Origin of the sequence: Pseudomonas sp. ANT_J28, from assembly GCF_008370005.1 — a bacterium.
In the GTDB taxonomy this organism is placed as follows: domain Bacteria; phylum Pseudomonadota; class Gammaproteobacteria; order Pseudomonadales; family Pseudomonadaceae; genus Aquipseudomonas; species Aquipseudomonas frigoris.
On record NZ_VOBM01000014.1, the window covers coordinates 1 to 56,012 of the forward strand.

Sequence of the window (56,012 nt, forward strand, 5' to 3'; positions counted from 1 at the left end):
TTGATCATCTTTACAACTTCCAGCTTGAAGCTGTCGTCGAATACTTTGCGTTTGTCGGTCATGGAGAACTCCTCAATAGGTGTATTTTCCACCTATCGGGGTGTCCGGGGAAATTAGACCACTGCAGAACACCCCGCCACTTCCATTCCTCGACCACGTCAGGGTCGGCCTGCCGGATGAACGTTCGGACCCGAGCGAGCGCCTCGCCCCGCCAATCTCCCAGTTCGTTGATTCTCGCGTCTATCAGCTGAGAGGCCGAAGGTCCTCCCTCTTCTTCCTTAGCACCGACCTGCTCTTTCTTCATGGTGGTTGTCGCCTTTTTCATGAGGGTGTCCAAAGCGTGGCCTTACAGGGTTCTTTGACCGTTTCCGACGTCCCTTGCGTTTTTGATTCCCCAGTCAAAGGCGTCTTCCATATCCAGCAGATGCGGGGATGGCTTGTTGTCTTCCTCGATGACCGTGCCGTCCGGCCGGTAAACGCCGATGAACATCTTCAGCGAGCCGTCCCTCAATATCTCGGCTTTGACCTCGATCTTGCATCCGTTCGACAGTGTTTCCTTGTGGTGCATATGGCGTTCAGTCATGGCTGCATTTCTCCCGTCGTTGAAGTCCGAGTAGCGCATTTACCTATGGGCCATGTTAGCTCAGTGCGGCCCACTAAAAGGCCTGCCAGGCCAGCGGCGTAATGCCACCTATACTAGAAACCACCGCCCCCTCGGGGTCTGCACTCCCAACAATAAAAAGCAGAGGTGGAACATGGTCTGGCAGCAAATCTACGATCCGTTCGGCAACCCGCTACTTTCAACCATCATGGCAGCAGTGCCGGTCGTAGTGATGCTGGCAGCCCTGGCGTTTTTCCATATCAAGGCGCATCTGGCCGCATTGTTGGCCTTGGCGTCTGCGCTGGTGATCGCGATCTTCGCTTTCGGCATGCCGGCGAACATGGCTGGCTCGGCGGCCCTGTACGGCGCCGCCAACGGTTTGCTGCCGATTGGCTGGATTGTGCTCAACATCATCTTCCTGCATCGGCTGACCACTGAGAACGGCTCGTTCAAAGTGCTGCAGGATTCCCTGGCGCGTATCACCGACGATCGACGCCTGCAATTGCTGCTGATTGCTTTCTGCTTCGGTGCTTTCTTCGAAGGGGCCGCTGGTTTCGGCACGCCGGTGGCGGTGACCGGCGCGATTCTGATCGGGCTGGGCTTCTCGCCACTGGCCGCGTCTGGCCTGGCGTTGATCGCCAACACCGCGCCAGTGGCGTTCGGTGCGCTGGGCACGCCGATCATCACCCTGGCCAAGGTGACCGGGCTGGATGAAATGGAACTATCGATGATGGTCGGCCGGCAATTGCCGTTCTTCTCGGTGATCGTGCCGTTCTGGTTGATCTGGGCCTTCGCCGGATGGCGCAAGATGCTGGAAATCTGGCCGGCGATTCTGGTGGCCGGCGTCACTTTCGCCGTGCCGCAGTTCCTGGTGTCCAACTACCACGGGCCGATGCTGGTGGACGTGATCGCCGCGCTGATTTCCATGGCCTGCCTGACCGGTTTCCTCAGGGTCTGGAAGCCGGCCAACGTGCATACCTCCGCCGCGCTGTCCGGGCGCGTCGACAACTCCAAAATAGCCGAAGAGCATGACGAAAAACCCGTCGCCAGCGCGGCCTTTGCCAGCGATGCCAAGCCTGCTGTCATGCGCGCGTGGATGCCGTGGATCATCCTCACGGTATTCGTGTTCGCCTGGGGCACCCAGGGCTTCAAAAACATGTTCGATACACGCCCGGCGATTGATCCGGCAACCCATTCGGCCAAGCTCGACCCTCAAGGCAAACCGATGCGTGAAGCGAACCCGATCTTCGCTCCGATCGTGACGTTCACCACGATCCACCAGCAGATCGAGAAGGTCCCGCCCGTGGTGCCCGCGCCTAAAACCGAGGATGCGGTGTACAAGTTCACCTGGTTCACCAGCACCGGTAGCGGCATCCTGCTGTCGGCGATCCTCGGCGGGTTGCTGATGGGTTATTCCATTCCGCAACTGATCCACCAATACCTGCGAACGCTGTGGGTGGTGCGCTATTCACTGATCACCATTACCGCCATGCTCGCCCTCGGTTTCCTCACCCGTTATTCGGGCCTGGACGCGACCATGGGCCTGGCCTTCGCCGCGACGGGCATCTTCTACCCCATGTTCGGCACCCTGCTCGGCTGGCTCGGCGTGGCGCTGACCGGCTCGGATACGGCGTCCAACGTACTGTTCGGCGGCTTGCAACGGGTTACTGCCGAGCAATTGGGCCTCAGCCCGGTGTTGATGGCGGCCGCCAACAGTTCCGGCGGGGTCATGGGCAAGATGGTCGACGCCCAGTCGATCGTGGTGGCCTCGACCGCCACCCGCTGGTACGGGCATGAAGGAGAAATCCTGCGTTATGTGTTTTTCCACTCGATCATCCTGGCGATTCTGGTCGGTGGCCTGGTGACGTTGCAGGCATATGTGGCGCCGTTCAGCCATATGGTGGTTGGCGGACATTGATTCACGTAGCCCGGGCTCACCGCCCGGGCATTACGTCCACCCCTCAAGTCGCAGCGTAGCCCGAACCAGACGTTGTTCCTCGCTTTCGATTTCCTTGAGGTTCTCGCAGATGCTCTGGATGTGCGCGATGGCCGCCTTGCGTGCCTGTTCCGGCATACGGCCGGTGACGGCGTTGTAGAGCCGCGCATGTTGACGGTCGATCTGACGTTTTTGCGGCTCGCGGTGGTAGAGGTTATTGACCGAGGCAAACACCGTGTTCAGCAGCAAGTCCGTCAGTGAGCGTAAGGTCTGCACCAACACCGGGTTGTGCGAGGCCTCGCAAATCGCCAGGTGAAACGCATGATCGAGCCGGGCGTGTTCCGACGCCTCCAGCGAACGGCTGTGGGCATCGAGCAATGCCTCATAGCTGCGGGTGATGAGGACGAAATCAGCTTCGGTTCCGCGCAACGCCGCGAGGCGTGCGGACTCGCCCTCGAGCAAGCTGCGAACCTCGAACAAATCGTAGAGCGTGCGGGGTTGTGAGCTGAACAAGTGCATCAGCGGTGACGCGGCACCGTGGCCCGAAAGATCGGCTACAAATGAACCTTTGCCCTGCTCTGTCTTGATAATCCCGCGAGCGCGCAACAGCTTCAGGCCTTCGCGAAGTGCCGTACGGGAAACACCCAGCTTTTCGGTCAGACGACGCTCCGACGGCAACAGCTGACCGGTCTTGAGCACCCCGTCCACGATCAGCCGTTCGATGCGTTCACAGACCACGTCTGCGACTTGTGGATTACGGCTCGTTTCGGTGCTGTCCATCGACTCTCCAACTGGTATGACCAGTCTCACTAGTAAAACCACAAACGTTCAAATAAAAACATATACCTATGTTTTAAAAACCTTTTTTTACGTAGATAAAAAAACTTCGAATAAAAAACTGGTTCGACCAGCCAAACAACACATGGACAGTAGAACGCCTCAAGCCAATGATGCAAGTCAGTGGTAAACGGACACAGACCTCCTATAAAAACAACTGAGGGTCGTCAACCGATTATGAACATTCTTTACGATGAACGCGTCGACGGCGTCCTGCCTGATGCCGACAGAGCTGCCTTGTTGCAAGCCCTGCACACGCAGTGGCCGGATCTGGAAGTCCTGCATCAACAGGAAGAGCTCAAACCGTACGAATGCGACGGACTTTCTGCTTATCGCACCACGCCCATGCTGGTGGTGCTGCCGCGCCACATCGACGAGGTGCAAGGCGTGCTTCGACTCTGCCATGAGCGGCAGGTCGCGGTGGTTGCCCGCGGCGCCGGCACGGGTTTGTCTGGCGGTGCATTGCCGTTGGAAAAAGGTGTGCTGCTGGTGATGGCGCGCTTCAACTCTATCCTGCACATCGACCCTGCCGCCCGCACGGCTCGGGTTCAGCCGGGGGTGCGCAATCTGGCGATTTCCCAGGCGGCTGCGCCGTTTGGCTTGTATTACGCGCCGGACCCTTCCTCGCAGATCGCTTGTTCAATCGGCGGTAATGTGGCGGAAAACGCCGGTGGTGTGCATTGCCTGAAGTACGGGCTGACCGTGCACAACCTGCTCAAGGTCGACATCCTCACCGTCGATGGCGAACACCTGACCCTCGGTTCGCAGGCGCTCGATTCTCCGGGCTTCGATCTGCTGGCGTTGTTCACCGGTTCCGAAGGCATGCTCGGTGTCATCACCGAGGTCACGGTCAAACTGCTGCCCAAACCCCAGACCGCCAAAGTGCTGCTGGCGGCGTTCGATTCCGTCGAAAAGGCGGGCCGCGCGGTGGGTGACATTATTGCCGCCGGCATCATCCCGGGCGGTCTGGAGATGATGGACAACCTGGCCATTCGCGCTGCCGAAGACTTCATCCACGCCGGTTATCCAGTCGACGCCGAAGCCATTCTGCTGTGCGAGCTCGATGGCGTTGAAGCCGACGTTCATGATGACTGCGACCGCGTGCGCCAGGTGCTGGAACAGGCTGGGGCCACTGAAGTACGCCTGGCCAAAGATGAAGCCGAACGCGTGCGCTTCTGGGCTGGACGCAAGAATGCCTTTCCTGCGGTGGGCCGCCTCTCACCGGATTATTACTGCATGGACGGGACGATCCCGCGCCGCGAGCTACCCGGCGTGCTGCACGCGATCGCCGCGTTGTCGGCCGAGTACGATCTGCGAGTGGCCAACGTTTTCCACGCCGGTGACGGCAACATGCACCCACTGATTCTGTTCGATGCCAACCAACCGGGCGAACTCGATCGCGCTGAAGCCCTGGGCGGCAAGATCCTCGAATTGTGCGTGAAGGTCGGCGGCAGCATTACCGGTGAACACGGCGTGGGCCGGGAGAAAATCAATCAGATGTGTGCGCAGTTCAATAGCGATGAGTTGACCGTGTTCCATGCCGTCAAAGCCGCCTTCGATCCAAGTGGTTTGCTCAACCCCGGCAAGAACATTCCGACGCTGCACCGCTGCGCCGAGTTTGGCGCGATGCACGTTCATTTGGGTCAGATGCCCTTCCCTGAGCTGGAGCGTTTCTGATGCGCAGCGGACACGATATCGATGACAGCGGCTCGCTGCTGGAGCAGGTGAACCAGGCGCTGCAAAACGCCACGCCCTTGCGCATTCAAGGCTCCAACAGCAAGGCGTTTCTTGGACGCATCGTGGCGGGCGAAGTACTCGACACGCGCAGCCACCGAGGCATCGTCAGCTACGACCCGACCGAGCTGGTGATCACCGCCCGCTGCGGCACACCGTTGGCAGAACTGGCTGAAGTACTGGATGCAGCGCAGCAGATGTTGCCTTGCGAACCGCCCTCCTTCGGCGACGGCGCCACCGTCGGCGGCATGATCGCCAGCGGACTGTCGGGACCACGGCGCCCCTGGTCTGGGTCCGTCAGGGACTTCGTCCTCGGGACACGGGTCATCACCGGTCATGGCAAGCATTTGCGCTTCGGTGGCGAAGTCATGAAAAACGTCGCCGGCTACGATCTGTCGCGCTTGATGGCTGGCAGTTATGGCTCGCTGGGCGTGGTGACTGATGTCTCGCTCAAGGTCCTGCCCAAGCCGCGTCAATGCTTGAGCATTAGCCTGGAAATGGACAGTGACCGCGCCTTGCTGCGCCTCGCCGAATGGGGCCAGCAGCCGCTGCCGATCAGCGCTGCGTGCCACGATGGGCAGCGCCTGCACCTGCGGCTTGAGGGAGGCGAAGGCTCGGTGGCGGCGGCTCATGACCGGCTCGGCGGCGAGTTGCTGGACGCTTCATATTGGGAGGATCTCAACGAGCATCGATTGAGCTTCTTCGATGAGGACCAGGCACTTTGGCGCCTGTCCGTCCCTCACAACACTCCTCGGCTTTCCCTGCCTGGCCGTCAGCTGCTCGATTGGGGCGGTGCACAGCGCTGGCTCAAATCCGACGCGGAGGCATTGTTCATTCGCTCGATCGTCGAAGACGTCGGCGGGCATGTGACCTGCTACAGCCATGGCCTGATCGACAGCCCGTTCCAACCGTTGCCTGACGCATTGATGCGCTACCACCGGAACTTGAAGCGACAACTCGATCCCCGAGGCATCTTCAACCCCGGGCGCCTATACGCGGAGCTTTGACCCATGCAGACCACCTTGAGCGAACACGCCCGCCAACTGCCCCGCGCCGAAGAAGCCGAAAGCATCCTGCGCACGTGCGTGCACTGCGGTTTCTGCAATGCCACTTGCCCGACCTATCAATTGCTGGGCGATGAACTGGACGGACCGCGGGGTCGCATCTACCTGATCAAGCAGGTTCTGGAGGGCAACGAAGTCACGCAGAAGACCCAACAGCACCTGGATCGCTGCCTGTCGTGCCGTAACTGCGAAACCACCTGCCCTTCCGGCGTCGACTACCACAACCTGCTGGACATTGGCCGGGCGGTGGTCGATGCGGCGGTGCCGCGCCCACTCGGCCAGCGGTTGTTGCGCGAGGGTTTGCGCAGCGTCGTCCCCAATCCTGCACTGTTCAAAGGGCTGGTCAGCAGTGGCCAGGTGTTCCGGGCGTTGTTGCCCAACACCTTGCAGATAAAGTTGCCTCGTCGCGTCTATCCGGCCAAGCCACGCCCGATCACTCGCCACACCCGGCAGGTGCTGATGCTCGAAGGCTGCGTGCAACCGAGTCTGTCGCCCAATACCAACGCGGCCGCCGCCCGAGTACTGGATCGACTGGGCATCAGCGTCACCGCGACCCGCGAGGCCGGTTGCTGCGGCGCCGTGGATTATCACCTCGACGCTCAGGCAGCCGGCCTGGATCGCGCCCGCCGCAATATCGATGCATGGTGGCCGAGCATTGAAAACGGTGCCGAGGCCATCGTGCAAACCGCCAGCGGTTGTGGTGCCTTCATCAAAGATTATGGTCACCTGCTCAGCACCGACCCGGCCTATGCCGAGAAGGCGAAAAAGGTCAGTGCGCTCGCCAAGGATCTGGTCGAAGTGCTGCGCGACGAACCGCTGGAAAAGCTCGGTATCCACAGCGATCAGCGTCTGGCGTTCCATTGCCCCTGCACCTTGCAGCACGCGCAGAAATTGGGGGGTGCGGTGGAAGCGATTCTGACCAGTCTGGGCTTCAACCTCACGCCTGTTGCCGACAGTCACCTGTGTTGCGGCTCGGCGGGCACCTATTCGCTGACCCAACCCGAACTGTCCCGGCAACTGCGCGACAACAAAGTCAATGCGCTGGAAAGCGGACATCCCGAAGTCATTGTCACGGCCAATATCGGCTGTCAGTCACACCTCGACGGTGCGGGCCGAACCCCTGTCAGGCACTGGATCGAACTGGTCGAAGCCGCCTTGCCCTAACCGAACACTGGAGAATCCCCATGAAAAGCAAAGCCGTACTGAGCCAGAACGAAGTCAGCCAAATCCTCGCGGCGGCACGCACCGAAGCGCAGAACAACCAATGGGCCGTGACCATCGTGATTGTCGATGACGGCGGCCATCCCCTGGCCCTCGAACGCCTCGACGGTTGCGCTCCGATTGGCGCCTACATCGCCACCGAAAAGGCCCGCACCTCGGCCCTCGGTCGGCGCGAATCCAAAGGCTATGAAGAGATGGTCAATGGCGGGCGCCATGCCTTTTTGTCCGCACCCTTGCTGACGTCCCTTGAGGGCGGTGTGCCGATCATCGTCGACGGCCAGGTGATCGGCGCGGTCGGGGTGTCCGGGGTCAAAGCCGAGCAGGACGCGCAGGTGGCCAAGGCCGGGGCGCAATGCCTGAACTGAATTGATTTGAGCTGAGCTGAGCTGAGCTGAGCTGAGCTGAGCTGAGCTGAGCACTGAACCAGTCGGGCCATGTGGCAAACGGCCCGACGTTCGTTTTCGATCACTGCCCTTCAACAAGTTTCGTCTTCGGTATCCGCAGAGCGCGCCAGGCAATTAAAATCGCCATGAGTGCCAAGCCGAACGTCACCCACGAAACCAGATTAATTCCACCCTCGAATGCACTTCCCGCCTGCGTCATCAGCGCTTGTGCTTGATCCTGCGACAACTGCACCGCTACATGATGAGCACCCGATAGCGTCTCACTCGCCAGCATCGTCTGCACCTCGCTCAAAAAGCCCGGCAGCTGCAATGCACCGCGATAGTAGGCCGTGACGAGACCTCCGAGCACCGTCGTCCCCAAAACCACACCCACTTCATAGGCCGTTTCACTAATGGCCGACGCCGCACCCGCCTTTTCCGGCGGTGCAGCCGACAAAATCACATCGTTGGATACCGTCGCGATCGCGCCCACGCCAATGTTCAGCAGGGCAAAAGCCACCACCAGAACGATCAGACTGCTGCCGATGCTGGCGACCAACAAAAACGCCGCCCCAGCAAACGCCATCAAAATCGGTACCAGCACATGCACCGGTACTCGCCGCGCTACAGGCACGACTGCCATTCCCACTACGATCGCCATAATCTGACCAAGTACTAACGCAAAGCTGGCATTCAACGGTGACATCTGAAGGACGATCTGTAAGAACTGAGTGGTAAAGAACACAAAGCCGACGAGGAACGCGAGGCTCATCAGATTGATCAGCACTGAGCCGCTGAAGCCACTTCGGAACAGACTCAGATCCATCAGCGGCACAGGCAGACGTAACTGCCGACGCACAAACATCCACCCAGCAACCATGCCGATTACAAATGCTGTCAGCGCCATCCAGTCGAGACCATTACTGGCGCTGTGTTTAATGCCGTAAACGATGGCACTGAGGGCAACCATCGATTGCAGGATACTTAGCGGATCCAATGGTCCTGAACAGTCTTGCTCGGACTCGGGCAACAACACCGGTCCCAATACCAATAACGGCACCAATACGGGTATCGCCAATAGGAAAATCGCCTCCCAGCTGAAAAATTCCAGCAAAACCCCACCGACCAAAGGACCGAGTGCCGATCCTACCGTCAGAGTTGTTGCCCAGATCGCGACAGCTACTCTGCGCTCCTCTCGATCCAGGAACACCGAACATATCAATGCCAACGTCGAGGGCATCAACATCGCACCGAAAATCCCCATGCACGCTCGCCCGGCAATCAGTTGCATGGCCGTATGGGAATAGGCCGTCAGCACCGACACAATGACAAAACCTAAAGACCCGGCCAGTAACAACTTCCGATGACCGATTCGATCCCCCAGACTTCCCATCGACACCAGTAATCCGGCCAATACCAGCGAATAGGCATCGATCATCCACAACTGCTGACTTGCGCTTGGACTCAGGGCCTCGGCAATCTTTGGTAACGCGAATCCAAGCACCGTATTGTCTACGGTCACCAGTAGTACTGGCAGCATGAGCACGCTTAGGGCTGACCATCGTTTTGATTTTGCTCTGTGTTGCGCTGTCTCACTTATTAACGGCATTGCTCCAAGCTCCTTACTACCTCAAAAAACACGGGACATTTTTCAATGCTTCCGTGAAACGAACCCTGCGCACCTCCATGGCGAGGGTTTAAGAAAGCAACTTTCAACGTAAGAAAAATTAACTATTCTCGCGGGAAAGCAGAACACTTCTACAATTTCGTTACATCACAACTCAATCGGCTATTTGTTTCTTATTGTTTGATGGCACTGATGGGCTGAAAGCCCTTTTCCGTCTGCCCCACCCCAAAAGCAAGCGCCCCAAACAATCTCGGGCGGAGGAAGCGTACAGATGCCCCGTCTCACTGCGAAAGACTTTGCTCCGGAACTGCTCGAACTGTACGACTATTACGCCCACGGCAAGATCAACCGGCGAGAGTTTCTGGACCGGGCGGCGTTGTTTACCTTGGGCGGTTTGACCGCCAGCGCCCTCCTGGCCGCCCTGAGTCCGAATTATGCACTCGCCGAGCAGGTTGAATTTACTGACCCGGACATTGTTGCCGAATACATCACCTACCCCTCACCCAAAGGCAACGGGCAGGTTCGTGGCTATCTGGTGCGCCCGGCGAAAGCCACCGGCAAGGTGCCGGCGGTGGTGGTCGTGCATGAAAATCGCGGGCTCAACCCGTACATCGAAGACGTCGCGCGGCGTGTGGCCAAGGCAGGCTTCATCGCCCTCGCCCCTGATGGTCTGACGTCGGTGGGCGGCTATCCCGGCAACGATGACAAAGGCCGGGAGTTGCAGGCGACCGTCGACCCTGAAAAGCTCATGAACGACTTTTTCGCCGCCATCGAGTGGTTGATGAAGCATGACGCGACCACCGGAAAAGTCGGCATCACCGGGTTCTGCTACGGCGGTGGCGTCGTCAATGCCGCAGCCGTGGCCTATCCGGAACTGGGGGCTGCCGTGTCCTTCTATGGCCGACAGCCAGAAGCCAAAGATGTCGCCCGAATCAAGGCGCCGGTGATGCTTCACTACGGTGAGCTGGATACGCGCATCAACGAAGGCTGGCCCGCCTATGAGAAGGCATTGAAAGCCGCGGGCAAGACGTATGAAGCCTACATTTACCCCGGCGCCAACCATGGTTTTCATAACGACTCCACGCCTCGATACGATGACGCCGCGGCCAGGCTGGCCTGGGACCGGACGCTCGGATGGTTTCGGCGGTATCTGGCTTAGTGGTGAAGCTGAAGTCTGCTTTGACACTGTTGCCAGATTCCGCATGAATGGAGGGCTTCGAAAAGCTGACAAGCCAGGTGCTCAAACGCGCCTCAATAGGTCACGTCTCAATCACATCATCCGCCCAACTGATAGCCGCAACGACGGTGGGAAAACCGATCGTGCTGGTCAGTGAGATCAGCGTGTGACGGATCTGCTCTGGCGTAGCGCCCGCCTCCAGTGCCCGTCGGGTATGACTGTGCACCGCGCCCTCAGAACGGATGGCCGCCGCGGCACCGAGCTGGATCAGCTGGACAACGATCTCTTCCAGTGGGCCGGTATGACGCACCGCCGTACCCAAGGCTTCCACGGCAGCCAGGTAATCCGGGTACTGCTGTTCGAGACGTTGGTAGGTGTTGTGCGTTTTCTTCTTTGTCATGTTTGTTTCCTCGCGTTGGAGGGCGATCAGTTCTCGCCTTTGCGCCCGAGTCATCAGGCTGCGATTTCCGAAACTTGCACACTGCAACAGTAGGCTACGCTTACAGCAGCTTATTGCACACGATGCTCGCGTCTGCAGGTTTTGGTTTGTTCTGGAGAGCGTCTGCAACAGCTATTTCAGACAGGCCCAAACAATTCACGCAGGACTACGTGATGACCGAGCCCCTCCTCAGTTTTGATCAACTCAAGCGTGCCGCCGCCTCCGGCGAGATCGATACCGTTCTTGTTTGCATGGTCGACATGCAAGGCCGATTGGTCGGCAAGCGATTCCAGGTCGAGTTTTTCATCGACAGCGGTCATGAAGAAACCCACTGCTGCAATTACCTGTTGGCCGACGACATCGACATGGAGCCGGTGCCGGGTTACGCCGCGGCCAGCTGGAGCAAAGGCTATGGCGACTTCGTGCTCAAACCCGACATGGCCACGTTGCGACGGGTGCCCTGGCTGGAGTGCACGGCGCTGGTGCTCTGCGATGTGCTCGATCATCACCATCGGCGCGACCTGCCGCACAGCCCGCGGGCGATTCTGAAAAAGCAGATCGAGCGACTGCGCGAGCGCGGCTACACCGGCATGTTCGCCTCGGAACTGGAGTTCTATCTGTTCGACGAGAGCTACGAGGCCATCCACGAGCGCAACTACCACAAGCCGAAAACGGCCGGTCACTACATCGAGGATTACAACATCCTGCAGACCACCCGCGAAGAGCCGGTGCTGCGGGCGATTCGCAAGCATCTGCAGGCCAGCGGCATCCCCGTGGAAAACTCCAAGGGTGAATGGGGGCCGGGCCAGGAAGAAATCAATATCCGTTATGCCGATGCGCTGACCATGGCCGACCACCACGTCATCATCAAGCACGCCTGCAAAGAGATCGCGCAACTACAGGGCAAGGCGATCACGTTCATGGCCAAGTGGCGCTACGACGCCGCCGGCTCCAGCAGCCACATTCACAATTCGCTGTGGGACAAGAACGGTAAAAAGCCGCTGTTCTTTGACGCCAAGGCTGAGTTCGGCATGTCGAAACTGATGCGTTCCTGGGTGGCCGGGCAGCTCAAATACGCCAACGACATCACCTGTTTTCTCGCGCCCTACATCAATTCGTACAAGCGCTTTCAGGCCGGCACTTTTGCACCGACCCGGGCGGTGTGGAGTCGGGACAATCGCACTGCGGGCTTTCGTTTGTGCGCAGAAGGCAGCAAAGCCATACGCATCGAATGTCGCATTGGCGGTGCCGACCTCAACCCATATCTGGCCTTCGCCGCCTTGATCGCGGCGGGACTGGCCGGCATCGACGAGAAGCTCAGCCTCGCGCCGCCCTTCGAGGGCGATGCCTACGTCGACGAACACTTGCCTGAAGTCTCGAAGACCCTGCGCGAAGCCTGCGCCGCACTCCAGGGCTCGACCATGTTGCGCGAGGCGTTCGGCGATGAAGTGATCGACCACTACGTGCACACCGCCGAATGGGAGCAGAAAGAGTACGACCGGCGGATCACCGACTGGGAACTGCGGCGCGGGTTTGAGCGCTATTGAGACCGCCATCATGACTTCAACGATTCAACTCATCTCACCGGTCGATGGCCGGGTCTATGCCGAACGCCGCTGTGCCGATGCTGCGCAGATTGACCAGGCGCTGGCGGCTTCCGAAGCTGCCCAGACGCAATGGAAACGTCGGCCACTGAGCGAACGCGCCGCCTTCTGCAGCGCTGCGGTAGACGCGATGCTGGCCATGAAGGCCGACATCGTGCCGGAACTGGCTTGGCAGATGGGCCGCCCAGTGCGCTTTGGCGCTGGCGAACTGCGCGGTTTCGAAGAGCGTGCCCGGCATATGATCGCCATTGCGCCTGACGCCCTGGCAGCGCTTGAGCCCACGCCCGTCGCCGGTTTTCGACGCTGTATCAAACGCGAGCCGCTGGGTACGGTGCTGGTTGTCGCCCCCTGGAATTACCCCTACCTGACGGCGGTGAATACGATTATCCCGGCGCTGATGGCCGGCAACAGCGTGATCCTCAAACACGCGTCGCAAACGCTGCTGGTGGGTGAACGGTTCGCCGAGGCGTTTCGCCGTGCCAATCTGCCCGAAGGATTGTTCCAGAACCTGCTGCTCAGTCATGTTTATACCGGAGCGATCATTGCCTCTGGACGCGTGCAGCAAGTGAACTTCACCGGCTCGGTCGAAGCCGGAAAATCCATGGAACACGCTGCCGTCGGAGGTTTCCTCGGCGTGGGCCTCGAGCTCGGCGGCAAAGACCCGGCCTACGTACGGGCAGACGCCAAGCTCGAACATGCAGTGGAAAATCTGGTGGATGGCAGCTTCTTCAACTCCGGGCAGAGTTGCTGCGCCGTCGAGCGAATTTATGTCGATGAAAAAATCTACCCGGCGTTTATCGAACGCTTCGCCGCCTTGACTCGCCAATACGTGCTGGGCAACCCGCTGGACGAAGCCACCACACTCGGTCCGCTGGTGACACCGAGTGCCGCTGAATTCGTTCGCGGGCAGATCGCCGATGCACTGACCCATGGCGCTCGGGCGCTGATCGATCCAAAGGATTTTCCTCCCGACGCACCGGGCAGCGCCTACCTCGCGCCGCAAGTATTAGTCGACGTCACCCATCAAATGTCGGTGATGCGCGAGGAAAGCTTTGGTCCCGTGGTCGGCATCATGCCGGTGGTCAGCGACGACGAAGCTATTGCCTTGATGAACGACAGTGAGTTCGGGCTCAGCGCTTCCATCTGGACGCAAGACCTTGCCGCCGCCGAACGCCTGGGCAACGAGATCGACACCGGCACCGTATTCATGAACCGCTGCGATTACCTGGACCCGGCCCTGGCCTGGACCGGGGTGAAGAACAGTGGGCGCGGCGTCACGCTGTCGCGCCTGGGTTATGACAATCTGACCCGAGCGAAATCCTTCCATTTGCGCCACGAGATCTGAGCCATGAGCCTGACCGCGAACTGGAACTACCCCACAAGCATCCGCTTCGGTGTCGGCCGCATCGCCGAGCTTGCCGAGATCTGCCGCAGTCAAGGGATCCAGCGACCGTTGCTGGTCACCGACAGTGGCCTGGCGCGAGCCCCGATCACTGCTGCAGCGCTGGACGCCTTGCGCGCCGCCGGCCTTGGCGTCGCGCTGTTTTGCGACCTTAAACCCAATCCGGTCGAAGCCAACCTGGCGGGTGGGCTCGACGCTTGGCGCGCCGGCAAACACGATGGCGTGGTCGCCTTCGGCGGTGGCAGTGGCCTGGACATGGGCAAGCTCATCGCCTTCATGAGCGGCCAGACCCGCCCGGTGTGGGATTTCGAAGACATCGGCGACTACTGGACCCGCGCCGACGAAGGCAGCATCGCCCCGATCATTGCGGTGCCGACCACGGCGGGTACCGGCTCCGAGGTGGGCCGTGCCGCGGTGATCATCGATGAGCGTACGCACACCAAACGCATCATCTTCCACCCGAAGATGATGCCGCGCGTGGTCATCAGCGACCCGGCCCTCACCGTCGGCATGCCGGCCAAGGTCACCGCAGGCACCGGCATGGATGCGTTTGCGCATTGTCTGGAATCGTATTGCGCCCCCGGCTTTCACCCCATGGCCGAAGGGATTGCGGTGGAAGGCATGCGCCTGGTCGCCAATGCCCTGGTGCGAGCCGTACACACACCCTCGGACCTGGAGGCGCGAGCGGAAATGCTTGCGGCGGCCGCGATGGGCGCTACCGCTTTCCAGAAAGGTCTGGGCGGGATGCACGCCCTCTCACATCCGGTGGGCGCCCTGTACGACACCCATCACGGCATGACCAACGCCACGTTCATGCCCTATGTCCTGAAGTTCAATCGCCCGGCCATCGAGGAACGCATCACCCGCCTCGCGGCTTATTTGCGCCTGCCCTCGCCCGGCTTCGACAGTTTTCTGGCCTTCGTCCTCAAGTTGCGCAAGGACATCGGCGTGCCGCACACCCTGGTTGAGCTGGGGGTGGATGATCGGCAGGCGGACCTGATCGCGGACATGGCGATTGTCGACCCTTGCGCCAGCGGCAACCCGCTGCCATTGACCCGAAATGGCGCGGCAGAAATTTTCGATGCGGCGTACCACGGCCGTCTGTAGGAGCCAGCCTACGGCGGCTCAGTTCGGCCTGTACCAAAACCTGACAAGGGGCACACAACATGAATCCAGCAAGTCAGCCCGGCACGAGCGAGCCGCAAGACGATGACGTCAAGGTGCTGCACAGCATGGGCTATGCCCAGCAGCTGTCGCGACGCATGGGCGTTTTCTCCAACTTTGCCATTTCCTTTTCGATCATCTGCATCCTCTCGGGTGGTATCAATTCACTCGCTCAGGGCACCTCGGGTGCGGGCGGTGCGTCAATCGGCATCGGCTGGCCGATCGGTTGCCTGATCTCCGGGGTTTTCGCCATGGCCATGGCGCAGATTTCCTCGGCCTACCCCACCGCTGGTGGCCTCTATCACTGGGGTTCGATACTCGGTAACCGCTTCACCGGATGGCTGACCGCGTGGTTCAACTTGCTCGGGCTGGTCACCGTGCTAGGCGCGATCAACGTCGGCACCTATTACTTCTTTTTCGGCGCCTTCGGGCCGGCCCTGGGAATGGAAGACACCACCACGACCCGGGTGATTTTCCTGGCGCTCCTGACCGGCCTCCAGGCCTTGTGTAACCACCTGGGAATCGGCCTGACCGCGAAGCTCACCGACTTCTCGGGGTATCTGATCTTTGCCACGGCGCTCGCGCTGACCATCGTCTGCCTGATATCGGCGCCCAGTTATGAGTTCGCCCGGCTATGGACCTTCAGCAACTATTCCGGCGAGGCTGGCGGCAGCGTTTGGCCACAGGTTTCGAACGGCTGGATTTTCATGCTCGGCCTGCTGTTGCCGATCTATACCATCACGGGCTATGACGCCTCTGCGCATACCTCGGAAGAGACCCGAAATGCCGCCATGTCGGTGCCACGCGGCATGGTCATGTCGGTGGTCTGGTCGCTGCTGTTCGGTTGGGTCATGCTCAGTTCGTTTGTGCTGATGCTGCCAAGCATGGACGAGGCGGCGAAGCATGGCTGGACCGTGTTTTTCTGGGCCATGGACACCCAGGTCAATCCGACTGTGAAGTTGGCGCTTTACGTGGCCATTTTTATCTCGCAATTTCTTTGCGGGTTGGCGACCGTGACCTCGGTCTCACGCATGATCTTCGCGTTTTCCCGTGACGGCGGCCTGCCCTTCTCCAAAGCACTGGCCTCGGTCTCGCCGACCCTACGCAGCCCGGTGGCGGCGATCTGGACCGGTGCCACGCTCGCGGTGTTGTTCGTCTGGGGATCGTCGGTGATCTCGGTCGGCGAAACGCCGGTCTATACCATCGTGGTGTCCTGCACGGTGATCTTCCTGTTCTTCTCCTTCATCATTCCCATCGTGCTGGGCCTGTTTACCTACGGGACTTCGAAGTGGCCAACCATGGGACCGTGGAACATGGGGCGCTTCTGGTACTCGGTGTTTGCCCTCCTCTCGATCCTCTCGATGGTGATCATTTTCGTCATCGGCATCCAGCCACCGAACGAATGGGCGCTGTACATCACCATCGGTTTTCTGGTGCTGACGGCTATTGTCTGGTTCGGATTTGAAGCCCGACGCTTCCAGGGTCCGCCGATTGGCGACATGATCGTCAAGCGTCAGGCTGAAATTGCGGCGGCTGAAGAGGCGTTGAATAAACGGGGTGGAAGTTGATTGCTGCAGTCATGAGCAAACGGTGGCGAGGGCGCCAGCTCCCTTGCCACAGCGAGCCGCGCCTACGCAGGTAGATCGATTTTATCCAGCAACCGGTTCGCCGTGATCTCCGCCACCTTGATGCTGTTTGAAATGCCCAACAGGGCATAGCGCGACCCACCGTCCAGATGATCCACCAGCTGATGGACCATCACATCGACCGAAGCCAGCGTCTCGACCAAATAAACGGCCAGGGTTTCGGTAGTAGCCCCTGGGTCCACGGAAAACAGATTGCGGTGGGTACGCCCGGTGGCTTTGATGTCGGCAGTCGACGGGAAGTGAAAGTCGAGGGCCCGTTCGGCGGCCTCGTTGAGTTTGTTCGAATCGGGTTCTACGGGGACACCGGATCGGTGTCCGGTGGATTGGGCGTTACTTTGAACATAGATGCTTCCCCGTTGGCGGGGAACCTGAGAGAGCTATTGGACTCCTCGGGCGAAGGGATGATTTATCGCCACTGCTACTCGACACCGGACATCGAGAAAGCCTATGACGAACTGATGGTCGCCGGTGTTCAGCCAGAAGACGAAAACGGAGAGCCATTGGCCCGCGCGAACCTGCAATCCCCGTCCGGGACACGCATCATCTGGTTGCCCAAGCGCTTTGGGCAGTTCTCTATCGAAATCCTGGAAGACAAGGCGCTGGAGGCATTTGTCGAGGCTGCGTTTGCCTGAGTGTTGCTGCGGTGAATGTATGCTTTGGGCTGAAGTAGGTGCTGCTGGTACCATCATCCAAGAACTGACAAGCCGAGCAGAAAACATGAATCGTCGTAAAAAAATACAGCAGTTATTGAAGGCTCACGCAAAAAAGGCCAGCGCCAAATTGGCACCGTCAAGCAAGTCTAAATACATTAGTAAAGCTGACCGATTGAAACTAGCAGCTGAACCCAGTGCAGACTCGATCATTTCCCCTGAGAGCTGATCTACGCACTCAATGTCGCTCTCCTCGGTTGCTGGACGCTACGCGATAAAGCTGGGACCGGGCCGCGCGCCCTTAAACAAACGTTAGGCACTTATCCAACCTTACCGTACGGAGCATATAAGACATGTCAAACATCGTCGCATGGACCCTGTTCGCCCTGGGCGTCCTCCATATTCCATTCGGTATTATCAAGTTCAAAACAGCATTCGCCGCCGCCGTAGGCTCTGGCTTCGTTGACCAATTCAAAGCGCACGAAGATCGGCGCACTGCTCTCTGGTTTACCATGCTGGGGCCGCTTTTTATGCTCGCAGGGCAGACAGCGATTCACGCCGTAGCCGTTAGCGATCTCGCGCTACTTAAAATGGTTGGCATCTATGTGCTTATGATCTCGATCATTTGCGTCATTGCAGTTCCAAAATCGGGGTTCTGGGCAACGCTGCTGGTTTCTCCGCTGATCATCGCGGCAGGGTATGGCTGGTAGGCCTAAAAACGCGCATAGAGTTGGACGCCACAAGAGAAACGATCGCACAAGGACGTATTGGCTTTGCTGACTGTTACATTGTTGGCCGCATGGATCCTCAACTCGCGCGAGAACGAGCCAAAGCAGACACCACCCGCCGACGGAGTAGATTCGAACTACACGTGCGCCTTCAACAAGCTCTGCGGACCTGGTCTCAGCTATGGATGAAGTGCTTCCCGGCAGAGTTCGATTCAGTTTTCCTTCAGAAATGCCGACCTTGAAAAGCCTTGATGGAAGCGTTTCAAGGTTTCGCCCGCGCTACGACCCTGCGCCGCATAAGCGAGCATGCGCTCCGTGTAGTCTTCTTCCCAAGCGGCCAGCAAGGTGCGGACAAAGTCTTCGCGATTGCGGAAATGGTGATAGAACGATCCGCGGGTCACATTCAATCGGCGCGATAGACTCTCGGCCGAAACGCCAATATGCCCTATTTGATCGAGAGCCTCAAAAGCAGCCGCGATCCAATGGTTACGAGTTAGTTTTCTCACCCGTTATTTCGCTCCATATTTAGCGCCATACAGACTGTGTATGGTGCGCAACCGATTGATACGCTGCGAACACCAGCAAAGATGGCCGTTGCGTTTTGCACGCCAGCACTTTTCATGGAGCTCGCCTTGAAGAAAATCGTTCTGGTTGCTTTCGACCAATTCACTGATATCGACCTATTCCTGATGTGGGACATTTTAGGCCGCAACACTGAGGACTGGCACGTCCGAATATTGGGTTCTAGCTCTATCGTGCGATCGGCGCACGGCCTGCCTGTTTCGGTGCATGGTCCGCTTTCCGAGGCCAATAGTGCCGACGCGGTATTGTTCGTCAGCGGCAAGGAAGGGATACCCGCTGCACTTGCCGCCCCAGATTTCCTGCCGTCGTTTGAACTTGACTCCAGACGCCAGCGAATCGGCTCCATATGCGCCGGAGCTTTCATTCTCGAACGGCTTGGGCTGCTCAGCGGCCAAGCAACTACACACCCGGATGCACGATCAAGCTTGCAAGCTCTGGGACTTGAGCCCATGGACCAGCCTCTTGTATGCCAGGGGAACGTTGCAACCGCTGGCGGATGCCTTTCGGCGCTCTATCTGGTGGGATGGTTGGTTGAATCCTGGTTCGATGTCGACAAGCGCCGTGCGACGTTGCTCCCTGTTCTGCCAGCTGGGCAGCAAGAGCTCTATGATGCCTTGATCGGGCTCAGTATCCGACAAGGAGAAGTTGGCGCCTCAACAACATCCAGTTAATCCATGTTCGCTCAGCGAGGCTCTGGACCTCATCAAGGCGTGGACATTGGTTATCCGGACGGCATCGCCACGACCCATGCGAGCTCCGCTCCTGGTGCGCTACTGCGCCTGGAACCTGAAGTTGCCGTGAACCCCACACTTGAATACGTACCTGATAGCCTAAGTAGGCACGCCGCAATATGGAAAAAGAGCCGCTTGTACAGCGAGATTCCTCCACTATGCAGATACCTCGTGTGCTTGGGAATGAGCAGTGAGCGCGGTTGTCCCTGTCCGGCTTGAAAGTCGGTAACCGTCACTTCTAAGCTAGACAAGCACTTACAGGGCGACAAGGTGCGTTATACGACAAAACCATCGCAACAAGAAACGCGACATGGCATGTCGTCTAATTAGTAGTTAGAACTCAGGAGAGATCCCAGATGCCCCGAGAATTTGAGCTCATTATGTCCGTGCCAGTCCCCTCGAGGTCCGGCATCACCCACCTTTACAAGTCGATGCACCTAGCGGACGCTTTTGCGATTCGGCTCCCTGCGGGCACATCTAGCAATCCAGATTTGCTAGCTCGATTCATCCTTTCCCACCAGCCATCCTGGATCGGATGGCTCTTGAAAGTCCGAGACACTATCGTTGCCTGTTTTGGTCTCAAGACAGCCAAACATTTGGCATCACTCGCTAATCGGATTGGAGCCTTCAAGGTCTACAGCACGAACCAGACTGAAATCGTGTTGGGAGAGGACGACAAGCACCTCGACTTCCGGATATCGATCCTATGTTCTGGAGAGGCAGAGCCAGAAGGCAGTCGCCAACTCGTTTTTTCAACCGTGGTCCAGTGCCACAACCGTCTAGGCCGGGCCTACATCTTCGTTATTGCCCCATTTCACCGCTTGGTTGTTAAGGCCAACCTCCTCCGTGCAGCGCGCGTCGGTTGGCCTCTGGCTACCTGCCCCTAAGGTCCGGCACCCACTGATGCGGTAGCAGTTGCCCGATCTCACTCGCCCGCTGCTGTGTCGGCAGCCGTGTCAGCACATCTTTTAGATAGGCATACGGATCATGCCCTTTAAGCCGTGCCGACTGGATCAAACTCATAATCGCAGCCGCACGTTTTATGATCTGGTTTAGAAACCAGAATCTTTGGAGGCATCGCATGCGCCCTTTGTGCCCAATCAAACCTCCGTCCTTCTCGACGCCATTTCCAGTCCGTCTGCCAAACAGGCTCACGCGGACCTGTCTGCGATGGATTTTATGCCTGAGCATTGTCGCGCCCGGCATTGCCGGTGCAGAGACACGACCCGAGAACATGGTGTATCTGCGTACGATTGATCCGGGCATCGAGCAAGACATTCGCTACGCCAGCGCTCACAACTTCACCGGGCACCCACTCGACGGTTACGACGCTGGGGAGTGCATGTTATCGCTGGACGCCGCCAAGGCCCTCGCTCGGGTACAAACGGCTTTGCGGGCGCAGGGCTACGGTTTGAAGGTGTTTGACTGTTATCGGCCCAGCCGTGCCGTTGCCGATATGGGGCGTTTCGCTTTGGTGCCGGGTGACCCACGCAAGGCCGAGTTCTATCCGCGCGTGGACAAGCAGGACTTCTGGCGTCTGGGTTATGTGGCCAGGGTGTCGAACCACTCCAAAGGCTCAACCGTGGACCTGACGCTGACCGGTCCGGATGCACTGCCCGCCGCTAGCTGGACGCCTTCAACCGGGCAAGTCGATTGCACGGCCCCCTATGGTCAGCGTTGGCGCGACGGTGCGCTCGACATGGGCACCGGTTTCGATTGCTTCGATGAGCGCGCGCATACCGACAACCCGACGATCAGCACTGCCGCCAGGGACAATCGCCAGAAGCTCAGCAGGGCCATGGAAAAAGAAGGATTTACCGGGTACTCGAAGGAATGGTGGCACTTCACATACAGTGGTGAACGTTCGCCGAAGAACGTCATGGACTTCCCCATCACGCCGCTCGGTACACGCGACGTTCTCGACACCGCCAATCAGCTGATTGTGATCACCACAAAAAACTGGACTGACATCCAGGGCACGGCCCAGCGCTACGAACGGCAGGGCAACACCTTTCGAAAATACGAAACGTCGTTTCCAGTTGTGGTCGGCAAGAGCGGGCTGGCGTGGGGCAAGGGTCTGAGCAGCGTTGAGCAACGAGAAGGTCCGGTCAAAAGTGAAGGCGATGGAAAAGCGCCTGCCGGGGTATTCAAACTGGGAACGGCTTTTGGCTACGACGGTACGGCCGACACCAAACTGCCTTACCTTGCGTTGACCTCGACCATCGAATGCGTGGATGACAGCCACTCCGCACGCTATAACGAGCTGGTTGATGGAGCGACTGTTTCGAAAGACTGGAACAGCTCCGAACGTATGCGTCGCGATGACGACATGTATCGAAAAGGCATTTTCATCGAGCACAATACGCCAGCGTCCCCCGCCTCGGGCTCGTGCATTTTCTTTCACATCTGGCGTGGCCCCACCTCTCCGACGCTGGGCTGCACCGCCATGGATCCAGCGGATATTTCTCGCTTGTTCAATTGGCTGGATCCTCGCCAGTCCCCTCTGCTGGTTCAAATGCCCGAGGCGCAATACGAGCACTTTCACGAACGCTGGAACCTGCCCGAACGTTGATAGCGTCAGCATTGGCAGACGGTGGCTGGAGGTCCTGATCATTGCCGAAGGAACACCCAGTGCAAATTCGTATACCCTATCTGCAATTCATTCCGAACGATCACGACCGTGGCCCTGACAAAACTCAACGCTCCCGACCTTGGCAATTCGCCTTCGACGTCGGAAATCATCACCCGTCATCTGCGTGACGCCATCGTCGCCGGGCATTTCGCCGAGGACGAGCCGATTCGCCAGGACGATATCGCCCGCCAGTTCAACGTCAGCAAGATTCCGGTGCGCGAAGCTCTCAAGCGCCTGGAAGCCGAAGGCCTGGTGATGTTCCAGCGCAATCGCGGGGCGATGGTCACCCGGGTTTCCGATGCAGAACTGGCGCAGATGTTCGAAGTGCGCATGCTGCTCGAAGACAAGGTGCTGCGCTTGGCCATTCCGAACATGACCGAAGAAACCTTCGCGCGCGCCGAGCGCATCTGCCAGGAATTCATCGGCGAAGATAACGTGGGGCGCTGGGCCGAGCTCAATTGGGAACTGCACGCCTGCCTCTACGAACCGGCGCAACGTCCGTTTCTGGTCGGCTTGATTCGCTCGGTCAACGACAAGCTGGAGCGCTACCTGCGCATGCAGATGAGCCTGTCGGCCGGCAAGGATCGCGCCGATCACGAGCACCGGGAGATCCTTGCGGCCTGCCGCGCCGGTGACGTGGACCTGGCGGTGAAGTTGCTCGACGAGCACATTGCCGGGGTCTGCAAGACCCTTTTCGAGCACTTGCCTCACCACCACTGACGGCTCGCCGTACTGTGCCGATTTCGTCATCGGCACTGGATAAAACCATCAAGCCGGCAAGCCCCCGCACAGGCCACTCTTTTGTTCACTCATCTGAACGGACGTGGCCATCCCATGAAACGCATCACCGTGATCGACTCCCACACCGGCGGCGAACCGACCCGCCTGGTGACCGCCGGTTTTCCTGACCTGGGCACCGGCAGCATGGCCGAACGTCGACAGCGGCTGGCCGAACAGCATGATCAATGGCGCGCTGCCTGCGTGCTCGAACCACGGGGCAGTGACGTGCTGGTCGGCGCCCTGCTCTGTGAGCCGGTGGACCCGAGCGCCTGTGCCGGCGTGATTTTCTTCAACAACAGCGGTTACCTCGGCATGTGTGGCCACGGCACCATCGGCCTGGTGGCCTCACTCGCGCATCTGGGCAAGATCGGCCCTGGGGTGCACAGCATCGAAACCCCGGTGGGCACGGTGCAGGCGACGCTGCACGACGACCATTCGGTGAGCGTGCGCAATGTGCCGGCGTACCGTTACCGCAAAGCGCTGGCGCTGCAGGTGCCGGGGATCGGTCAAGTGACCGGCGATGTTGCCTGGGGTGGAAACTGGTTTTTCCTGATTGCCGAGCACGGTCTGCGCATTGCCGGCGATAACCTCGATGCGCTGACCGCCTACACCTTCGCCGTGCAGCAAGCACTGGAGACTCAGGGTATTCGCGGCGAAGACGGCGGCTTGATCGACCATGTCGAGCTGTTCGCCGATGACGAGCAGGCCGACAGCCGCAACTTCGTCCTCTGTCCCGGCAAGGCCTACGATCGCTCGCCCTGCGGCACCGGCACCAGTGCCAAACTGGCGTGCCTGGCGGCCGACGACAAATTGCAGCCGGGACAGATCTGGCGTCAGGCCAGTGTCATCGGCAGCGAGTTCGAGGGTTCCTACGAACTGCAGGGCGAGCGCATCGTGCCGACCATTCGCGGTCGCGCCTTTATCAGCGCCGAAGCCAGCCTGATCATCGAACAGGACGACCCGTTCGCCTGGGGCATTCGTCCGTGAACAAGGGCCGGGTGGCCGATGTGATCGTGATTGGCGCCGGCATCATCGGCGCCGCTTGTGCCCAGGCGCTGGCGGGGCGAGGCTTGCGCGTGCTGGTGCTGGACGCCGGCCTGCCCGGCGCTACGGCGGCGGGCATGGGCCACTTGCTGGTCCTCGACGACAACCCGGCCGAACTGGCCCTCAGTCAATATTCTTTGCAACGCTGGCGCGAACTCGCGCCGACCTTGCCCGACGGCTGCGCCTACCGTTGCAATGGCACCCTCTGGCTGGCCGCCAATGCTGAAGAAATGGCCGTCGCCCACGGCAAATACCTGAACTTGCAGGCCCAAGGCGTGGCCTGCAAGTTGATCTCCAGCAGTGCCTTGCACCAACGCGAACCGGAACTGCGCGAGGGCCTGGAAGGCGGTCTGCTGATCAATGGCGACGGCATTCTTTATGCTCCGGCGACGGCCAATTGGATGCTCGACACACCGAACATCAGCCAACGCCGGGCGCGGGTCAGCGAAGTCGATGGCAACCGTGTGCGACTTGACGACGGCCACTGGCTAAGCGCCGAAGCGGTGATTCTGGCCAACGGCATCCAGGCCAACGAGCTCTGCCCGGAGTTGCCGATCGAACCGAAGAAAGGCCACTTGCTGATCACCGACCGCTACCCCGGCAAGGTCACTCACACCCTGGTGGAACTCGGTTACGTCACCAGCGCCCACAACGCCAGTGGACCCTCGACGGCGTGCAATATTCAGCCCCGGCCGACCGGGCAATTGTTCATCGGCGCCTCGCGACAATTCGGCACCACCGACCCGCAAGTCGAGGGCTGGATGCTGGCGAAAATGCTCCGGCGTGCCACCGACTACATGCCGGGTCTGGCTCAGCTCAACGGCATCCGCGCCTGGACCGGTTTTCGCGCTGCCAGCCCCGACGGTTTACCGCTGGTGGGTCAGCACCCGCAACGCAAAGGTTTATGGCTGGCAGTCGGTCACGAGGGCCTCGGCGTGACGACCGCCCCCGGCACCGCCGACCTGCTGGTCGCGCAGCTGTTCGACGAAACGCCGCCACTGGCCGCGCAACCGTATCTGCCGCAACGTTTTCTCGGAGAGCCCGTTTATGCCTGAATTGATGCTCGACGGTCGTGCCCTGCGGGTTACCGAAGGCACCAGCGTCGCCGCGGCACTGGCCCTGAGCGGCGATGGCTGCACGCGCACATCGGTCAGTGGCCAACGCCGCGCACCGCTGTGCGGCATGGGCATTTGCCAGGAATGCCGGGTGACCATCGACGGTCGCCGGCGCCTGGCGTGCCAGACGCTGTGCCGTGACGGCATGCACGTGGAGACTCAAGCATGAGCGAATACGCCGACCTGCTGATCATCGGTGCCGGTCCCGCCGGCATGGCCGCCGCGCTCGCTGCGGCGTCAAGCGGTGCGCGCATCGTCCTGCTCGATGACAACCCGCTGCCGGGCGGGCAAATCTGGCGTGACGGGCCTCAGGCCAACCTGCCGTACCCGGCGCGTCAGATGCGCGAGCGACTGGAGGCGTGCAGCAACATCCACCGTCACCCCGGCACTCGGGTGATTGCCTGCGCCGGGCCGAAACAACTGCTGGTCGAAGACGCCGATCGAGGCTGGTTGATCGGTTACGACAAACTGATTCTGTGTACCGGCGCCCGCGAGTTGCTCCTGCCCTTCCCCGGCTGGACGCTGCCCGGCGTGACGGGAGTTGGCGGCCTCCAGGCATTGATCAAGGGCGGGCTGCCGGTGCAGGACGAACGCATTGTGATTGCCGGCAGCGGACCGTTATTGCTGGCCAGCGCCGCCACCGCGAAACACAACGGCGCCCGGGTGCTGCGCATCGCCGAGCAAGCCCGCGCAACCGCTGTCGCCGGTTTCGCCGCGCAACTGCCACGATGGCCCAACAAGCTGATGCAGTCGGTCACGTTGTTCGACCGCCATTTCCGTACCGGGACCTATGTACTGGCCGCCTTGGGCAATGAGCGGCTGGAAGGTGTGCGCCTGCAGCAGCAAGGGAAAATCGTCGAACTGGAATGTGATCGCCTGGCCTGTGGCTTCGGTCTGATTCCCAATACCCAACTCGGCCAGGCCCTCGGCTGCGAGCTCGATGGCCCGGCGATTGCCGTCGATGCCTGGCAGACCACTCGCCGCGCCGATCACTATGCGGCGGGTGAATGCACCGGTTTCGGTGGCAGTGAACTGGCGTTGGTCGAAGGCGCAATCGCCGGTCACGCCGCGGTCGGTGACCTTGATTCAGCCCGAGCGTTGTGGCCTCGGCGTGCGCGCTGGCAGGGTTTCGCCGACTCCCTGAACAAGGCATTTGCCCTCGACCCGAAACTCAAGTCGCTGGCGCAACCCGACACCTTGGTGTGCCGTTGCGAAGACGTGCCTTACGCAGCGCTTGCCGGACACACCGACTGGCGCGAGGCCAAACTGGCCAGTCGCTGCGGCATGGGCGCCTGCCAGGGCCGGGTGTGTGGTGGTGCATTGCAGCACCTGTTCGGCTGGCAACCTTCGGCGCCACGGCCACCGTTCAGTCCGGCGCGGATCGAGACCTTGCTGTGCCTGGACGACACCCCGCCGGCCTGAATGCCGGCCCGGGGCTTTCGGGTCCGTCGCCGAGTCTTTATGATCCGGGGCATTACCTCCAGACGCCCAGCGCCATGTATGCCTCGCTCACTACCTTCAAACCCTGCGACCTGCCCACTCTGCTGAGCAGTCTGCAGCCGATCGCGGCGTTGCTCGACACCCTGTCGGACGTGGTGTTTTTCATCAAGGACAGCGAGGCCCGCTACGCCTTCGTCAACCAGACCCTGGCCCGGCGCTGCGGCTTCAAACACAGTGACGAGCTGCTCGGGCGCACCGCCGACATGGTCTTTCCGGAGCGCTTCGGCCCGCTGTACACCGAGCAGGATCGGCGGGTGCTGTCCACCGGCCGCGAACTGGCCGACCAACTTGAACTGCACCTGTATTACGGTAACCAGCCGGTCTGGTGCCTGACCCACAAACTCGCGCTGCGCGACCTGCAAGGTCAGATCGTCGGCCTGGCCGGCATCTCCCGCGACCTGCAAGCGCCACAGTCCAGCCATCCGGCGTTCCAGAAACTCGCGGCGGTGGACGCGCATATCCGCAGCCATTTCGCCCGGCCAATCAGCCTCGCCGAACTGACCGCAATCGCCGGGTTTTCCGTGGCGCAGCTGGAGCGCCATTGCAAACGGGTGTTCCAGCTCACCCCACGGCAGATGATTCACAAGGCGCGCCTGGAAGAAGGCTCCCGACTGTTGCTGCACACCGACCTGCCCATCACCGAGATCGCCCTGCGCTGCGGTTACACCGATCACAGTGCCTTCAGCCGGCAGTTCCGTGCCTTGACCAGTCTGGCGCCGAGTCAGTATCGCGAAAGCCGTCGCTGAACCCGGGCGAGTGTTCCTTTAAGGGGCGCCCGGCGTTCCCATTGCTCCCTTCTGTAACACCGCCTGATCCAGGCCACCGAAGCGTTCTTCTCCTACGCCCTGTTCCCACAATCTTGTAAGACCTTTAGCTCAAGGCTTGGCGATTAATTCTCGCCGCTGTTCGGAAACAGGCACGCTCATTGCTAATCTCATATCGTATACGAAATTCTCAATACGATATCCAACAGCACTTTCCGACAACGAGGCCTCTATGAAAAACCCCGCATTTGCCGTAGCCCTCAGCGCTGTTCTCAGTACGTCCTTTATCGCCACCGCCCAGGCTGACAAGCTCGACGACATTATTGGTTCGGGCAAGCTGCGCTGCGCCGTGACCCTGGACTTCCCGCCCATGGGTTTCCGCGATGAAGGTAACAACCCGGCCGGTTTCGACGTGGACTACTGCCGCGACCTGGCGAAGATCCTCGGGGTCGACGCCGAAGTGGTTGAAACGCCCTTCCCCGATCGAATTCCGGCGTTGGTCTCCGGGCGCGCAGACGTGATTGTTGCCTCCACGTCCGACACCCTCGAACGGGCCAAGACCGTCGGCCTCACCGTGCCGTACTTCGCCTTCCAGATGGTGGTGCTGACCCGCGACAACACCGGCATCAACAGCTTCGCCGATATAAAAGGCAAAGCCTTGGGCAACACCAGCGGCACCTATGAAGCCATCGCCCTGGAAAAAGACGTGAAGAATTGGGGCACCGGCACCTTCCGCGCCTATCAGTCGCAGAACGACACGCTGCTGGCGGTCGCCCAGGGTCACATCGACGCTACCGTGGTCACCAACACCGTCGCCGCCGCCACGATCAAGTCGGGCAAATACAAGAACCTGAAAATCGCCGGTAACGCGCCGTACACCATCGACTACGTGTCCCTGGGCGCCAAGCGCAACGAGTATGGCCTGCTCAACTACCTCAACCTGTTCGTCAATCAGCAGGTGCGCAGCGGCCGATACAACGAGCTGTTCACCAAATGGGTCGGCACCGAGATTTCACCCGCCGACCTGACCGTGCCCAAGGTCTATTACTGAGGTGTCCGGCATGCCTAGGCCAACCTCTCTGACCGGTCGCAGCCTGGTCGCCGGCGCCGCACAAGGCGCCCTGCTGTTCGCCGATGTCGGGCTGAGTTTCTGGGGCGGGGTCGATCCGTACAGCGGCGAGGTCATCGACCGTCACCACCCGCTGAGCGGCGACTACCTGGCCGGCCGGGTGCTCGCCATTCCCAGTGGCCGCGGCTCGTGCACCGGCAGCAGTGTGCTGATGGAGCTGATCAGCAACGGTCATGCGCCGTCCGCACTGGTACTGGCCGAACCCGATGAGATCCTGACCCTGGGCGTGCTCGTGGCACAGACCATTTTCGAGCGTTCCCTGCCGGTGCTGTGCATCGGCCGGGAGGCCTTCGCCGCCTTGCGCGGAAAGGCCTTTGCTCGGGTCGAAGCATCAACGGTGACCCTGTTCGAACACCTGCCGGGCGATGCCTGGCAGGCACTCGACAGTCCGTTGCCGACAGCAGAAAAAAACACCTCTATCGAACTCACCGAACACGATCAGGCGCTGCTGGACGGCAAGCACGGCAAGGCCGCCCAGGTGGCCATGCAGATCGTCCTGCGCATGGCAGAACTGCAAGGCGCCCACCACCTGGTGGATGTCACCCAGGCACACATCGACGGCTGCATTTATACGGGACCTGCGAGCCTGCACTTTGCTGAACAGTTAGTGCAGTGGGGAGCAAAAGTACGGGTGCCGACCACCCTCAATTCCATTTCTGTCGACCAACGCCGTTGGCGCGAGTTGGGCATTGATCCGGCACTCGGCGTACCGGCCAGCGCCTTGGGCGATGCGTACATGGCGATGGGAGCACAGCTCAGTTTCACTTGCGCACCCTACCTGCTCGACAGCGCGCCGAAGGCCGGCGAGCAAATCGTCTGGGCCGAATCCAACGCCGTGGTGTATGCCAACAGCGTGCTCGGCGCACGCACCCTGAAATACCCGGACTACCTGGATATCTGCATCGCCCTGACCGGCCGCGCGCCCCTGATCGGCTGCCATCTGGACGCGCAACGTAAAGCGAGACTGCAAATCGAATTGCCGGTTTTGCGCGAGTTGGACGATGCTTTCTACCCCTTGCTCGGTTACCACATCGGTGCCCTGGCCGGCAGCCGGATTCCGCTGGTGCTGGGGCTGGAACACAGCAAGCCGAGCCTGGATGACCTGAAAGCCTTCGGCGCCGCTTTCGCTACTACCTCCGCGGCGCCGCTGTTCCATATCGCCGGAGTGACCCCGGAAGCACTCGACCCGACGCAGGTGCTGGAGGCGGATGCCCATGTGCCGGTGGAAAAAATCCGTCTGAAGGATTTGCTGCTCAGTTGGCGTGAGCTCAACAGTGCACGCGACAATCGGGTAGATGTGGTCTCGCTGGGCAACCCGCATTTCTCTCTTAGCGAATTCGCGCATCTGGCGCGGCTGTGTCGGGGTCGGCACAAGCACCCCGAGGTTGTGCTCGCCATTACTTGCGGTCGTGCAGTGCTGGAGCAGGCGCGCGAGGCCGGGCATATCGCGGTGATCGAAGCCTTCGGCGCGACCCTGGTCACCGATACCTGCTGGTGCATGCTCGGTGAGCCAGTGATCCCGCGGGCTGCCAAAACCTTGATGACCAACTCGGGCAAGTACGCCCATTACGCACCCGGCCTGGTGGGCCGCAAGGTGCACTTCGCCAACCTCGCCGAATGTGTCGACGCCGCCTGCTGTGCCACGGCCAGTGGTCGTTTGCCGGCCTGGCTGCAATCGGCCGCCTCTCTGGAGAGCCCCGCGCATGTTTGATTACACCTTCCAATGGCGCGCGACCCTGCGCGCCCTGCCGGACATGCTCGCCGGCGCCTGGGTCACCTTCGAGACCGCCGCGCTGTCGATGATTTTCGGCGTGCTGATCGCCCTGGCCCTGACGGTGATGCGCGAAACCAAACAGCCCTTGTTGCGCGGCATCGGCAACGGCTGGGTGTCGATCGCCCGCAACACCCCGTCGCTGTTCCAGATCTACGTCCTCTACTTCGGGCTCGGCTCACTGGATTTGCATGTCAGCTCATGGTTTGCGCTGCTGGCCGGGATCACCTTCAACAACGCCGGCTACCTGGCGGAAAACTTTCGCGGTGGCCTCAAGGCTGTGCCGGGCACGCAAGTTCGCGCCGCGCGCTCGCTGGGCATGAGTGCCTTTCAGGCTTACCGGATGATCATCGTCCCGCAGCTGCTGCGGATCGTGTTCTACCCGTTGAGTAACCAGATGGTCTGGGCGGTATTGATGACGTCGCTAGGGGTGATCGTCGGGCTGAACAATCACCTCACCGGCGTGACCCAGGACTACAACGTCAAGACGTTCCGCACCTTCGAATATTTCGCCATCGCCGCGGCGCTGTATTACCTGATTGCCAAGGCGATCGTCGCCGTCGCCCGGCTGATGGCCTGGCGACTGTTCCGCTACTGAGGAGGTGAGCATGTTGACCACCAGTTTTTCCTGGAATGACCTGTTGTTCCTGCTTGATGGCGCCTGGGTCACTCTGAAACTTACGTTTTGGTCGATCATCCTCGGCTCCTTCGCCGGGCTGTTGTTCGGCTTGCTGCGGGCACTGTTGCCGCGCGCCAGCCTGCCACTGGCCTGGGTGCTGGACGTGTTTCGCAGCGTGCCGTTGCTGATCCAGTTTGTGTTGTTCAACTCGCTGAAAAGCATCGTCGGCTTGAACATCAGCGCCTTCAGCGTTGGTTGCATTGTGCTCGGGGTCTACGCCGCCGCGTACTTCACCGAGATCGTGCGCAGCGGCGTGCTTTCGGTGCCGTTCACCGTGCGCCGTGCCAGTCGTTCACTGGGCCTGAGTTTCCTGCAGGACCTGCGCTGGATCGTCCTGCCGATGGCCACGCGGGTGGCCTTTCCCGGCTGGCTGAACCTGGTGCTCAGCGTGATGAAAGACACCGCGCTGGTGATGTGGATCGGCATCGTCGAACTGCTGCGCGCCTCGCAAACCATCGTGACCCGCATTCAGGAACCGCTGCTGGTGCTGTGCATCGCGGGCCTCATCTACTACGTCATGAGCCTGGTGGTCGCTCGCCTGGGCGCTCGTCTGGAAAGAAGGTGGCAAGAAAATGATTGAGATCGACAACGTACACAAATCCTTCGGCAACCTCGAAGTGGTCAAGGGCGTCAACCTGACGGTGAACAAGGGCGAGGTGGTGTCGATCATCGGCGGCTCCGGCTCGGGAAAATCGACCCTGCTGATGTGCATCAACGGCCTGGAGCCGATCCAGAAAGGCAACATCCGGGTCGACGGTGTCGAGGTCCATCACAGCGCCACGGACCTCAACCGCCTGCGGCAGAAGATCGGCATCGTCTTCCAGCAATGGAACGCGTTCCCGCACCTGACCGTGCTGGAAAACGTGATGCTGGCGCCACGCAAAGTGCTGGGCAAGAGCAAGGCTGAAGCCGAGGAACTCGCGGTTAAACAACTGACCCATGTCGGTCTGGGCGACAAGCTCAAGGCCTTTCCCGGCAAGCTCTCCGGCGGCCAGCAGCAGCGCATGGCGATCGCGCGCGCCTTGGCCATGTCGCCGGACTACATGCTGTTCGACGAAGCCACTTCGGCCCTCGATCCGCAACTGGTGGGCGAGGTACTCGACACCATGCGCATGCTCGCCGAAGACGGCATGACCATGGTCCTGGTGACCCACGAAATCCGCTTTGCCCGCGATGTGTCCGACCGCGTGGCGTTCTTTCGCAATGGTTTGGTGCATGAGATCGGCTCACCAGATCAGGTCATCGGCAACCCGGTGCATGCGGAAACTGCGGCGTTTCTGAAATCGGTGAAGTAACGAATGGCCCCTTCGCGAGCAAGCCCGCTCCCACATTGGCCCGGTGTACACCCCAAACCCTGTGGGAGCGGGCTTGCTCGCGAAGGGGCCCTAACAGACAAAACAAGGAGCAAACCATGCGCTCATCGAAAGTCATCCATGTAGTCAGCTGCCACGCCGAAGGCGAAGTCGGCGACGTGATCGTCGGCGGCGTTGCACCACCGCCCGGGGCCACCGTGTGGGAACAGTCGCGCTGGATTGCCAAGGATCAGACCCTGCGCAACTTCGTCCTCAACGAACCGCGCGGCGGCGTGTTCCGCCACGTCAACCTGCTGGTGCCGGCCAAGGATCCTCGGGCGCAGATGGCCTGGATCATCATGGAACCGGCCGACACACCGCCGATGTCCGGCTCCAACTCGCTGTGCGTGGCCACCGTGTTGCTCGACAGCGGCATCCTGCCGATGACCGAACCGCAAACCCGGCTAGTGCTCGAAGCGCCGGGCGGGCTGATCGAAGCGGTGGCCGACTGCCGTGACGGCAAGGTCGAACGGGTGGAAATCAAGAACGTGCCCTCCTTCGCTGACCGCCTCGACGCCTGGATCGAAGTCGAAGGCCTCGGCTCGTTGCAGGTCGACACCGCGTACGGCGGCGACAGTTTTGTGATCGCCGATGCCAAGCGTCTGGGCTTTTCCATTCGTCCTGATGAGGCGGCCGAACTGGTCGAGGTTGGGCTGAAAATCACCCGCGCGGCCAATGAACAACTGGGCTTTGTCCATCCGCTGAACCCTGAGTGGTCGCACATCTCCTTCTGCCAGATCGCTGCGCCCATCGTCGTTGAAAATGGCATCGCTACCGGCGCCAATGCGGTGGTGATTCAACCCGGCAAGATCGACCGTTCACCGACCGGCACTGGGTGCTCGGCGCGCATGGCGGTGCTGCAGGCCAAGGGCTTGATGCAGGTCGGCGAGCGTTTTATCGGCCGTTCGATCATCGGTTCCGAGTTCCACTGCCGCATCGATTCGTTGACGGAAGTGGCTGGACGCCCAGCAATTTACCCGTGCATTTCCGGCCGGGCCTGGATTACCGGCACTCATCAATTGCTGCTCGATCCGAGTGATCCGTGGCCACAAGGCTATCGACTCTCTGACACTTGGCCTGGGGCCTGAGCACCGCCTTACAAACCCTCACCCAAATCTCTGACCAACGGCTAGCAAAAAACCCCACGTAACTGAAAAAAGCACTGGCCGAGTCTTTTCACTTGCAATATCGTATACGAAATACAATTAACGAACCGGAGGCAACAATGAGCAAGCGCATTAACTGGAGTGGCGTCTTCCCCGCGGTGACCACTCAATTCAACGACGACTTCTCCATCAACCTGGAAAAAACCCACCAGGTGATTTCCAACGTGATCCGTGACGGCGTATCGGGCCTGGTGGTGTGCGGTTCGGTGGGGGAAAATACCTCGTTGACCGCCGAAGAAAAAATCGCCGTGACCGAAGTCGCGGTCGACGCCTCCCGCGGCCGCGTGCCGGTGATCTGCGGTGTGGCCGAATTCACCAGCTTGCAAGCGGCCAAGGTCGCCAATGCCGTGCGCCGGGTCGGCGTCGACGGGGTCATGCTGATGCCGGCGCTGGTCTACGGTTCCAAGCCGTTCGAGACCGCCGAGCACTACCGCTACGTGGCGAAAAACGCCGACGTACCGTTGATGGTTTACAACAACCCTCCGATCTACAAAAACGACGTCACCCCGGACATCCTGATTTCCCTGGCCGACTGCGACAACGTGGTGTGCTTCAAGGATTCCTCCGGCGACACCCGTCGTTTCATCGACGTGCGCAATGAAGTGGGCGACCGTTTTGTGCTGTTCGCCGGCCTCGATGACGTGGTGCTGGAAAGCATCGCGGTGGGGGCCGAAGGCTGGGTCTCGGGCATGTCCAACGTGTTCCCGAAAGAAGGTGAAACCATCTTCCGTCTGGCCAAGGCCGGTCGCTTCGCCGAAGCCATGCCGATCTACGAATGGCTGATGCCGATCCTGCACCTCGACGCCCGTGCCGACCTGGTGCAGTGCATCAAGCTGTGCGAAGCCATCGCCGGTCGCGGCAGCGCCCTGACCCGTCCGCCACGCCTGGCCCTGCCGGAAGCCGATCGGGTTTTCGTCGAGCAGATCATGGCCAAGGCCCTGGCCAATCGTCCGGAACTGCCGGACGTCGGTCTCTGAGTGATTGCCGGGCGGGTCCGTTGCGGACTCGGCCCGGCTGCCTGTCTTTGCGCCTCTACAGGAAACGTCAGCATGCCCAATCCTCACAGCACCGCCCGCGCAACCACACCCTCGGGACTCAAACGTGTCGTGGCCGCGGCCATGGCCGGCACCGTCGCCGAATGGTATGAATTCTTCCTCTACGGCACCGCCTCGGCACTGGTCTTCGGCCAGTTGTTCTTTCGCCAAACCGACAGCCCGATCGACGGCATTCTCGCTGCCTTCGCCCTGTATGCCGTCGGCTTTCTCGCCCGCCCGTTGGGCGGCCTGGTGTTCGGTCACTACGGTGACAAGTTCGGCCGCAAACGCCTGCTGCAATTGAGCCTGGTGGTGGTCGGCATCACCACGTTCCTGATGGGTTGCCTGCCCGGTTTCGACCAAATCGGCTACGCAGCCCCCGTGTTACTGGTGCTGCTGCGGCTGATCCAGGGTTTCGCCTTCGGCGGTGAATGGGGCGGTGCGATTCTGCTGGTGTCCGAACACTGTCCGGACAATCGCCGAGGCTTCTGGGCCAGCTGGCCGCAAGCCGGTGTTCCGGCCGGTAATCTGGTGGCGACCGTCGCGTTACTGCTGCTGTCGTCGAACCTGTCGGAGGAGCAATTCCTTGCCTGGGGCTGGCGTGTCGCGTTCTGGTTCTCGGCGGTGGTGGTGCTGATCGGCTACTGGATTCGCACCAGCGTCGATGACGCGCCGATCTTCAAGGAAGCCCAGGCCCGGCAGGCGCAAAACAAGCAACAACAGCTTGGCGTGATCGAAGTGCTGCGTCATCACTGGCGTGCAGTGCTGGTCGGTATCGGCGCGCGGTTTGCCGAGAACATTCTTTACTACACCGTCGTGACCTTTTCGATTACCTACCTGAAGCTGGTGGTGCACAAGGACACTTCAGAGATTCTGTTTCTGATGTTTGGCGCGCACCTGCTACATTTCTTCATGATCCCGCTGATGGGTTATCTGTCCGACCTGGTCGGGCGCAAACCGGTGTACTTGACCGGCGCAATCCTCACCGCGTTCTGGGGTTTCATCGGCTTCCCGATGATGGACACCGGCAACAACTGGCTGATCATCGGGGCAATTACCCTGGGCCTGGCGATCGAGTCGATGACCTACGCGCCCTACTCGGCGCTGATGGCCGAAATGTTCCCGACCCACGTGCGCTACACCGCGTTGTCCCTGTGCTACCAGGTGGCACCGATCTTCGCCGGCTCGTTGGCGCCGCTGATTGCCCTCACCCTGCTCAACAAGTACCACAGCTCGACACCGATCGCCTGGTACCTGGTCGGCGCCGCGCTGATCTCTATTGTCGCCGTCGGCCTGACTCGGGAAACCCGCGGCAAATCGCTGCACCTGGTGGATAGCGAATCCGCCGCGCGCATCGCCGCTCTGGACACCGCCGTACCCGCCAGCGCACGTCGGGGTGATTCGTTGGCCTGAGACGCCCCCGCACCGCTCGCTCCAAAAGGACCCGGCCCCAACCTTCTCGACAGGAATTTTTCATGCCCCACATCATCGGCCACAACTACATCGACGGTGCGCGCAGTGCCGCCGGCAACATCACCGTGCAAAGCCATGACGCCAGCACCGGTGAAGTGCTGCCCTACGCGTTCACGCAAGCCACCGTTGAAGAAGTCGACGCCGCCGCCCAGGCAGCGGCTGCCGCCTACCCGGCTTTCCGCAACTTGCCGGCGAGCCGCCGCGCGGAGTTTCTCGAAGCCATCGCCGCGCAACTGGATGCGCTGGACGATGAGTTCGTTGCCCTGGTCACCCGCGAGACGGCGCTGCCGACCGGGCGTATCCAGGGTGAGCGCGGTCGCACCAGCGGCCAGATGCGACTGTTCGCTCAGGTCCTGCGCCGTGGCGATTTCTATGGCGCGCGCATCGACCGCGCCTTGCCCGACCGTCAGCCGCTGCCACGGGTGGACCTGCGTCAGTACCGGATCGGCGTCGGCCCGGTCGCGGTGTTTGGCGCGAGTAATTTCCCGCTGGCATTCTCCACCGCCGGTGGCGACACCGCTGCCGCCCTGGCCGCCGGTTGCCCTGTGGTGTTCAAGGCTCACAGCGGGCATATGGCGACTGCAGAACTCGTGGCCGATGCGATCATCCGTGCCGCCGAGCAAACCGGCATGCCCAAAGGTGTATTCAACATGATCTACGGCGCGGGTGTCGGCGAAGCGTTGGTCAAGCATCCGGCGATCCAGGCGGTCGGCTTCACCGGCTCGCTCAAGGGCGGTCGCGCCCTCTGCGACATGGCTGCCGCACGGCCTCAGCCGATTCCGGTGTTCGCCGAAATGAGCAGCATCAATCCGGTGCTGGTACTGCCCGAAGCCCTGCAACGGCGCGGCGAGAAAATCGCCCGCGAACTCGCCGCGTCAGTGGTGCTCGGCTGCGGCCAGTTCTGCACCAACCCCGGATTGGTGATCGGCATTCGCTCCCCCGAGTTCAGCGCATTTATTGAATCGCTCAGCGCGGTAATGGCCGACCAGCCGGGGCAAACCATGCTCAACGCCGGCACGTTAACCAGCTACGCCAAGGGCGTGCAGGCGCTGCGCGCACATCCGCACATCACCCTCCTGGCCGGTCGCGAACAACAGGGCAAGCAGGCCCAGCCGCAGCTGTTCAAGGCCGACGTCAGCCTGCTGATCAACGGCGACCCGCTGCTGCAGGAAGAAGTCTTCGGGCCGACCACGTTGCTGGTGGAAGTGGCCGACAAGGCCGAACTGCAACGGGCATTACAGAACTTGCACGGTCAACTCACAGCCACGCTGATTGCCGAAGCCGGGGACTTGCAAACCCATAGCGAACTGCTGCCGCTGCTCGAACAGAAAGTCGGCCGGGTGCTGTTTAACGGCTACCCGACCGGTGTCGAAGTCTGTGATGCGATGGTGCATGGCGGGCCCTACCCGGCCACCTCCGATGCCCGTGGCACCTCGGTCGGCAGCCTGGCTATCGAGCGTTTCCTGCGTCCGGTGTGCTACCAGAACTGCCCGGATGCGCTCTTGCCCGAGGCGCTGAAAAACGCCAATCCGCTGGGCATCGCCCGTCTGGTGGACGGCAACAGCCATCGCCAACCGCTATAAAACCAAACGGGCGCCAATGGCGCCCGTTTCCTATCAATCCAGCAGTGCCTTCAAGTCGTTGTGCAAGGCCTCGGGAATCTGCACGCCCTCCACCAAACTGCGCGCTCGCGCCTCGTACCGCCGTTGCGACGGCAAGCGTGCGCCCTGCCCTTGTATGCTCTGGAACATGACTTCGGCACGGGCCAGGTGCTGCTCGGTGGCTTCGCCGAGAAAGCGCCGCGGATCGAGGGCGATGATGAGCTCGCCGTGGTACGGCGACGACTTGCTGCCCGCGTCGTACGCCAGCGATTCGGCACTGGTCAGGTCACCAATCAACGGCCCGGCGATCAACTCCACCATGGCGGCCAGCGCCGAGCCCTTGTGCCCGCCGAACGTCAGCATCGCGCCGGCATCGAGTACCACGTTCGCATCGGTGCTCGGCTGCCCGTCTGCATCGACGCCCCAACCTTCGGGAATCGCTTTGCCGGCGCGTCGATGCAACTCGATCTCGCCACGGGCAATCGCACTGGTGGCGAAGTCGAACACAAACGGATCCTTGCCTGAACGCGGCCAACCGAATGCGATGGGATTGGTGCCGAACACCGGTTGACTGCCTCCCGCCGGCGCGACCCAGGCATGGCTGGGATTACACGCCAGCGCCACCAGGCCGGCAGCGGTCAGCTGCTCGATCTCGACCCACAGGGCGGAAAAATGCACACAGCGATTGATCGCCAAGGCCGCAATCCCGTTTGCCCGGGTTTTCTCCTCCAGTAATGGCAGGCCTGCCTGAAACGCCAACTGGGAGAAACCACCCGCCGCATCGACCCGCACGATCGAAGGGGCCTGGTCGGTCACTCGTGGCTCGGCATCGGCCACCACCTTGCCGGCCCTGAGCGAATTGACGCACCCCAATACCCGATACAAACCGTGGGAGGCGCAGCCATCGCGCTCGCCAGCAATCACCGTGGCGGCCACTGCCTGAGCGTGGGCAAGGTTGAAACCGTTGTGCAGCAAGATCGATTCGGCCAGCTCGCGAGCTTCGGCCAGGGACAGTCGTTTCATCATCAACTCCTCGGACAGACCGCCCAGACTGGCCCATTCCAGACGCCACGGCTTGATCGCTTTAGGCCCGGTCGACGACGAATTCAGCATATCCCGGCAACCCGACCATTCGTCGGCTGGGCCGCGCACCTCCTCTTGACACCAATTGAGCTCTGCGCGAATATTATTTATATCGCATACGATTCAAACGCATACGACAGACAAATACCACCTATTGAAACGTTGAGGATTCATTCCATGAGCAAGATCGAAAGAGTACTGGTTACCGGCAAGACCCACACCACGTTCAGCGACGCAACCCGTGCCCACGGCAAGCTCGACATCGAGCTGTCGTCGCCAGGCAACGCGAAACCGGCCCACGTGTTCGCAGCCACTCAACCGCACCCGACCGCCGAGCAACTGTTCGCCGGCGCATGGTCGGCCTGCTACACCGCCGCCGTCGGGCTGGTGGCCGGAGAAATGAACGGTGCTGCCGTCTGATCTGTCCGTCGACATCGAAGTCGATCTGGGTCAAACCGGTCCGGCCTATTTCCTTCAGGCTCGATTGACCCTGCGTGTGCCTGGTTTGTCCCACGACGTCGCTACGACACTGGCGCACACCGCCGATCAAATCTGCCCGTACTCGAAAGCGACGCGGGGTAACATTGACGTGGCCCTGAACGTCCTCACGGCTTGACGCACCGCGCGGCGTTGCTATCGATCGGCATTGTCGATACACCACATATATCGCATACGCTTTAAGCGCACACGTATTACAAACCAAACACAACGTTGAGGACTCAACCATGAACAAGATCGAAAAAGTCCTGGCCACAGGCAAAACCCACACGACGTTCAGCGACGGTGACAACTCTTCCTGCGGCCTCGCCATCCAGCTCTCGTCGCCTGGAAACCCTAGACTGGCACACGAGTTCGCAGCCATTGTGCCGCACCCAACGGCAGAGCAGTTTTTCGCCGGCGCATGGTCGGCCTGCTACACCGCTGCCGTCGAGCTGGCGGCGAAAAATATGAAGGTGACGCTGCCGCCCAATCTGGCCGTTGATATTGAAGTTGATCTGGGCCAAACCGGTCCGGCCTACTTCCTCCAAGCCCGGCTGACTCTTCGCGTGCCAGGCTTGACACAAGAGGTCGCGACAGAGCTGGCGCACGCCGCAGACCAAATCTGCCCGTACTCGAAGGCAACGCGCGGCAATATCGACGTGGTCATCAACGCCCTGACCGCATGATGCACCGTACGACCGGTTCGACTTTCGCCGCCGAATCGGTCGCCGCTGTCAGTTAGAGTCGTTCCGACACAATCGCATACGAGGTATATTTCACTTTTTTGCGAGCCATCCGTTTTTGGCCAACGAGGATGCACATGAAATCCACCGACAACGCCGCCCCCGACAACCTGAAGCTTTCCGAATTCCTGTGTTTTGCGGTCTATTCCACCAACCTGGCCTTCGGCAAGGCTTACAAGCCGATACTCGAGCAGCTTGGGCTGACCTATACGCAATACATCACCATCGTCGCGCTGTGGGAGGAAGACAATCAGACCGTGGGCAGCCTGGGCGAGAAGCTGTTTCTGGAATCGAACACCCTGACCCCGATCCTGAAGAAGCTGGAAGCGATGGGCTTTTTGCAAAGGCAGCGCGATCCCGAGGACGAGCGCCAGGTGCGGATCAGCCTGACGAAGAACGGTCGACAGCTGCGCGAAAGCCAACCGGAAATGGGCCTCGCCGACGCGACGGGCCTGACGCTCGACGAGTTCACGACCATGCAGAAGGCGATCGTGAAGCTGCGCAACAATCTCATCAAGTCGACGAAAGCCGGGGAATGAGCCGGCACAACGATCTGGACATTCTCAAGCGCGCGAACTAGCGCGCCACTTCATCCCGCACCACCCCGCGCTCCTCCAGCAAGCGCACAAACATGGTCAGACTTTGCGACACCGTCCCCCGGCGCCACACCAGCCAGGTGCGCAAATAGCGGAACGATTCCGATAACGGCCAGACGCTCACCGTGGTGCATCCGGGCATGCTGTTGAGCATGCTGCGGGGCATCAGTGCCAGACCTGCTCCGGCGCTGACGCACGCCAGCATGCCGTGGTAGGACTCCATTTCGAAAATCTTGCCGGGCACCGCCGCGTCTTTGGCGAACCAGCTTTCGAAGTGGTGGCGGTAAGAGCAATTGGAGCGGAAGGCATAGATGTTTTCGCCATTAACATCCCGCGCGCGATGAATGGGGGAATGGTTGAGCGGTGCGATCACCACCATCTCTTCCTCAAACGCTGGCACGCCTTCCAGTGCCGGGTGCAGCACCGATCCATCGACAAACGCTGCCGCCAATCGGCCAGACAACACCCCGTCGATCATGGTCCCCGAAGGTCCGGTGGACAGGTCCAGCTCGACCTTGGCGTGTTTCTGGTTATACGCGGCCAACAGCTCAGGGATACGCACCGCAGCGGTGCTCTCCAGTGACCCCAGCGGAAACGAACCCTGCGGTTCTTCGCCCGCCACCGTCGCGCGGGCCTCCTGGACCAGGTCGAGAATACGCCGGGCATAGTCTAGAAAACTCCAGCCGGCCGGCGACAAGCGCAGACGGCTCTTCTCGCGGATAAACAGGTCCACGCCCAGATCCAGCTCCAGTTGCTTGATCCGCGTCGTCAGGTTCGACGGCACCCGATGGATGTGCTGAGCCGCCGCGCTGATGCTGCCGTGCTCGGCGACGGCTTTGAAAATTTCCAGCTGAACCAGATCCAAGTCATTCTCCAAACGTGAACGATATGCTCAGTATTATTCAGTTTCCAGAAAACAAACACCACCGTAACCTGAGCGCATCCCCACCTCGCAGGACGGTGCCATGACTCAAGTTTCCAGCCTCACCCATGCCATTTCGATCAATCCCGCCAACGGCGAGCAGATCGGCCACTACCCTTTCGAATCCGCATCGACACTTGACGATGCCCTGTCCCGCGCCGCTGCCGGGTTCCGCGTCTGGCGCAGCAAACCGGTTGATCAACGTTCGCAGTTGTTGATCACCCTGGCTCAGGCATTGCGCAACAACGCCGCCGCGATGGCGAACATGATCACCCTGGAAATGGGCAAGCCGATCACTCAGGCCCGCGGCGAAATCGAAAAGTGCGCGCAACTCTGCGAATGGTACGCCGAACACGGCCCGGCGATGCTGAGCGCGGAACCGACGCTGGTTGAAGGTGGTAAAGCGCGCATCGAATATCGCCCGCTCGGCCCGATTCTCGCGGTGATGCCGTGGAACTTCCCGATCTGGCAGGTTCTGCGCGGCGCGGTTCCAGCGTTGATCGCCGGCAACACCTACGTGCTCAAACATGCGCCCAACGTGATGGGCAGCGCTTATCTGTTGCGGGAGGCCTTCAAGCAAGCCGACTTCCCCGAAGGTGTCTTCGAGGTCATCAATGTCACGCCGGACGGCGTCTCCACCGCGATCGCCGATCCACGCATTGCGGCAGTGACCCTCACCGGCAGCGTGCGAGCCGGCATCGCCATCGGCGCTCAAGCCGGTGCGGCGTTGAAGAAGTGTGTGCTCGAACTGGGCGGCTCCGATCCGTTCATCGTCCTTAACGATGCCGACCTCGACGAAGCGGTCAAAGCCGCCGTGATTGGCCGCTACCAGAACACCGGGCAAGTTTGCGCGGCGGCCAAACGCTTGATCGTCGAGCAAGGCATCGTCGAGGAATTCACGCGCAAGTTCGTCGAAGCCACGCAAAAACTGGTGGTCGGCGATCCACTGGCCTCCGACACTTACATCGGTCCGATGGCTCGCTTTGATCTGCGTGATGAACTGGATCAACAGGTGCGCGACACCCTGGAAGAAGGCGCGACGTTGCTGATGGGCGGCAAGAAGGCTGAAAGCCCTGGCAACTTTTACGAGCCCACGGTCTTCGGTGATGTCACCGACCAGATGACCTCGTTCAAACAGGAACTGTTTGGCCCGGTGGCCTCGATCATCACCGCACGAGATGCCGCGCATGCATTGGCACTGGCGAATGACAGTGAATTCGGCCTCGCCTCAACCATTTACACACGCAACATCGAGCTTGCCGAGCAGATGGCCGGTGAGCTGGAAACCGGCGGCGTGTTTATCAATGGCTATTGCGCGTCCGATCCGCGTGTCACCTTCGGCGGCGTGAAGAAAAGCGGCTTTGGTCGTGAGCTTTCGCATTTCGGTGTGCGTGAGTTCTGCAATGCCCAGACGGTGTGGCTGGATCGGCACTGATTGCATAACGATGCCCGGGAGCTTTTTGGCTCCCGGGCTCACGCGCTATTCGTTCAGGTAATACAGCTTGTTCACAATCATCCAGCGGTAATTGATGTTTAGTAGCGACAGGTAATCGGTAAATCGCATGCCGAGATATTCATCAGTAACTTTTACCGCGGCGGCATCGCCCGTGACATCGACGCTGAGTACTTCCCAAAACGGTTTGACCTCTTTGGCTGCCGGCCCCTCCGCCTTGATCGCGCTGATAAATTCCTCCAGGGATGCCCATTCAAGCTTTTCTTCGTAATGGCCAATGATGCGGCAAGAAGGATGAAAGGCCTGTCGCAGCAAGGCTTCATCGGCGAACACCATGCCTTCTACATAATTGCGGACCACCACGTTGATGTGTTCTTTAGCCAGCAGTTGAGTCGTCATGTCATACCTCCAGCGTTATCGTTCTCGCACCGCCGGATCAGGTTGTTCGATCATCCATCCCACCCTGAAAGTCTAGCACCGCCCGCTTAACCGTCCCGGACGGCGACTATGCTGATGGGGGTCACTTGCCTTTCGAGGAGCTGAAAGATGTCACTGACTCTTTACTACCATCCCTTGTCGTCGTTCTGCCACAAAGTGCTCATCGCGCTCTACGAAAACGCTGTCGAATTCGAGAAGCGGTTCATCGATCTCGCCAACGATGCCGACAGAGCAGAGTTGCAAGCGCTGTGGCCGCTCGGCAAATTCCCGGTCATCCGCGACCACGCTCGCCAGCGCAACGTGGCGGAGACCACGATCATCATCGAATACCTGGACCGATTTTATGCGGGGGAACATCCACTCGTTCCCAACGATTGGGACACCGCGCTGGAGGTCCGTCTGTGGGACCGTGTCTGCGACCACTATCTACAAACGCCGCTACAACAGATTGTGTTTGATCGCCTGCGCGGCGCTCACGGCGAATTGACCAGAGAACGTTCCACACTGCAGACCGCGTACGGCATGTTCGACCATCAGATGGCGTCCAGAATTTGGCTCGCCAGTGAAGATTTCAGTCTGGCCGATTGCGCCGCGGCCCCGGCACTGTTCTATGCCAGCACGCTTGAGCCGTTCCCCGACAACTATGGCCATTTGAAAGCCTATTTCGACAGGCTGATGAACAGACCGTCCGTCCAGCGGGTCATCGATGAAGCCAAACCCTGGTTTTCGTTTTATCCGTTTGCGGAGGCCATCCCGGAGCGATTTCGCCAGGCGCCGGACAACACCTGACAGGCCTCGAAAGTTCGCCTACCCGACCACGTCGATCAGCTGCTCGCGCTGCGCCCCCGTCAGCATCGGACCGAAACCGGCACCGGCATTTTCTGCCATGTAACGCGGGTTGCCGGTGCCGGGGATCACGCAGGTCACCGCCGAATGCGTCAGCAGGAACTTCAGCGCCAGTTGCGCCCAGCTATTGACCCTCACATCCGCGGCCCAGCGCGGTAACGGTTTGTCCTTCAAGCGGGCGAGCAAATCACCGCCGCCGAAGGGCCGATTGCAGATCACCGCCACGCCTCGCTCGCGACACAGCGGCAGGATGCGTTTCTCGACGCCGCGATCGTCCAGGGCATAGTTGATCTGCAAAAAGTCCAACGGCTCGGCCTTGAGTACCGCTTCCACCTCGTCATACGCCGACGCCGTGTAATGGGTGATGCCGATGTAACGAATGCGCCCTTCTTCCTTCCATTTGCGCAGCGTGGGCAAATGGGTTTTCCAGTCCAGCAGGTTGTGAATCTGCATCAGGTCGATCCGATCGGTCTGCAGCAGTTTGAAGGACTGTTCCATCTGCGAGATGCCTTCTTCGCGGCCACGGGTCCACACCTTGGTGGCCAGAAACGCCGGCGATCGCGGTTCATGAATCGACAGCAGTTCACCGGTCGTCTGTTCGGCGCGACCGTACATCGGCGAACTGTCGATCACCTTCCCGCCCTTCTCGAACAACGCGCGCAGCACAGCAGGCAGCTGCTTGTAGGCGGGGCTTGAAGGCTCGACATCAAAACCGCGATACGTGCCCAGCCCAACGATCGGTAAGAGTTCGGCGCTGGATGGAATGGCCCGGGTCAGCATGTTCTTGCCTCCTGTTTCGGTCGACGGCGTGGATGCTGCAAAAGCCGGATCGAAGGTGAAAACCGCCGAAGCACCGGCCGCCAGCGTGAGTATTTTTCGACGCGTGTACCCGTCAGTGTGGCTCATGGAATTGTCCGCTATCGGTCTACTACACTCTGACAGCGATCAAGCGATAGCCGTCTTCAGGCCAGAGCCGTCAATGCCGCCCACTAAAGTTAGCCGAATGTCACGAACTCTGGTGTCCCTCGTCGTCATCATTGCCGTTTTGTATCTGGCACTCTGCGCTGCGCTGTTCATCTTCCAGCGCGCCCTCATCTACTTCCCGCAACCCCGCGCTGTCGGCACCTCGGCAACGCTGCTCACACTGTCGGTCGACGACGCTCAGGTGCTGGTCTCCGTCAGGCCGCACGAGGGGTCCAAAGCATTGATCTATTTCGGTGGAAATGCCGAGGACGTCTCCCGCAGTCTGCCTTCGTTTTCCGAAGCCTTTCCCGATCACGCCCTCTACTTGCTGCACTACCGAGGCTACGGTGGCAGTTCCGGATCGCCCTCCGAGGAGATGATCTCGCGCGACGCCATGACCTTGTTTGACCTGGTCTACACCACACATCCACACATTACGGTGGTCGGTCGCAGCCTGGGCTCGGGCGTCGCCGTGCGCCTCGCCAGCCAACGCCCGGCGGCGCGTCTGGTGCTGATCACGCCCTACAACAGTGTTTTAGAACTCGCCGCCCGGCAGTTCCCCATTTTCCCGGTGAAATGGTTGCTCAAGGACACCTTTGAATCCTGGAAGTACGCCGCCCACATCACGGTGCCAACGCTCCTGATCGCGGCGGAGCACGACGAAGTGATACCGCGTTCCAGCACTGAGAGGCTCTTCACGCATTTCGCCAACGGGGTGGCGTCGCTGAAGGTCATACCGGGTACGGGGCACAACTCCATTTCCGAGAGCCCCGAGTATCTCAAGGTGTTGGGCGATGGTTTGTAAGTGGCGGTGCCCGCCGCGCCCCCTGGTGAAAGTAGAGCAGGTTGCTATAAGCGCGCCGGGCCCATGTTTCTGGCGGGCAGTAGACATCCTCTGGAAACACGGTGACGGCCACCGGCAGCGTAATCTCGGTGGTCTTCTGTGCGGCCGAAGAAAGAGGGTTTCGCCCCATGTTCTCCCAGTAAAGCCCCCAGCAGCGAACCAGCGCCTGCAGCTGTGCCAGTTGTGCGCCCTGCGATCGATCGGAAACCGTCTCTTTGTCCGGCCAGCGTGTCGCCGCGATACGGTTGCGCAGATCGGCGAGTTCCTTGTCCGCAACATTGACGTGGAAGGGTTGAATGGCCTGGGTATCGGCGGCGGGAGCGGCGCTGGCGAGGGCCGAGACGCAAAGCGCGAGGGCGAAACGCTGAGCTTCACCCTTGCGATACCTTGCCCAATGTTGCGTAACAGGTCCGGCTCAGATCAGGTTGATCTCAACGTTGATGTTGCCCCGCGTGGTTTTGGAGTACGGACACAGCTTGTGCCCTTCATCCACGAGCGCCCGGGCCGTTTCGCGGGCCATTCCCGGCAGGCTGATGTTGAGGCGAGCCTGCAATTTGCCGGCAGCGACCTGCATCGCACCGATGAAGCAGGCTGACCAACCCGTGGCGAACAACTGCTCCGGATTGGTGCCATCACCCTTGGTGCCAGGGGACGAAAGCTTGACTTCGAGTCGTCCATCATCACTGCGTGAATGGATTCGCCACTCGTCAGGGCGCTTGCATCACCTGCGGCGGACTGGACCTTTCAATATAGATGGCGGTGGGCGACTTTAAATTATGAATAAGCACCAATCACCCACTTAACTTTTTCAAGCGCCTCACGCAGTGCACCCAACTCTGCCGACCCCAGCGCCAGGCGAATCGCATGCGGTATATGAGCAGAAGTGGCAAAAGGCTCAGCGGTGGAAACCGCCACTTTTTCACGCAGCAGCGCCGCGGCGATCTGGTCTGCCCTCGCATCTTCAGACAACGGCAGCCAAAGAAAATAGGACGACGGGTGACCAACGCACGCAAGCCCCGCCAGCACTTCTGCTGCGATGGCTTGCCTGGCCTGTGCATCCAGGCGTTTTTCAGCTTCCAGTTGCATGACCGTGCCATCGTCGAGCCACGTGCTCGCGATCGCCGTCAGCACGCCCGGGGTATTCCAGGTGGTCGCCCTGATCGTTCGCTCCAGCGCGGGCACTTTTTCGGTCGGGGCTGCGACGAAGCCTACGCGCAGTCCCGTGGCCACGCTTTTGGAGAGCCCTGAAACGTAAACGGTCCGCTCGGGTGCGAGTTGCGCTATCGGTGCCGGCGGATCCTCGGCAAGGAAGGCATAAGCGGCGTCCTCGATGATGAGCAAGTCATGCCTGCGCGCAATTGTCACCAGCGAATCGCGCTGATCGGCACTCATCACCCACCCCAGCGGATTGTGCAGCGTCGGCATCGAGTACACCGCCCGCACGCGGCGACTCCGGCACAGACGATCCAGCGCTTCCAGATCAGAGCCCTTCTCGGTCACGGGAATGGGCACGATTTCAAGGTGCAAGGCTTCGGCCAGTACGATGAATCCTGAATAGGTCAGCGCATCCGCTGCAATCACATCACCGGGTTGCAGCAGCGCCATCATCGTCACGGCCAGCCCATGCTGAGCACCACTGACCATTAACACTTGCTCGGCATCCACTGTCAGCCCTCGGGCGAGTAAATGGCGTGCAACAGAAGCACGCTCATGCAGGCGCCCGGCGTGTGGCTGGTAGCGCAACAAGGATTCCAGATCTCCGCCCGAGGCGAGCTGGCGCAGTGCATTTCGCAAGAGCTCTGCCTGCCCTGGCAGCGAGGGATAGTTGAAGTTGAGGTCGGTCATGCCCACGGCAACGTTTTTCTGGTCGATACCCAAGCCCGGCGGCAACGCCGTCTCCCGCACGAACGTGCCTCGCCCCGTCTCGCCGCTGACCAGGCCCATGGCTTCGAGCTCTGCATAGACCCGAGAGGCGGTCACCAATGCCAGCCCCTCTGTTGCCGCCAGCTGGCGATGCGTCGGCAACCGCGTGCCCGGCAACAATCGGCCTGACCGGATGTCAGCCGCAAAAGCATCCACTAATGACTTGTACCGTGAGCGAGGCATGTCGAGATGTATCCATGACAATTTTTTGATTGTAGTGATCGTCGATCATACGATGGATCTCTGCAAATTCAGAGTGCCCTGAAATGGAACGGACCCTGCAAAACCCAATGACGGAAAAGACCGCGAGCGGATGGCTCAACGGATTTATCGGCGTGCTGATTTTCAGCGGCTCGCTGCCGGCCACACGGTTGGCCGTGCTGGAATTCGATCCGGTTTTCCTGACCGTTGCCCGAGCGGCGATTGCCGGGCTCCTGGCGCTTTGCATGCTGGTGCTGTTTAAAGAAAAGCGTCCTGCCAAGCGTCAGCTTTTGCCCTTAGTGATAGTGGCAATGGGCGTTGTAGTGGGGTTTCCGCTGCTGACGGCGCTGGCGCTTCAGTACGTGACGTCGGCGCATTCCATCGTCTTCGTTGGCTTGTTGCCACTCGCCACTGCGGTATTCGGCGTGTTGCGCGGCGGAGAGCGTCCACGGCCGGTGTTCTGGTTCTTCTCGGTGCTGGGCAGCGCATTGGTTGTGGGGTTTGCGGTCTCCCAAGGCCTGACCGCTTCGCCGACAGGCGACATTCTAATGCTGCTGGCCATCCTTGCCTGCGGGCTGGGTTATGCAGAAGGCGCCAAGCTTTCAAGAACTCTGGGAGGTTGGCAGGTGATCTCTTGGGCACTGGTGCTGTCGCTGCCCGTCATGGTCCCGCTGAGCTGGTTCATGGCCCCTGCTTCGTTCTCGGGAATCACCCCATCCGCGTGGTTCAGCCTGGCGTACGTATCGATCTTCAGCATGCTGATTGGTTTCGTATTCTGGTACCGCGGGCTGGCCCAAGGCGGGATTGCTGCCGTCGGCCAACTGCAACTGCTGCAGCCGTTTTTTGGTTTGGCGCTGGCGGCCACGCTGCTTCACGAACACGTCAGCCTCGGCATGCTGGGGGTTACCGTCGCGGTGATCCTTTGCGTGGCCGGGGCGCGAAAGTTTTCGAAGTGAGCGGGCGCGACAAGCGTTGTTGCCAGTTTCCGCCATTGGCGCGCTGGCATTCTTCTTCAGAATCGAACTGCACATGGGCCGAGACCGGGCTGACGAGAACGTCCGCTTCGTTTAATGCATTGGCAGTCAACTCGACCATGCGCTCGCCCTGCCCACTGGCCAGTGCCTGATCCTTATTGGCCTGCGTATCAAAGACCCAGATGACCCTCAGGCTGGAGGGGAACACCTCGTAATCGACCTCGTGGGTCAGCCAGCAGAACCCGACGATTTCCACTTTGGCCGTCTCACACGCCTCAGTCAGGGTGGCAATCAGGCGACGCTCGATGTGCGCCTGATCGCGTTTGCTTAGCGGCATGATTGCGTCCTTGTGACAGGTAAAAAGAAGCCATCATACGACACCTCCATGTCCTCTTTGGCGGACGCACTGCGCCCAGCGCAAATATGTCTCTTGCACCCGTGAACCTTGTGTTGAAGCGCCAGTCATAGCCGAGCCGTGAGTTCCACTTGCCCGCTCAGAGCTATTCATCCATGCGCCAAACCCGCCTGTCCGTTCGCGTTGCCTCGCTCTGTTTCATTCCTCTGTTTTCCCTGTTCGCCAACACCGCCCACGCCGGTGCCGAAAGGCAGTTGGTGGAAGCCATCAACGACTACCGCGCTCACCCCGATCGCTGCTCGGGGCGCGCGGGGCGAGCGGGGCGAGCGTTATCGCCGCTGGCGTTGAAGTCGAACCTGGCCTTGCCGATCGGCTATGGCGGCGGATTGCGCGATCGATTGAAAGCGTCCGGTTATCAGGCGGTGACGGTGCGCACAATTCGCGTGGTCGGTGCGCAGGATGCCGATGAGGCCTTCGACATGCTCCAGAGTGATTACTGCGGAGCGTTGCTCGACACTCAATATGCCGACATTGGCGTCAGTCGCGCTCGGAGTGAGTGGCAGGTGGTGCTGGCGCAGCCCGTGCTGGACAGTCGCGTGGGTGATTCGCGAGCCGTCAGTAAAGCGTTGCTGGCACAGGTCAATGCGACACGCTCAAAGCCGCGCCTCTGCGGTCGTCAGCGCTTCGCTGCCGCACGGCCATTGGCCTGGAACGCAGCCCTGGGCGCTGCAGCGCAAGGGCACAGCAAAGCAATGGCCTACGGCAACTACTTCGCCCACCAGGACCCCGACGGTGAGATGCCCGCAGACCGGGCCAGAGCCGCCGGTTTCCGTGGCCGGCAGATCGGTGAGAACATCGCCGCCGGCCAGGGCTCACCGAGCAAGGCGATGTCGGGCTGGCTGGGCAGCCCGGGGCATTGCGCCAACCTGATGAATCCGATGTTTACTCAGATGGGTGCAGCCTATGCGGCGGATGCGCGTAGCGATGAAGGCGTTTATTGGACGATGTTGTTTGGCGCGCCGTGAGTGATTGAGCGGCGTCTCATTTGGGGCGCCGCACCGCCCTCACCTTTCCACTGCCACCGCCGCCGCAGAAAAACTGCTCGTCGCCGTCCGATTCAAGCCCCGACACCCCGACGCCGGCCGGCAGTTTCACGCTCTCCAGCACCTCGCCGGTGGTCGAATCGATATGGCGTAACTCACTCTCGTCTTCTTCCCAGGTGCCATGCCACAGCTGACCTTCGACCCAGGTCACCCCGGTGACAAAGCGGTTGGATTCAAGGGTGCGCAGAATCGCGCCGTTCTCGGGATCGATCTGATGAATCTTGCGATCCCGATACTCGCCGACCCACAGCGTCCCTTCCGCCCACGTCAGCCCTGAGTCACTGTCGCCAGGCGCCGGAATAGTTGCGAGTACACGGCCGGTCTGCGGGTCAATTTTCTGGATGCGATCCTCAGCGATCTGGAACAGGTGCTGGCCGTCGAAGGCGGTGCCGGCATGGGCGGCGACATCGATTGAACGCAGTGTCTTGCCACTCGCCGGGTCCAGGGCGTTAAGTTTGTCGCCGGTGGCAAACCACACGTGCTGGCCGTCCCAGGTGACGCCATGCACCTTGTCGACACCGGCAAAGGGTCCATATTCACGGAGGATTTGAGCTGCTGACTGTTTCATATTGGCATTCCTCGTTACGGGTGGGTGGCGTTCATCCTAGTCACCCGGCAGTGGCACCGGGAGTAACAAGGTCGTCGCGAAACCCGGCACCGGCGGGGTCATCCAGCGACGTGCCCGGCCGCGACCGAACGACTGCACCTTGCCCGCGCGGGCCAATTCCTCGAGTGCCCGTTGCACTGTCCGCTGGCTGGCACCGAGGGCCAGTGCCAGGGCCGAGCTCGACCACGACTCACCGTCGACGAGGAAAGCGAACACCTCCGCGTGTTTCTCTTCGACGTGTTGCGCCAGCACCACAACGTCAGAGGCAACCAGCGACACCAGCGCAAAACCACGTTGGGTTGCAGTGACGCCGGCCAAGGGTTTCAGCGCCGCGCGCAGTCGCCCGACTTCGACTCTCAACCGCGCGCGAAGGGACTCATCGGCGTGCTTCATACGAAAGGCCCGGGCAATCAGCGTTTCCCTCGACACGTCGGCCGGCCATGCTTCGGCCAGTGCTCGTGCGAGGGCGAACAAGACCGGGCGTGTGGCGAGGGGAACCGACATGCCGGCGCCACGCACGACGTAGCGACAGGCGTCCACAACCAACGACGTGGACGCCAGCAACGCTTCAACCTCATCCAGCAACAGAGGCCGCTCTTCGCCATGGGCAATCAAACGCGCGACGGGCGTGTTCAGGACAAGGGCAGCGTTTTCCACCTCGGCCGTCAGCGCAGGAATATCGGCGTCGCGCGCGGCGTGCTCGGCCCTGGTGAGTGCAGACCGCGCCTTGTTCGTCTCGAGTCGTCGCATCGCGATCCCCGCCACGACCAGTTCGTGGGCGGCGTGCAATGCTGGCGGTAATGGCGCGGGGTCAAGCTCGGCGAGCAGCACGTCAGCCTCTTCGAGATGCCCGATCAGCAGCAAACGCCGAATCTGCAGATACCGCGCATGAGCAGCGTTCACTCGATCGCCGTGCGTCTCAAGCGTCACCCGCGCCGATTCGAGTGCCTTCACCGGCCAGCCCAGCTCCCGGGAGGCCAGCGCGATCTCGGCCTCGGCGACCACACAGCGCGCCCGAGCCAAGGCCTCCTTCGGACCGAAGGCTCGCGCGGCCCTCTGCACCAGCGCCTTGGCTCGCACCAGATCGCCGAGTTGCGCCATCGCAATCCCGCGCAACGCCAGCGCTGGCGCATCGTCGCGCAACGCAACCCGGTTCAGCGCGCCGAGCGGATCACCCGCTGCCAGCGCCTGTGCTGCGGCCGTGATCAGCGAGTCCATCCCAATTCCGCCACTGTTGTCGCTCCTACCGTCGGATGTCCGGTGTTTAGTCTAATTCACGATCCTCCACCAGGCTCTTCCAGAAGCGCTCGCAACGCTTGTTTCGCAGCACGACGGAGCACGCTTTATCTACGCACATGGGATTTCCATACTGACGGCTTCGGTAAGTAACCGCATGTTTATCAGTGCCACCCGGCGCCCGTCCGGCGCCAACCGCTCCTCAACCCCATACGGAACAAACCCAAGCTGCGGATACAGAAGCAGCCCCGCCGTATTCTCGTTGAAACACGACAGCTGCACCTCGCGTGCCCGATGACGCTCAAACGCCAGCCCCACCATCGTCTGCAGCAAAAACTTCGCGATCCCTTTCCCCCGAGCCTTGGGCGACACGATCACATTGCCGATCGCGCAAACACCATCGCGCTCAAACCTGTAAAAGTTAGCAAAGCCCATCACAGAACCGTCCGCCTCAACCACCGTTGAGTCGCAACGTTGAGCAATCGATGCCTGCAGTTGATCCTCCGTCAGCGGGTACTGCGCCTTCGGGAACATAAAAAACAGCTCTTGGGGATTTTGGGGGAAATCGCAAATCGTCAGGACATCTTCAGCGCTGACGGGACGGTAGGTGAGGTGCATGGTTTGGATCCATCCAAGAATGTGCGTAAGTAACGGCTTTCCCGCGACTATGCTTCAAATAGACGCGGGGCCTTCCCCTGATACCCGTAAAAGGATCTGCCTATCATGACCCAATACTCACCCTATTAGCTGACTTCCCAACTGGGGTCTAACCTTACTCGAGCGCCGGCACCATAAGCCGGCCGGTCAAGAGCTGATAAGGAGATAGGAATGGGTCAGAAGCCTGACTAAACCTGCCGTAGGCCACCGTGCGGGCAACTCGATTGCCGCTGTTCAGAATTCCCGTGTGATCAAAACAATCAGTTGATCAAACTGCTGGCCCTGCAGCCTGTGTCATTGGTTTCGCCCGTTGCTGTTTAACGCCCACGCAGGGCCGGATAGCCGGATGAATACGACCAAAGGTAGCTCACACATGGCAAACGAATCGAAATGCCCGTTCCTTAGCGCCGCTGGCGGTGGCACGACAAACCGCGACTGGTGGCCGAACCAACTGAATCTGAAGATCATCCATCAGCACTCGTCCCTGTCCGACCCCATGGACGAGGACTTCAACTACGCCGAAGCATTCAAAAGTCTGGACTTTGAAGCAGTCAAAAGAGACCTGACTGCGTTGATGACCGATTCCCAGGACTGGTGGCCGGCGGACTTCGGTCACTACGGGCCACTCTTCATTCGCATGGCCTGGCACGCCGCCGGTACGTACCGCACCGGTGACGGTCGTGGTGGCGCCGGTTCCGGTCAGCAACGCTTCGCGCCGCTCAACAGTTGGCCGGACAACGTCAGCCTCGACAAAGCACGGCGACTGCTCTGGCCGATCAAGCAAAAGTACGGTCGTAAAATTTCCTGGGCGGATCTGATCGTCCTCACCGGCAACGTCGCGCTGGAGTCCATGGGCTTCAAGACCTTTGGTTTTTCCGGTGGCCGTCCGGACGTTTGGGAACCGGATGAGGACGTCTACTGGGGCTCGGAAAACAAGTGGCTGGGCGGCGACACCCGCTACGGCAAAAAAAACGAACCCATGCAAGAGCCCGGCGAAGGCCCGCTCGTTGCAGAGCCGGGGGAAAATGAGGAGAGCCGCACCGACCAGGGGCGCTTCCTGGAGAACCCGCTCGCCGCCGTGCAAATGGGCCTGATCTATGTGAACCCGGAAGGCCCGGAAGGTAACCCCGACCCGGTCGCTGCCGGGAAGGACATTCGCGAAACCTTCGCGCGCATGGCGATGAATGACGAAGAAACCGTGGCACTGATCGCCGGCGGCCACGCCTTCGGCAAGACCCACGGCGCAGGACCTGCCGACAATGTCGGCGCCGAGCCCGAAGCCGCTGGCCTCGAAGCCCAAGGCTTTGGCTGGAAGAACAGCTTCGGCACCGGCAAGGGCCCTGACACCATTACCAGCGGCCTGGAAGTAACCTGGACCACCACGCCCACCCGGTGGAGCAACAATTATCTGGAAAACCTGTTCGGCTTCGAGTGGGAACTGAGTAAAAGCCCGGCCGGTGCGAACCAGTGGATACCGAAAAACGGCGCCGGTGCCGGCATCATTCCGGATGCTCACGACCCGTCCAAGCGTCGTAATCCGACCATGCTGACCACCGACCTGTCACTGCGATTCGACCCGATCTATGAACCCATTTCGCGGCGCTTCCTGGCCAATCCAGACCAGTTGGCCGACGCGTTCGCCCGCGCCTGGTTCAAGCTGATCCACCGCGACATGGGCCCCCTCTCCCGCTACCTCGGCCCGGAAATGCCGAATGAAGAGCTGATTTGGCAAGATCCGATTCCAGAGGTCGACCATCCTTTGGTCACCGACAGCGATGTCGCTGCACTCAAAAGCAAACTTCTGGCCTCAGGCCTGTCAGTCTCGCAGCTTGTATCAACGGCTTGGGCGGCAGCTTCCACTTTCCGCGGCTCCGACAAACGCGGCGGTGCCAACGGTGCGCGTTTGCGTCTGGCGCCGCAGAAGTTCTGGCAGGCCAACCAGCCTGACCAACTGGCGAATGTACTGGCAAAACTCGAAGGTATCCAGAGCGAGTTCAACAACAGCGGCAAGAAGATCTCGCTGGCAGACCTGATCGTGCTGGCCGGTAACGCCGGCGTCGAACAGGCAGCGAAAAATGCCGGTCAAACCGTGACAGTGCCGTTCACACCAGGACGGATGGACGCCTCCCAAGAGCAGACGGACGTGGAGTCTTTCGGCTTCCTCGAACCCATCGCCGATGGCTTCCGCAACTACCTCAAAGGCAGATACAGCGTAGCGGCCGAGCAGCTGTTGATCGACAAGGCGCAACTGCTGAGCCTCACCGCGCCAGAAATGACCGCGCTCATTGGCGGCATGCGCGTGCTGAATACCAACGTCGGACAAACCAGACACGGTGTGTTCACCCAGCAGCCGGAAGCGTTGACCAACGACTTCTTCAAAAACCTGCTGGACATGGGCGTGGAATGGAAACCTGTGTCGGAGGCTAATGAGGAGTTTGAAGGGCGCGATCGCAAAACCGGCGAAGTGAAGTGGACCGGCACCCGCGTCGATCTCGTCTTCGGCTCGAATGCGCAGTTGCGGGCCTTGGCGGAAGTCTATGCAACCGCTGATGCGCAGGAGAAGTTCGTCAAAGACTTCGTAGCCGCCTGGGCCAAAGTGATGGACCTGGATCGCTTCGACCTTAAGTAACACGAGCGGTATCGCTGAAACTGCAACGCCTCCCACTGCGGAGGCGTTGTGCTTTTTGTCACTTGACGCTTCACGCCGTTAGATGGGAAAACGTGGGTGCCCGGATGCAAGCGTTGGGTTCATACAAGAATCAAGGAAGACTCATCAACACCATGAAAACCCTCCTGAGTTTGCTGATCGCCACCGGCGTCGGCACCGCGCTGCAATATGCCGGCCTCCCCCATGGCCTGTTGCTGGGTTCGATATTCGCCACCGCGTTGATCGCCAGCAATTTGCGTTTTTCCCCCACGCTGCCCTTCAGCCTTGGCTACGTGCAAATCGTGTTGGGAATCGCGACCGGTCTGATGTTCACGTCGTGGAACAGCCAAACGGCGGCCGCTATGTTGCCAAGCC

53 protein-coding genes and 8 pseudogenes (1 of these 61 running past the window's edge) are annotated in these 56,012 nt (G+C 60.6%); 42 read left to right on the plus strand and 19 right to left on the minus strand.

Going from position 1 to position 56,012, the window contains the following annotated elements; translation table 11 throughout:
* Window positions 1-112: 112 nt before the first annotated feature.
* Window positions 113-304 (minus strand): annotated as a pseudogene (locus tag FQ187_RS30330) (DUF1801 domain-containing protein); the annotation flags it as partial.
* A 42-nt stretch (window positions 305-346) separates the two neighbouring features.
* Entirely contained in the window at window positions 347-583 is a 237-nt protein-coding gene (locus FQ187_RS11815) for a hypothetical protein (RefSeq protein WP_129444980.1), read from the minus strand.
* A 172-nt stretch (window positions 584-755) separates the two neighbouring features.
* Here FQ187_RS11815 and FQ187_RS11820 point away from each other — a divergent pair, with 172 nt between their 5' ends.
* A complete protein-coding gene (locus tag FQ187_RS11820; protein ID WP_149629606.1) occupies window positions 756-2,519 on the plus strand; it encodes an L-lactate permease in 1,764 nt (587 codons plus the stop codon).
* A gap of 30 nt (window positions 2,520-2,549) precedes the next feature.
* On the opposite strand, the gene glcC is transcribed toward FQ187_RS11820, so the two are convergent.
* Window positions 2,550-3,317, minus strand: coding sequence for a transcriptional regulator GlcC (glcC, locus tag FQ187_RS11825; protein ID WP_149629607.1), 768 nt, complete (start codon window positions 3,315-3,317; stop codon window positions 2,550-2,552).
* A gap of 234 nt (window positions 3,318-3,551) precedes the next feature.
* Between glcC and glcD the strand changes: the two genes are divergently transcribed.
* Genes glcD through FQ187_RS11845 form a run of 4 tightly spaced genes read left to right on the plus strand, consistent with a single transcriptional unit; the run spans window position 3,552 to window position 7,758 of the window.
* Window positions 3,552-5,051, plus strand: a complete 1,500-nt coding sequence (gene glcD, locus FQ187_RS11830) for a glycolate oxidase subunit GlcD (RefSeq protein WP_149629608.1) — start codon at window positions 3,552-3,554, stop codon at window positions 5,049-5,051.
* Window positions 5,051-6,115 carry a glycolate oxidase subunit GlcE gene (gene glcE, locus FQ187_RS11835; RefSeq protein WP_149629609.1) on the plus strand — a complete coding sequence of 355 codons (1,065 nt, stop codon included), beginning with the start codon at window positions 5,051-5,053 and terminating at the stop codon, window positions 6,113-6,115. Before glcD ends, glcE begins: the two co-directional genes overlap by 1 nt.
* 3 nt (window positions 6,116-6,118) lie before the next feature.
* Window positions 6,119-7,336 (plus strand): glycolate oxidase subunit GlcF, encoded by a 1,218-nt coding sequence (glcF, locus tag FQ187_RS11840; protein ID WP_149629610.1) that lies wholly within the window; start codon window positions 6,119-6,121, stop codon window positions 7,334-7,336.
* A gap of 20 nt (window positions 7,337-7,356) precedes the next feature.
* Window positions 7,357-7,758 (plus strand): heme-binding protein, encoded by a 402-nt coding sequence (locus tag FQ187_RS11845; RefSeq protein ID WP_149629611.1) that lies wholly within the window; start codon window positions 7,357-7,359, stop codon window positions 7,756-7,758.
* A gap of 100 nt (window positions 7,759-7,858) precedes the next feature.
* Here the strand turns inward: FQ187_RS11845 and FQ187_RS11850 are convergent, their stop codons facing one another.
* Window positions 7,859-9,316, minus strand: coding sequence for an MFS transporter (locus FQ187_RS11850; RefSeq protein ID WP_218580702.1), 1,458 nt, complete (start codon window positions 9,314-9,316; stop codon window positions 7,859-7,861).
* Between the two features lie 358 nt (window positions 9,317-9,674).
* On the opposite strand from FQ187_RS11850, the gene yghX reads away from it, so the two are divergent.
* Window positions 9,675-10,562 (plus strand): YghX family hydrolase, encoded by an 888-nt coding sequence (gene yghX, locus FQ187_RS11855; protein ID WP_149629613.1) that lies wholly within the window; start codon window positions 9,675-9,677, stop codon window positions 10,560-10,562.
* Window positions 10,563-10,662: 100 nt separating this feature from the next.
* Here the strand turns inward: yghX and FQ187_RS11860 are convergent, their stop codons facing one another.
* Window positions 10,663-10,980, minus strand: coding sequence for a carboxymuconolactone decarboxylase family protein (locus FQ187_RS11860; protein ID WP_129444989.1), 318 nt, complete (start codon window positions 10,978-10,980; stop codon window positions 10,663-10,665).
* 212 nt (window positions 10,981-11,192) lie between these two features.
* Between FQ187_RS11860 and FQ187_RS11865 the strand changes: the two genes are divergently transcribed.
* From FQ187_RS11865 to FQ187_RS11880, 4 genes are read left to right on the plus strand one after another with little or no spacing between them, the layout of a single operon-like run.
* A complete protein-coding gene (locus FQ187_RS11865) occupies window positions 11,193-12,566 on the plus strand; it encodes a glutamine synthetase family protein (RefSeq protein WP_149629614.1) in 1,374 nt (457 codons plus the stop codon).
* Window positions 12,567-12,576: 10 nt separating this feature from the next.
* Window positions 12,577-13,968, plus strand: a complete 1,392-nt coding sequence (locus tag FQ187_RS11870; RefSeq protein ID WP_149629615.1) for an aldehyde dehydrogenase family protein — start codon at window positions 12,577-12,579, stop codon at window positions 13,966-13,968.
* Between the two features lie 3 nt (window positions 13,969-13,971).
* Window positions 13,972-15,132 (plus strand): iron-containing alcohol dehydrogenase, encoded by a 1,161-nt coding sequence (locus FQ187_RS11875; RefSeq protein WP_149629616.1) that lies wholly within the window; start codon window positions 13,972-13,974, stop codon window positions 15,130-15,132.
* A 59-nt stretch (window positions 15,133-15,191) separates the two neighbouring features.
* A complete protein-coding gene (locus tag FQ187_RS11880) occupies window positions 15,192-16,757 on the plus strand; it encodes an amino acid permease (protein WP_149629617.1) in 1,566 nt (521 codons plus the stop codon).
* Between the two features lie 62 nt (window positions 16,758-16,819).
* Here the strand turns inward: FQ187_RS11880 and FQ187_RS11885 are convergent.
* Window positions 16,820-17,178: pseudogene (locus tag FQ187_RS11885) on the minus strand (DUF6124 family protein).
* Between the two features lie 10 nt (window positions 17,179-17,188).
* On the opposite strand from FQ187_RS11885, the pseudogene FQ187_RS11890 reads away from it, so the two are divergent.
* The 4 genes and pseudogenes from FQ187_RS11890 to FQ187_RS30335 form a co-directional block, all read left to right on the plus strand.
* Window positions 17,189-17,467 (plus strand): annotated as a pseudogene (locus FQ187_RS11890) (methylmalonyl-CoA epimerase); the annotation flags it as partial.
* A gap of 85 nt (window positions 17,468-17,552) precedes the next feature.
* Window positions 17,553-17,714 (plus strand): DUF2986 domain-containing protein, encoded by a 162-nt coding sequence (locus tag FQ187_RS11895; RefSeq protein WP_129445197.1) that lies wholly within the window; start codon window positions 17,553-17,555, stop codon window positions 17,712-17,714.
* Between the two features lie 124 nt (window positions 17,715-17,838).
* The gene (locus tag FQ187_RS11900; protein WP_149629618.1) at window positions 17,839-18,195 is read left to right on the plus strand and encodes a DUF6463 family protein; all 357 of its coding nucleotides are present in this window, start codon (window positions 17,839-17,841) and stop codon (window positions 18,193-18,195) included.
* Between the two features lie 11 nt (window positions 18,196-18,206).
* Window positions 18,207-18,469, plus strand: a pseudogene (locus FQ187_RS30335) (hypothetical protein); the annotation flags it as partial.
* Here the strand turns inward: FQ187_RS30335 and FQ187_RS11910 are convergent.
* A complete protein-coding gene (locus tag FQ187_RS11910) occupies window positions 18,426-18,719 on the minus strand; it encodes a TetR/AcrR family transcriptional regulator (protein ID WP_256667302.1) in 294 nt (97 codons plus the stop codon). The pseudogene FQ187_RS30335 and the gene FQ187_RS11910 overlap by 44 nt on opposite strands.
* A gap of 126 nt (window positions 18,720-18,845) precedes the next feature.
* Here FQ187_RS11910 and FQ187_RS11915 point away from each other — a divergent pair, with 126 nt between their 5' ends.
* Window positions 18,846-19,466: a DJ-1/PfpI family protein gene (locus FQ187_RS11915; protein WP_149629619.1), complete on the plus strand. Its 621-nt coding sequence runs from the start codon at window positions 18,846-18,848 to the stop codon at window positions 19,464-19,466.
* Window positions 19,467-19,882: 416 nt separating this feature from the next.
* A complete protein-coding gene (locus tag FQ187_RS11920; RefSeq protein WP_129444998.1) occupies window positions 19,883-20,413 on the plus strand; it encodes a DUF2867 domain-containing protein in 531 nt (176 codons plus the stop codon).
* On the opposite strand, the pseudogene FQ187_RS11925 reads toward FQ187_RS11920, so the two are convergent.
* Window positions 20,400-20,567, minus strand: a pseudogene (locus FQ187_RS11925) (transposase domain-containing protein); the annotation flags it as partial. The gene FQ187_RS11920 and the pseudogene FQ187_RS11925 overlap by 14 nt on opposite strands.
* A gap of 40 nt (window positions 20,568-20,607) precedes the next feature.
* Between FQ187_RS11925 and FQ187_RS11930 the strand changes: the two are divergent.
* The 16 genes from FQ187_RS11930 to FQ187_RS12005 all read left to right on the plus strand — a co-directional run bounded on the left by FQ187_RS11930 (window position 20,608) and on the right by FQ187_RS12005 (window position 37,548).
* Window positions 20,608-22,098 carry a M15 family metallopeptidase gene (locus FQ187_RS11930; RefSeq protein WP_371925539.1) on the plus strand — a complete coding sequence of 497 codons (1,491 nt, stop codon included), beginning with the start codon at window positions 20,608-20,610 and terminating at the stop codon, window positions 22,096-22,098.
* 108 nt (window positions 22,099-22,206) lie between these two features.
* Entirely contained in the window at window positions 22,207-22,878 is a 672-nt protein-coding gene (locus tag FQ187_RS11935) for a GntR family transcriptional regulator (RefSeq protein ID WP_178122712.1), read from the plus strand.
* A gap of 114 nt (window positions 22,879-22,992) precedes the next feature.
* On the plus strand, window positions 22,993-23,925 hold the full coding sequence (locus FQ187_RS11940) for a 4-hydroxyproline epimerase (protein WP_149629620.1): 933 nt from the start codon (window positions 22,993-22,995) through the stop codon (window positions 23,923-23,925).
* Window positions 23,922-25,037 (plus strand): FAD-binding oxidoreductase, encoded by a 1,116-nt coding sequence (locus FQ187_RS11945; RefSeq protein WP_149629621.1) that lies wholly within the window; start codon window positions 23,922-23,924, stop codon window positions 25,035-25,037. Before FQ187_RS11940 ends, FQ187_RS11945 begins: the two co-directional genes overlap by 4 nt.
* Complete coding sequence (locus FQ187_RS11950; RefSeq protein WP_149629622.1) at window positions 25,030-25,266, plus strand: (2Fe-2S)-binding protein; 237 nt, start codon at window positions 25,030-25,032, stop codon at window positions 25,264-25,266. The genes FQ187_RS11945 and FQ187_RS11950 overlap by 8 nt, the downstream gene beginning before the upstream one ends.
* Entirely contained in the window at window positions 25,263-26,519 is a 1,257-nt protein-coding gene (locus FQ187_RS11955; RefSeq protein ID WP_149629623.1) for an FAD/NAD(P)-binding oxidoreductase, read from the plus strand. Before FQ187_RS11950 ends, FQ187_RS11955 begins: the two co-directional genes overlap by 4 nt.
* A gap of 74 nt (window positions 26,520-26,593) precedes the next feature.
* The gene (locus tag FQ187_RS11960) at window positions 26,594-27,343 is read left to right on the plus strand and encodes an AraC family transcriptional regulator (RefSeq protein WP_074877194.1); all 750 of its coding nucleotides are present in this window, start codon (window positions 26,594-26,596) and stop codon (window positions 27,341-27,343) included.
* Window positions 27,344-27,593: 250 nt separating this feature from the next.
* Window positions 27,594-28,412, plus strand: a complete 819-nt coding sequence (locus FQ187_RS11965) for a transporter substrate-binding domain-containing protein (RefSeq protein ID WP_149629624.1) — start codon at window positions 27,594-27,596, stop codon at window positions 28,410-28,412.
* A gap of 10 nt (window positions 28,413-28,422) precedes the next feature.
* On the plus strand, window positions 28,423-30,201 hold the full coding sequence (locus FQ187_RS11970) for an aconitase X (protein WP_149629625.1): 1,779 nt from the start codon (window positions 28,423-28,425) through the stop codon (window positions 30,199-30,201).
* Window positions 30,194-30,859 (plus strand): amino acid ABC transporter permease, encoded by a 666-nt coding sequence (locus FQ187_RS11975; protein WP_149629626.1) that lies wholly within the window; start codon window positions 30,194-30,196, stop codon window positions 30,857-30,859. Before FQ187_RS11970 ends, FQ187_RS11975 begins: the two co-directional genes overlap by 8 nt.
* Window positions 30,860-30,869: 10 nt before the next feature.
* Window positions 30,870-31,520: an amino acid ABC transporter permease gene (locus FQ187_RS11980; RefSeq protein WP_008157201.1), complete on the plus strand. Its 651-nt coding sequence runs from the start codon at window positions 30,870-30,872 to the stop codon at window positions 31,518-31,520.
* Complete coding sequence (locus FQ187_RS11985) at window positions 31,513-32,235, plus strand: amino acid ABC transporter ATP-binding protein (protein ID WP_008157200.1); 723 nt, start codon at window positions 31,513-31,515, stop codon at window positions 32,233-32,235. The genes FQ187_RS11980 and FQ187_RS11985 overlap by 8 nt, the downstream gene beginning before the upstream one ends.
* Window positions 32,236-32,351: 116 nt before the next feature.
* Window positions 32,352-33,380 carry a proline racemase family protein gene (locus tag FQ187_RS11990; RefSeq protein ID WP_149629627.1) on the plus strand — a complete coding sequence of 343 codons (1,029 nt, stop codon included), beginning with the start codon at window positions 32,352-32,354 and terminating at the stop codon, window positions 33,378-33,380.
* A 137-nt stretch (window positions 33,381-33,517) separates the two neighbouring features.
* Window positions 33,518-34,435: a dihydrodipicolinate synthase family protein gene (locus FQ187_RS11995; RefSeq protein ID WP_149629628.1), complete on the plus strand. Its 918-nt coding sequence runs from the start codon at window positions 33,518-33,520 to the stop codon at window positions 34,433-34,435.
* A 72-nt stretch (window positions 34,436-34,507) separates the two neighbouring features.
* A complete protein-coding gene (abaF, locus tag FQ187_RS12000; RefSeq protein WP_149629629.1) occupies window positions 34,508-35,905 on the plus strand; it encodes a fosfomycin efflux MFS transporter AbaF in 1,398 nt (465 codons plus the stop codon).
* A 62-nt stretch (window positions 35,906-35,967) separates the two neighbouring features.
* The gene (locus tag FQ187_RS12005; protein WP_149629630.1) at window positions 35,968-37,548 is read left to right on the plus strand and encodes an aldehyde dehydrogenase (NADP(+)); all 1,581 of its coding nucleotides are present in this window, start codon (window positions 35,968-35,970) and stop codon (window positions 37,546-37,548) included.
* Between the two features lie 33 nt (window positions 37,549-37,581).
* Here the strand turns inward: FQ187_RS12005 and FQ187_RS12010 are convergent, their stop codons facing one another.
* A complete protein-coding gene (locus tag FQ187_RS12010; RefSeq protein ID WP_149629708.1) occupies window positions 37,582-38,589 on the minus strand; it encodes an Ldh family oxidoreductase in 1,008 nt (335 codons plus the stop codon).
* Between the two features lie 237 nt (window positions 38,590-38,826).
* Between FQ187_RS12010 and FQ187_RS12015 the strand changes: the two are divergent.
* From FQ187_RS12015 to FQ187_RS12025, 3 genes and pseudogenes are all read left to right on the plus strand, one after another.
* Window positions 38,827-39,265, plus strand: a pseudogene (locus tag FQ187_RS12015) (Ohr family peroxiredoxin).
* Window positions 39,266-39,374: 109 nt separating this feature from the next.
* Window positions 39,375-39,815, plus strand: coding sequence for an Ohr family peroxiredoxin (locus tag FQ187_RS12020; RefSeq protein WP_149629631.1), 441 nt, complete (start codon window positions 39,375-39,377; stop codon window positions 39,813-39,815).
* Between the two features lie 134 nt (window positions 39,816-39,949).
* A complete protein-coding gene (locus tag FQ187_RS12025; RefSeq protein WP_149629632.1) occupies window positions 39,950-40,411 on the plus strand; it encodes a MarR family winged helix-turn-helix transcriptional regulator in 462 nt (153 codons plus the stop codon).
* Between the two features lie 37 nt (window positions 40,412-40,448).
* Here FQ187_RS12025 and FQ187_RS12030 read toward each other — a convergent pair whose 3' ends face one another.
* Window positions 40,449-41,333: a LysR family transcriptional regulator gene (locus FQ187_RS12030; RefSeq protein ID WP_149629633.1), complete on the minus strand. Its 885-nt coding sequence runs from the start codon at window positions 41,331-41,333 to the stop codon at window positions 40,449-40,451.
* A 100-nt stretch (window positions 41,334-41,433) separates the two neighbouring features.
* Here FQ187_RS12030 and FQ187_RS12035 point away from each other — a divergent pair, with 100 nt between their 5' ends.
* Window positions 41,434-42,825 (plus strand): aldehyde dehydrogenase family protein, encoded by a 1,392-nt coding sequence (locus FQ187_RS12035; RefSeq protein ID WP_149629634.1) that lies wholly within the window; start codon window positions 41,434-41,436, stop codon window positions 42,823-42,825.
* 45 nt (window positions 42,826-42,870) lie between these two features.
* Here FQ187_RS12035 and FQ187_RS12040 read toward each other — a convergent pair whose 3' ends face one another.
* Entirely contained in the window at window positions 42,871-43,242 is a 372-nt protein-coding gene (locus tag FQ187_RS12040; protein WP_178082689.1) for a nuclear transport factor 2 family protein, read from the minus strand.
* Window positions 43,243-43,389: 147 nt separating this feature from the next.
* Between FQ187_RS12040 and FQ187_RS12045 the strand changes: the two genes are divergently transcribed.
* Window positions 43,390-44,070, plus strand: a complete 681-nt coding sequence (locus FQ187_RS12045; RefSeq protein ID WP_149629635.1) for a glutathione S-transferase family protein — start codon at window positions 43,390-43,392, stop codon at window positions 44,068-44,070.
* Between the two features lie 18 nt (window positions 44,071-44,088).
* On the opposite strand, the gene FQ187_RS12050 is transcribed toward FQ187_RS12045, so the two are convergent.
* The gene (locus FQ187_RS12050; protein WP_149629636.1) at window positions 44,089-45,033 is read right to left on the minus strand and encodes an aldo/keto reductase; all 945 of its coding nucleotides are present in this window, start codon (window positions 45,031-45,033) and stop codon (window positions 44,089-44,091) included.
* A gap of 73 nt (window positions 45,034-45,106) precedes the next feature.
* Here FQ187_RS12050 and FQ187_RS12055 point away from each other — a divergent pair, with 73 nt between their 5' ends.
* Window positions 45,107-45,895 (plus strand): alpha/beta hydrolase, encoded by a 789-nt coding sequence (locus tag FQ187_RS12055; protein ID WP_149629637.1) that lies wholly within the window; start codon window positions 45,107-45,109, stop codon window positions 45,893-45,895.
* Here the strand turns inward: FQ187_RS12055 and FQ187_RS30730 are convergent.
* The 3 genes and pseudogenes from FQ187_RS30730 to FQ187_RS12070 all read right to left on the minus strand — a co-directional run.
* Window positions 45,870-46,274 (minus strand): annotated as a pseudogene (locus tag FQ187_RS30730) (epoxide hydrolase N-terminal domain-containing protein); the annotation flags it as partial. The gene FQ187_RS12055 and the pseudogene FQ187_RS30730 sit on opposite strands and share 26 nt — an antisense overlap.
* Before the next feature lie 75 nt (window positions 46,275-46,349).
* Window positions 46,350-46,625 (minus strand): annotated as a pseudogene (locus FQ187_RS12065) (peroxiredoxin); the annotation flags it as partial.
* 83 nt (window positions 46,626-46,708) lie between these two features.
* Complete coding sequence (locus FQ187_RS12070) at window positions 46,709-48,040, minus strand: PLP-dependent aminotransferase family protein (RefSeq protein WP_149629639.1); 1,332 nt, start codon at window positions 48,038-48,040, stop codon at window positions 46,709-46,711.
* Between the two features lie 83 nt (window positions 48,041-48,123).
* On the opposite strand from FQ187_RS12070, the gene FQ187_RS12075 reads away from it, so the two are divergent.
* Entirely contained in the window at window positions 48,124-49,014 is an 891-nt protein-coding gene (locus tag FQ187_RS12075; RefSeq protein ID WP_149629640.1) for a DMT family transporter, read from the plus strand.
* Here FQ187_RS12075 and FQ187_RS12080 read toward each other — a convergent pair.
* Window positions 48,962-49,369 (minus strand): hypothetical protein, encoded by a 408-nt coding sequence (locus tag FQ187_RS12080; protein ID WP_149629641.1) that lies wholly within the window; start codon window positions 49,367-49,369, stop codon window positions 48,962-48,964. The two genes, FQ187_RS12075 and FQ187_RS12080, sit on opposite strands and share 53 nt — an antisense overlap.
* 173 nt (window positions 49,370-49,542) lie before the next feature.
* Between FQ187_RS12080 and FQ187_RS12085 the strand changes: the two genes are divergently transcribed.
* Window positions 49,543-50,412 carry a CAP domain-containing protein gene (locus FQ187_RS12085; protein WP_149629642.1) on the plus strand — a complete coding sequence of 290 codons (870 nt, stop codon included), beginning with the start codon at window positions 49,543-49,545 and terminating at the stop codon, window positions 50,410-50,412.
* A 16-nt stretch (window positions 50,413-50,428) separates the two neighbouring features.
* Here the strand turns inward: FQ187_RS12085 and FQ187_RS12090 are convergent, their stop codons facing one another.
* The 3 genes from FQ187_RS12090 to FQ187_RS12100 all read right to left on the minus strand — a co-directional run bounded on the left by FQ187_RS12090 (window position 50,429) and on the right by FQ187_RS12100 (window position 52,951).
* The gene (locus FQ187_RS12090; protein ID WP_149629643.1) at window positions 50,429-51,058 is read right to left on the minus strand and encodes a glutaminyl-peptide cyclotransferase; all 630 of its coding nucleotides are present in this window, start codon (window positions 51,056-51,058) and stop codon (window positions 50,429-50,431) included.
* Window positions 51,059-51,094: 36 nt separating this feature from the next.
* Window positions 51,095-52,315 (minus strand): helix-turn-helix domain-containing protein, encoded by a 1,221-nt coding sequence (locus FQ187_RS12095; RefSeq protein WP_149629644.1) that lies wholly within the window; start codon window positions 52,313-52,315, stop codon window positions 51,095-51,097.
* 129 nt (window positions 52,316-52,444) lie between these two features.
* On the minus strand, window positions 52,445-52,951 hold the full coding sequence (locus FQ187_RS12100; RefSeq protein WP_149629645.1) for a GNAT family N-acetyltransferase: 507 nt from the start codon (window positions 52,949-52,951) through the stop codon (window positions 52,445-52,447).
* A gap of 412 nt (window positions 52,952-53,363) precedes the next feature.
* Here FQ187_RS12100 and katG point away from each other — a divergent pair, with 412 nt between their 5' ends.
* Complete coding sequence (katG, locus tag FQ187_RS12105; RefSeq protein ID WP_149629646.1) at window positions 53,364-55,619, plus strand: catalase/peroxidase HPI; 2,256 nt, start codon at window positions 53,364-53,366, stop codon at window positions 55,617-55,619.
* A 152-nt stretch (window positions 55,620-55,771) separates the two neighbouring features.
* On the plus strand, window positions 55,772-56,012 hold the 5' portion of the coding sequence (locus FQ187_RS12110; protein WP_149629647.1) for an AbrB family transcriptional regulator. 779 nt of this gene lie beyond the right edge of the window; 241 of the gene's 1,020 nt are visible here — the first part of the coding sequence; it begins with the start codon at window positions 55,772-55,774; its stop codon lies beyond the right edge, outside the window.

Coding starts and splice junctions, on each gene's coding strand:
- FQ187_RS11990 (WP_149629627.1), top strand. CDS start 32,352: ATGCGCTCATCGAAAGTCATCCATGTAGTCAGCTGCCACGCCGAAGGC.
- FQ187_RS12020 (WP_149629631.1), top strand. CDS start 39,375: ATGAACAAGATCGAAAAAGTCCTGGCCACAGGCAAAACCCACACGACG.
- katG (WP_149629646.1), top strand. CDS start 53,364: ATGGCAAACGAATCGAAATGCCCGTTCCTTAGCGCCGCTGGCGGTGGC.
- FQ187_RS12080 (WP_149629641.1), bottom strand. CDS start 49,369: ATGCCGCTAAGCAAACGCGATCAGGCGCACATCGAGCGTCGCCTGATT.
- FQ187_RS11860 (WP_129444989.1), bottom strand. CDS start 10,980: ATGACAAAGAAGAAAACGCACAACACCTACCAACGTCTCGAACAGCAG.
- FQ187_RS11865 (WP_149629614.1), top strand. CDS start 11,193: ATGACCGAGCCCCTCCTCAGTTTTGATCAACTCAAGCGTGCCGCCGCC.
- FQ187_RS11965 (WP_149629624.1), top strand. CDS start 27,594: ATGAAAAACCCCGCATTTGCCGTAGCCCTCAGCGCTGTTCTCAGTACG.
- FQ187_RS11820 (WP_149629606.1), top strand. CDS start 756: ATGGTCTGGCAGCAAATCTACGATCCGTTCGGCAACCCGCTACTTTCA.
- FQ187_RS11950 (WP_149629622.1), top strand. CDS start 25,030: ATGCCTGAATTGATGCTCGACGGTCGTGCCCTGCGGGTTACCGAAGGC.
- FQ187_RS12010 (WP_149629708.1), bottom strand. CDS start 38,589: ATGAAACGACTGTCCCTGGCCGAAGCTCGCGAGCTGGCCGAATCGATC.
- FQ187_RS12070 (WP_149629639.1), bottom strand. CDS start 48,040: ATGCCTCGCTCACGGTACAAGTCATTAGTGGATGCTTTTGCGGCTGAC.
- FQ187_RS12005 (WP_149629630.1), top strand. CDS start 35,968: ATGCCCCACATCATCGGCCACAACTACATCGACGGTGCGCGCAGTGCC.
- FQ187_RS11970 (WP_149629625.1), top strand. CDS start 28,423: ATGCCTAGGCCAACCTCTCTGACCGGTCGCAGCCTGGTCGCCGGCGCC.
- FQ187_RS11920 (WP_129444998.1), top strand. CDS start 19,883: ATGCCCCGAGAATTTGAGCTCATTATGTCCGTGCCAGTCCCCTCGAGG.
- FQ187_RS12085 (WP_149629642.1), top strand. CDS start 49,543: ATGCGCCAAACCCGCCTGTCCGTTCGCGTTGCCTCGCTCTGTTTCATT.
- FQ187_RS11975 (WP_149629626.1), top strand. CDS start 30,194: ATGTTTGATTACACCTTCCAATGGCGCGCGACCCTGCGCGCCCTGCCG.
- FQ187_RS11985 (WP_008157200.1), top strand. CDS start 31,513: ATGATTGAGATCGACAACGTACACAAATCCTTCGGCAACCTCGAAGTG.
- FQ187_RS12075 (WP_149629640.1), top strand. CDS start 48,124: ATGGAACGGACCCTGCAAAACCCAATGACGGAAAAGACCGCGAGCGGA.
- glcF (WP_149629610.1), top strand. CDS start 6,119: ATGCAGACCACCTTGAGCGAACACGCCCGCCAACTGCCCCGCGCCGAA.
- abaF (WP_149629629.1), top strand. CDS start 34,508: ATGCCCAATCCTCACAGCACCGCCCGCGCAACCACACCCTCGGGACTC.
- FQ187_RS12055 (WP_149629637.1), top strand. CDS start 45,107: ATGCCGCCCACTAAAGTTAGCCGAATGTCACGAACTCTGGTGTCCCTC.
- FQ187_RS12040 (WP_178082689.1), bottom strand. CDS start 43,242: ATGACGACTCAACTGCTGGCTAAAGAACACATCAACGTGGTGGTCCGC.
- FQ187_RS11955 (WP_149629623.1), top strand. CDS start 25,263: ATGAGCGAATACGCCGACCTGCTGATCATCGGTGCCGGTCCCGCCGGC.
- FQ187_RS11870 (WP_149629615.1), top strand. CDS start 12,577: ATGACTTCAACGATTCAACTCATCTCACCGGTCGATGGCCGGGTCTAT.
- glcC (WP_149629607.1), bottom strand. CDS start 3,317: ATGGACAGCACCGAAACGAGCCGTAATCCACAAGTCGCAGACGTGGTC.
- FQ187_RS12025 (WP_149629632.1), top strand. CDS start 39,950: ATGAAATCCACCGACAACGCCGCCCCCGACAACCTGAAGCTTTCCGAA.
- glcD (WP_149629608.1), top strand. CDS start 3,552: ATGAACATTCTTTACGATGAACGCGTCGACGGCGTCCTGCCTGATGCC.
- glcE (WP_149629609.1), top strand. CDS start 5,051: ATGCGCAGCGGACACGATATCGATGACAGCGGCTCGCTGCTGGAGCAG.
- FQ187_RS12090 (WP_149629643.1), bottom strand. CDS start 51,058: ATGAAACAGTCAGCAGCTCAAATCCTCCGTGAATATGGACCCTTTGCC.
- FQ187_RS11845 (WP_149629611.1), top strand. CDS start 7,357: ATGAAAAGCAAAGCCGTACTGAGCCAGAACGAAGTCAGCCAAATCCTC.
- yghX (WP_149629613.1), top strand. CDS start 9,675: ATGCCCCGTCTCACTGCGAAAGACTTTGCTCCGGAACTGCTCGAACTG.
- FQ187_RS12100 (WP_149629645.1), bottom strand. CDS start 52,951: ATGCACCTCACCTACCGTCCCGTCAGCGCTGAAGATGTCCTGACGATT.
- FQ187_RS11980 (WP_008157201.1), top strand. CDS start 30,870: ATGTTGACCACCAGTTTTTCCTGGAATGACCTGTTGTTCCTGCTTGAT.
- FQ187_RS11875 (WP_149629616.1), top strand. CDS start 13,972: ATGAGCCTGACCGCGAACTGGAACTACCCCACAAGCATCCGCTTCGGT.
- FQ187_RS11880 (WP_149629617.1), top strand. CDS start 15,192: ATGAATCCAGCAAGTCAGCCCGGCACGAGCGAGCCGCAAGACGATGAC.
- FQ187_RS12035 (WP_149629634.1), top strand. CDS start 41,434: ATGACTCAAGTTTCCAGCCTCACCCATGCCATTTCGATCAATCCCGCC.
- FQ187_RS12045 (WP_149629635.1), top strand. CDS start 43,390: ATGTCACTGACTCTTTACTACCATCCCTTGTCGTCGTTCTGCCACAAA.
- FQ187_RS11900 (WP_149629618.1), top strand. CDS start 17,839: ATGTCAAACATCGTCGCATGGACCCTGTTCGCCCTGGGCGTCCTCCAT.
- FQ187_RS11960 (WP_074877194.1), top strand. CDS start 26,594: ATGTATGCCTCGCTCACTACCTTCAAACCCTGCGACCTGCCCACTCTG.
- FQ187_RS11895 (WP_129445197.1), top strand. CDS start 17,553: ATGAATCGTCGTAAAAAAATACAGCAGTTATTGAAGGCTCACGCAAAA.
- FQ187_RS11815 (WP_129444980.1), bottom strand. CDS start 583: ATGACTGAACGCCATATGCACCACAAGGAAACACTGTCGAACGGATGC.
- FQ187_RS12095 (WP_149629644.1), bottom strand. CDS start 52,315: ATGGACTCGCTGATCACGGCCGCAGCACAGGCGCTGGCAGCGGGTGAT.
- FQ187_RS11940 (WP_149629620.1), top strand. CDS start 22,993: ATGAAACGCATCACCGTGATCGACTCCCACACCGGCGGCGAACCGACC.
- FQ187_RS11850 (WP_218580702.1), bottom strand. CDS start 9,316: ATGCTGCCAGTACTACTGGTGACCGTAGACAATACGGTGCTTGGATTC.
- FQ187_RS11995 (WP_149629628.1), top strand. CDS start 33,518: ATGAGCAAGCGCATTAACTGGAGTGGCGTCTTCCCCGCGGTGACCACT.
- FQ187_RS11930 (WP_371925539.1), top strand. CDS start 20,608: ATGCGCCCTTTGTGCCCAATCAAACCTCCGTCCTTCTCGACGCCATTT.
- FQ187_RS12050 (WP_149629636.1), bottom strand. CDS start 45,033: ATGAGCCACACTGACGGGTACACGCGTCGAAAAATACTCACGCTGGCG.